At 70.8% G+C, this 54359-nt stretch carries 56 protein-coding genes and 1 pseudogene (1 of these 57 running past the window's edge); 28 read left to right on the top strand and 29 right to left on the bottom strand.

Annotated features, from left to right (window positions below; all coding sequences use genetic code 11):
- Positions 1-638, bottom strand: partial view of a LysR family transcriptional regulator gene (locus ABS78_RS00285; protein WP_293373699.1) — the 5' portion only. It extends 271 nt beyond the left edge of the window; the window shows 638 of its 909 coding nt (coding positions 1-638); its start codon is at positions 636-638; the stop codon falls past the left edge of the window.
- Between the two features lie 93 nt (positions 639-731).
- Between ABS78_RS00285 and ABS78_RS00280 the strand changes: the two genes are divergently transcribed.
- From ABS78_RS00280 to ABS78_RS00270, 3 genes are all read left to right on the top strand, one after another.
- On the top strand, positions 732-2264 hold the full coding sequence (locus tag ABS78_RS00280) for a sulfatase-like hydrolase/transferase (RefSeq protein ID WP_293373697.1): 1533 nt from the start codon (positions 732-734) through the stop codon (positions 2262-2264).
- Positions 2265-2346: 82 nt separating this feature from the next.
- A complete protein-coding gene (locus ABS78_RS00275; protein ID WP_293373695.1) occupies positions 2347-3039 on the top strand; it encodes a TetR/AcrR family transcriptional regulator in 693 nt (230 codons plus the stop codon).
- Between the two features lie 25 nt (positions 3040-3064).
- The gene (locus tag ABS78_RS00270) at positions 3065-3550 is read left to right on the top strand and encodes a hypothetical protein (RefSeq protein ID WP_293373693.1); all 486 of its coding nucleotides are present in this window, start codon (positions 3065-3067) and stop codon (positions 3548-3550) included.
- Positions 3551-3559: 9 nt separating this feature from the next.
- On the opposite strand, the gene ABS78_RS00265 is transcribed toward ABS78_RS00270, so the two are convergent.
- Positions 3560-4285, bottom strand: coding sequence for a hypothetical protein (locus ABS78_RS00265; RefSeq protein ID WP_293373691.1), 726 nt, complete (start codon positions 4283-4285; stop codon positions 3560-3562).
- A 220-nt stretch (positions 4286-4505) separates the two neighbouring features.
- Between ABS78_RS00265 and ABS78_RS00260 the strand changes: the two genes are divergently transcribed.
- The 6 genes from ABS78_RS00260 (at position 4506) to ABS78_RS00235 (ending at position 11198) form a co-directional block, all read left to right on the top strand.
- Positions 4506-6725 (top strand): TonB-dependent receptor, encoded by a 2220-nt coding sequence (locus ABS78_RS00260; RefSeq protein ID WP_293373689.1) that lies wholly within the window; start codon positions 4506-4508, stop codon positions 6723-6725.
- Positions 6722-7723: a hypothetical protein gene (locus tag ABS78_RS00255; RefSeq protein ID WP_293373687.1), complete on the top strand. Its 1002-nt coding sequence runs from the start codon at positions 6722-6724 to the stop codon at positions 7721-7723. Before ABS78_RS00260 ends, ABS78_RS00255 begins: the two co-directional genes overlap by 4 nt.
- Before the next feature lie 14 nt (positions 7724-7737).
- The gene (locus ABS78_RS00250) at positions 7738-9033 is read left to right on the top strand and encodes a hypothetical protein (RefSeq protein ID WP_293373685.1); all 1296 of its coding nucleotides are present in this window, start codon (positions 7738-7740) and stop codon (positions 9031-9033) included.
- Positions 9034-9101: 68 nt separating this feature from the next.
- Positions 9102-9914 carry an LOG family protein gene (locus ABS78_RS00245; RefSeq protein ID WP_293373683.1) on the top strand — a complete coding sequence of 271 codons (813 nt, stop codon included), beginning with the start codon at positions 9102-9104 and terminating at the stop codon, positions 9912-9914.
- 75 nt (positions 9915-9989) lie between these two features.
- The gene (locus ABS78_RS00240) at positions 9990-10589 is read left to right on the top strand and encodes a nitroreductase family protein (RefSeq protein WP_293373681.1); all 600 of its coding nucleotides are present in this window, start codon (positions 9990-9992) and stop codon (positions 10587-10589) included.
- A gap of 69 nt (positions 10590-10658) precedes the next feature.
- Positions 10659-11198, top strand: coding sequence for a Pycsar system effector family protein (locus ABS78_RS00235; RefSeq protein WP_293373679.1), 540 nt, complete (start codon positions 10659-10661; stop codon positions 11196-11198).
- Here ABS78_RS00235 and ABS78_RS00230 read toward each other — a convergent pair.
- On the bottom strand, positions 11182-11604 hold the full coding sequence (locus ABS78_RS00230) for a cupin domain-containing protein (RefSeq protein WP_293373677.1): 423 nt from the start codon (positions 11602-11604) through the stop codon (positions 11182-11184). The genes ABS78_RS00235 and ABS78_RS00230 overlap by 17 nt on opposite strands.
- Positions 11605-11681: 77 nt before the next feature.
- On the opposite strand from ABS78_RS00230, the gene ABS78_RS00225 reads away from it, so the two are divergent.
- Positions 11682-13157, top strand: coding sequence for an adenosine deaminase (locus ABS78_RS00225; protein WP_293373675.1), 1476 nt, complete (start codon positions 11682-11684; stop codon positions 13155-13157).
- Here ABS78_RS00225 and ABS78_RS00220 read toward each other — a convergent pair.
- From ABS78_RS00220 to uraH, 9 genes are all read right to left on the bottom strand, one after another.
- Positions 13154-14482: an NCS2 family permease gene (locus ABS78_RS00220; protein ID WP_363082371.1), complete on the bottom strand. Its 1329-nt coding sequence runs from the start codon at positions 14480-14482 to the stop codon at positions 13154-13156. The genes ABS78_RS00225 and ABS78_RS00220 overlap by 4 nt on opposite strands.
- Positions 14479-15504 (bottom strand): purine nucleoside permease, encoded by a 1026-nt coding sequence (locus ABS78_RS00215; protein ID WP_293373673.1) that lies wholly within the window; start codon positions 15502-15504, stop codon positions 14479-14481. The genes ABS78_RS00220 and ABS78_RS00215 overlap by 4 nt, the downstream gene beginning before the upstream one ends.
- A 58-nt stretch (positions 15505-15562) precedes the next feature.
- Positions 15563-16864, bottom strand: coding sequence for a guanine deaminase (gene guaD / locus ABS78_RS00210; protein WP_293373671.1), 1302 nt, complete (start codon positions 16862-16864; stop codon positions 15563-15565).
- Positions 16861-17349: an ureidoglycolate lyase gene (locus ABS78_RS00205; RefSeq protein WP_293373669.1), complete on the bottom strand. Its 489-nt coding sequence runs from the start codon at positions 17347-17349 to the stop codon at positions 16861-16863. The genes guaD and ABS78_RS00205 overlap by 4 nt, the downstream gene beginning before the upstream one ends.
- A 210-nt stretch (positions 17350-17559) precedes the next feature.
- Positions 17560-18753, bottom strand: a complete 1194-nt coding sequence (locus ABS78_RS00200; RefSeq protein WP_293373667.1) for a urate hydroxylase PuuD — start codon at positions 18751-18753, stop codon at positions 17560-17562.
- The gene (xdhC, locus tag ABS78_RS00195; protein WP_293373665.1) at positions 18750-19712 is read right to left on the bottom strand and encodes a xanthine dehydrogenase accessory protein XdhC; all 963 of its coding nucleotides are present in this window, start codon (positions 19710-19712) and stop codon (positions 18750-18752) included. Before xdhC ends, ABS78_RS00200 begins: the two co-directional genes overlap by 4 nt.
- Positions 19709-22012, bottom strand: coding sequence for a xanthine dehydrogenase molybdopterin binding subunit (xdhB, locus tag ABS78_RS00190; RefSeq protein WP_293373663.1), 2304 nt, complete (start codon positions 22010-22012; stop codon positions 19709-19711). The genes xdhC and xdhB overlap by 4 nt, the downstream gene beginning before the upstream one ends.
- Positions 22009-23463, bottom strand: a complete 1455-nt coding sequence (xdhA, locus tag ABS78_RS00185; protein ID WP_293373661.1) for a xanthine dehydrogenase small subunit — start codon at positions 23461-23463, stop codon at positions 22009-22011. Before xdhA ends, xdhB begins: the two co-directional genes overlap by 4 nt.
- Positions 23464-23805, bottom strand: a complete 342-nt coding sequence (gene uraH / locus ABS78_RS00180) for a hydroxyisourate hydrolase (RefSeq protein WP_293373659.1) — start codon at positions 23803-23805, stop codon at positions 23464-23466.
- A gap of 111 nt (positions 23806-23916) precedes the next feature.
- Here uraH and puuE point away from each other — a divergent pair, with 111 nt between their 5' ends.
- Genes puuE through ABS78_RS00155 form a run of 5 tightly spaced genes read left to right on the top strand, consistent with a single transcriptional unit; the run spans position 23917 to position 26850 of the window.
- Entirely contained in the window at positions 23917-24828 is a 912-nt protein-coding gene (gene puuE, locus ABS78_RS00175; protein WP_293373657.1) for an allantoinase PuuE, read from the top strand.
- 48 nt (positions 24829-24876) lie between these two features.
- The gene (gene uraD / locus ABS78_RS00170) at positions 24877-25365 is read left to right on the top strand and encodes a 2-oxo-4-hydroxy-4-carboxy-5-ureidoimidazoline decarboxylase (protein WP_293373655.1); all 489 of its coding nucleotides are present in this window, start codon (positions 24877-24879) and stop codon (positions 25363-25365) included.
- Between the two features lie 2 nt (positions 25366-25367).
- The gene (gene alc, locus ABS78_RS00165; protein ID WP_293373653.1) at positions 25368-26357 is read left to right on the top strand and encodes an allantoicase; all 990 of its coding nucleotides are present in this window, start codon (positions 25368-25370) and stop codon (positions 26355-26357) included.
- A 35-nt stretch (positions 26358-26392) separates the two neighbouring features.
- Complete coding sequence (locus ABS78_RS00160) at positions 26393-26590, top strand: CopG family transcriptional regulator (protein WP_293373651.1); 198 nt, start codon at positions 26393-26395, stop codon at positions 26588-26590.
- Positions 26578-26850 (top strand): type II toxin-antitoxin system RelE/ParE family toxin, encoded by a 273-nt coding sequence (locus tag ABS78_RS00155; protein WP_293373649.1) that lies wholly within the window; start codon positions 26578-26580, stop codon positions 26848-26850. The genes ABS78_RS00160 and ABS78_RS00155 overlap by 13 nt, the downstream gene beginning before the upstream one ends.
- On the opposite strand, the gene ureG is transcribed toward ABS78_RS00155, so the two are convergent.
- The 8 genes from ureG to ABS78_RS00115 all read right to left on the bottom strand — a co-directional run bounded on the left by ureG (position 26847) and on the right by ABS78_RS00115 (position 32195).
- A complete protein-coding gene (ureG, locus tag ABS78_RS00150) occupies positions 26847-27488 on the bottom strand; it encodes an urease accessory protein UreG (protein ID WP_293373647.1) in 642 nt (213 codons plus the stop codon). The two genes, ABS78_RS00155 and ureG, sit on opposite strands and share 4 nt — an antisense overlap.
- The gene (locus tag ABS78_RS00145; RefSeq protein ID WP_293373645.1) at positions 27485-28141 is read right to left on the bottom strand and encodes an urease accessory protein UreF; all 657 of its coding nucleotides are present in this window, start codon (positions 28139-28141) and stop codon (positions 27485-27487) included. The genes ureG and ABS78_RS00145 overlap by 4 nt, the downstream gene beginning before the upstream one ends.
- Complete coding sequence (locus ABS78_RS00140) at positions 28131-28592, bottom strand: urease accessory protein UreE (protein WP_293373644.1); 462 nt, start codon at positions 28590-28592, stop codon at positions 28131-28133. The genes ABS78_RS00145 and ABS78_RS00140 overlap by 11 nt, the downstream gene beginning before the upstream one ends.
- Positions 28593-28660: 68 nt before the next feature.
- Positions 28661-30370 (bottom strand): urease subunit alpha, encoded by a 1710-nt coding sequence (gene ureC / locus ABS78_RS00135; protein WP_293373642.1) that lies wholly within the window; start codon positions 30368-30370, stop codon positions 28661-28663.
- A complete protein-coding gene (locus ABS78_RS00130) occupies positions 30370-30675 on the bottom strand; it encodes an urease subunit beta (RefSeq protein WP_363082363.1) in 306 nt (101 codons plus the stop codon). The genes ureC and ABS78_RS00130 overlap by 1 nt, the downstream gene beginning before the upstream one ends.
- A 10-nt stretch (positions 30676-30685) precedes the next feature.
- Entirely contained in the window at positions 30686-31048 is a 363-nt protein-coding gene (locus ABS78_RS00125; protein ID WP_293373640.1) for a hypothetical protein, read from the bottom strand.
- Positions 31049-31059: 11 nt separating this feature from the next.
- Positions 31060-31362 carry an urease subunit gamma gene (locus tag ABS78_RS00120; protein ID WP_293373638.1) on the bottom strand — a complete coding sequence of 101 codons (303 nt, stop codon included), beginning with the start codon at positions 31360-31362 and terminating at the stop codon, positions 31060-31062.
- Positions 31362-32195, bottom strand: a complete 834-nt coding sequence (locus ABS78_RS00115; protein WP_293373636.1) for an urease accessory protein UreD — start codon at positions 32193-32195, stop codon at positions 31362-31364. Before ABS78_RS00115 ends, ABS78_RS00120 begins: the two co-directional genes overlap by 1 nt.
- A 282-nt stretch (positions 32196-32477) precedes the next feature.
- On the opposite strand from ABS78_RS00115, the gene ABS78_RS00110 reads away from it, so the two are divergent.
- Genes ABS78_RS00110 through upp form a run of 3 tightly spaced genes read left to right on the top strand, consistent with a single transcriptional unit; the run spans position 32478 to position 35540 of the window.
- Positions 32478-33734, top strand: coding sequence for a GTP cyclohydrolase II (locus ABS78_RS00110; protein ID WP_293373634.1), 1257 nt, complete (start codon positions 32478-32480; stop codon positions 33732-33734).
- Between the two features lie 4 nt (positions 33735-33738).
- Positions 33739-34899, top strand: coding sequence for a DUF1688 family protein (locus ABS78_RS00105; protein ID WP_293373632.1), 1161 nt, complete (start codon positions 33739-33741; stop codon positions 34897-34899).
- A gap of 11 nt (positions 34900-34910) precedes the next feature.
- Complete coding sequence (gene upp / locus ABS78_RS00100) at positions 34911-35540, top strand: uracil phosphoribosyltransferase (protein ID WP_293373630.1); 630 nt, start codon at positions 34911-34913, stop codon at positions 35538-35540.
- A 220-nt stretch (positions 35541-35760) separates the two neighbouring features.
- Here upp and ABS78_RS00095 read toward each other — a convergent pair whose 3' ends face one another.
- Positions 35761-36930: a CoA transferase gene (locus ABS78_RS00095; protein ID WP_293373629.1), complete on the bottom strand. Its 1170-nt coding sequence runs from the start codon at positions 36928-36930 to the stop codon at positions 35761-35763.
- A 137-nt stretch (positions 36931-37067) separates the two neighbouring features.
- Between ABS78_RS00095 and ABS78_RS00090 the strand changes: the two genes are divergently transcribed.
- Positions 37068-38327, top strand: coding sequence for a TetR/AcrR family transcriptional regulator (locus tag ABS78_RS00090; RefSeq protein WP_293373627.1), 1260 nt, complete (start codon positions 37068-37070; stop codon positions 38325-38327).
- A 314-nt stretch (positions 38328-38641) separates the two neighbouring features.
- Here the strand turns inward: ABS78_RS00090 and ABS78_RS00085 are convergent, their stop codons facing one another.
- From ABS78_RS00085 to ABS78_RS00075, 3 genes are all read right to left on the bottom strand, one after another.
- Positions 38642-39121: a helix-turn-helix transcriptional regulator gene (locus ABS78_RS00085; protein ID WP_293373625.1), complete on the bottom strand. Its 480-nt coding sequence runs from the start codon at positions 39119-39121 to the stop codon at positions 38642-38644.
- 158 nt (positions 39122-39279) lie between these two features.
- Entirely contained in the window at positions 39280-40242 is a 963-nt protein-coding gene (locus ABS78_RS00080) for a hypothetical protein (RefSeq protein WP_293373623.1), read from the bottom strand.
- A gap of 272 nt (positions 40243-40514) precedes the next feature.
- A complete protein-coding gene (locus tag ABS78_RS00075; protein ID WP_293373621.1) occupies positions 40515-40925 on the bottom strand; it encodes a VOC family protein in 411 nt (136 codons plus the stop codon).
- Between the two features lie 106 nt (positions 40926-41031).
- Here ABS78_RS00075 and ABS78_RS00070 point away from each other — a divergent pair, with 106 nt between their 5' ends.
- Entirely contained in the window at positions 41032-41529 is a 498-nt protein-coding gene (locus ABS78_RS00070) for a GAF domain-containing protein (RefSeq protein WP_293373619.1), read from the top strand.
- On the opposite strand, the gene ABS78_RS00065 is transcribed toward ABS78_RS00070, so the two are convergent.
- Positions 41526-42191, bottom strand: coding sequence for a PEPxxWA-CTERM sorting domain-containing protein (locus tag ABS78_RS00065; RefSeq protein ID WP_293373617.1), 666 nt, complete (start codon positions 42189-42191; stop codon positions 41526-41528). The two genes, ABS78_RS00070 and ABS78_RS00065, sit on opposite strands and share 4 nt — an antisense overlap.
- Positions 42192-42415: 224 nt before the next feature.
- Between ABS78_RS00065 and ABS78_RS00060 the strand changes: the two genes are divergently transcribed.
- Positions 42416-42688, top strand: a complete 273-nt coding sequence (locus tag ABS78_RS00060; protein ID WP_293373615.1) for a hypothetical protein — start codon at positions 42416-42418, stop codon at positions 42686-42688.
- Between the two features lie 31 nt (positions 42689-42719).
- A pseudogene (locus ABS78_RS00055) lies at positions 42720-42935 on the top strand (IS1 family transposase); the annotation flags it as partial.
- A gap of 77 nt (positions 42936-43012) precedes the next feature.
- Here ABS78_RS00055 and ABS78_RS00050 read toward each other — a convergent pair.
- Entirely contained in the window at positions 43013-43525 is a 513-nt protein-coding gene (locus tag ABS78_RS00050) for an ImmA/IrrE family metallo-endopeptidase (protein ID WP_293373613.1), read from the bottom strand.
- On the bottom strand, positions 43497-43895 hold the full coding sequence (locus tag ABS78_RS00045) for a hypothetical protein (protein ID WP_293373611.1): 399 nt from the start codon (positions 43893-43895) through the stop codon (positions 43497-43499). The genes ABS78_RS00050 and ABS78_RS00045 overlap by 29 nt, the downstream gene beginning before the upstream one ends.
- 177 nt (positions 43896-44072) lie before the next feature.
- Between ABS78_RS00045 and ABS78_RS00040 the strand changes: the two genes are divergently transcribed.
- Both ABS78_RS00040 and ABS78_RS00035 read left to right on the top strand, forming a co-directional pair.
- Positions 44073-45245, top strand: a complete 1173-nt coding sequence (locus ABS78_RS00040; RefSeq protein WP_293373609.1) for an acetyl-CoA C-acetyltransferase — start codon at positions 44073-44075, stop codon at positions 45243-45245.
- A 93-nt stretch (positions 45246-45338) separates the two neighbouring features.
- A complete protein-coding gene (locus ABS78_RS00035; RefSeq protein ID WP_293373607.1) occupies positions 45339-46031 on the top strand; it encodes an SDR family NAD(P)-dependent oxidoreductase in 693 nt (230 codons plus the stop codon).
- 7 nt (positions 46032-46038) lie between these two features.
- On the opposite strand, the gene ABS78_RS00030 is transcribed toward ABS78_RS00035, so the two are convergent.
- A complete protein-coding gene (locus tag ABS78_RS00030; RefSeq protein WP_293373605.1) occupies positions 46039-47187 on the bottom strand; it encodes a hypothetical protein in 1149 nt (382 codons plus the stop codon).
- Positions 47188-47448: 261 nt separating this feature from the next.
- Here ABS78_RS00030 and ABS78_RS00025 point away from each other — a divergent pair, with 261 nt between their 5' ends.
- Entirely contained in the window at positions 47449-49536 is a 2088-nt protein-coding gene (locus tag ABS78_RS00025) for a TonB-dependent receptor (RefSeq protein WP_293373603.1), read from the top strand.
- 880 nt (positions 49537-50416) lie between these two features.
- Here the strand turns inward: ABS78_RS00025 and ABS78_RS00020 are convergent.
- Positions 50417-52816: a penicillin acylase family protein gene (locus tag ABS78_RS00020; protein WP_293373601.1), complete on the bottom strand. Its 2400-nt coding sequence runs from the start codon at positions 52814-52816 to the stop codon at positions 50417-50419.
- A 172-nt stretch (positions 52817-52988) separates the two neighbouring features.
- Between ABS78_RS00020 and ABS78_RS00015 the strand changes: the two genes are divergently transcribed.
- The 3 genes from ABS78_RS00015 to ABS78_RS00005 all read left to right on the top strand — a co-directional run.
- A complete protein-coding gene (locus ABS78_RS00015; protein WP_293373599.1) occupies positions 52989-53360 on the top strand; it encodes a VOC family protein in 372 nt (123 codons plus the stop codon).
- A 4-nt stretch (positions 53361-53364) separates the two neighbouring features.
- On the top strand, positions 53365-53733 hold the full coding sequence (locus ABS78_RS00010) for a VOC family protein (RefSeq protein ID WP_293373597.1): 369 nt from the start codon (positions 53365-53367) through the stop codon (positions 53731-53733).
- A gap of 102 nt (positions 53734-53835) precedes the next feature.
- Positions 53836-54359: hypothetical protein (locus ABS78_RS00005; RefSeq protein ID WP_293373594.1), on the top strand; the 524-nt coding region annotated here is incomplete at its 3' end.

Raw genomic sequence — 54359 nt, 5'->3', positions numbered from 1 at the left:
TCCCCGCGCGTCATTTCGCCGGCCCACAGCTCCACGCCGGGCAGAACGCTGGGCAGGGCCATCGGCCAGGCCAGCAGTTCGCGTGGTCCCGCATCGGCCAGCGCCAGCGCGGGGTGCCCGGGGCGTGCGACCAGGACGATCTGGTCCTCGAACATCTTCTTGCGGATCAGTTCGCCATAGCGCGCGGCGTGTTCGGAATACCCGAAGGCGATGTCCACCCGGCCGTCCTGAAGTGCGGTCATCACGCCCGGCCCCGTCTCCTGGATGGTCTCGACGTGCAGCCGCGGGAACCGCACGGCGACGTGCCGCAGGAGCTGGGGCAGGGGCCGTAGACGCGAGGCCGGGCCGACGGCGATCCGGATGCGGCCCTCCTCGCCGCGAGCCAGTTGTTCCAGGTCGCGCGAGAGGGCCGCCACGCCTTGCAGCAGGGCTTCGGCCCGCTGCGCCACGAACGCCCCGTAGGCCGTGGGTCGCGCCGCGCCGCCATTCCGCTCGAACAGCTTCACCGAGAGCTGGGTCTCCAGCCGCGCGATGCTCTTCGAGAGGGTGGGCTGCGAGATTTCCAGCCGGCGCGCCGCGCCGCTGAATCCGCCGGCGCGGCAGATCTCCAGAATCTGTTCGAGGTGCCTCAGCTCCATGCCTGAGGGCTATAGCACGGTGACGGGGGCATGTGCAGATCGGCGGCGAGGTTCGGACTAGTCTGGCCGTTGAAACCTGGAGAGTCCGGAACGATGCGAAAGTCCCTCGTCGCCACCGCCGCCCTCGGCCTCGCCCTGGCGACGGCCCCGGCCTATGCCGCGCCGGCGCGCAAGCCGAACGTCATCGTGATCCTGGCCGACGACTTGGGCTACGGCGACACTGGGGTCTACGGCAGCACGTTCGTGAAGACCCCCAACATCGACGCCCTGGCGGCGGACGGCGTGCGCTTCACCCAGGGCTACGTCAGCCATCCGGTCTGCGCGCCGTCGCGGGCGGCCCTGCTGACCGGGCGCTACCAGACCCGCTTCGGCTACGAGTTCAATCCGGTGGGCCGCGACCGCACCAGCGGGGTCTCGCTCGACGAGACCTTCATCGGCGAAGTCATGCAGAAGGCCGGCTATCGCACCGGCATGGTCGGCAAGTGGCACCTGGGCGAGTCGGGCGGCTACCATCCCGTCGCCCGCGGCTTCGACGAATTCTTCGGCACGACGGCCGGGGCCAACGCCTTCATCATCGACACCAAGCCGGGCGACGAATTCCATACGCCGAGGGGCGCCGAAGGCTCTTACGGCACCGTGGAAGGCGGCGCGGGGCTGGGGGACGGTCCCGAGATCGAGCAGATGGTTCGGCTTCGCGAGAGGGCGCCCATCACGCGCGGCCGCGAGGTGGTGGAGGTCAAGGAATACCTCACCGACGCCTTCACCGACGAGGCGGTGCGGTTCATCGGGGCCAACAAGGACAAGCCCTTCTTCCTCTACCTGTCCCACACCACGCCGCACACGCCGCTGCAGGCGCCCGCGAAGTACATCGACCGCTACAGGCACATCGAGAACAAGGGCCAGCGCGTCTATGCGGCCATGGTCTCGTCGCTGGACGACAGCGTGGGGGCGGTGCGGGCCAAGCTGAAGGCCGAGGGCCTCGAGAAGGACACCCTGATCATCCTTCTCTCGGACAATGGCTGTGCGGGCTACATCGGCGACGCCTGCACCAACGCGCCGCTGAACGGGTACAAGGGCATGCACTTGGACGGCGGCGTCCGCGTGCCCTTCATCATGACGTGGCCGGGCCATCTCGCGCCCAAGGTCGAGACGCGGGTGATCTCCAGCCTGGACATCGCGCCCACGGCGGCGGCGCTGGCGGGCGCCACGATGCCCAAGGGGTCGGACGGCGTGAATCTCGTTCCCTATCTCACCGGCAAGAAGACCGGCGCGCCCCACACCGCGCTCTACTGGCGCTCCGGGGTGAATTTCGCGATCCGCGACGGGGATTGGAAGATGTGGATGATCAATCGCGCCGAACCGTCCGAAGTGGCCAGCAACGCGGCGCGCGTCACGCCCGAGGGCGTGAAGGCCGAACTTTCGCCGCGCGGCCATTTCGTGATGCTCTACGACCTCAAGGCCGATCCGGGCGAGACGACGAATCTCGCTGCGACGCGCCCCGACGTCGTGGCGAAGCTCAAGGCCAGGATCGAAGCCTGGGACAAGGGCAACGTGCCCCCGCAATGGACCAGCATGCGTCAGTCCGTGCGCGAGGTCGAAGGCGAGCTGGTCAAGCTCTACCCCTGATCCCACTCACCCGAGCAGGCCAATAGCCTCCGGCTATCCGTCGATGGCGTGGCGGGGGCGGCGCGGCTGTGCAAGGCTGGCGATGCATCTATGGAGTTCGACCCTGCCTCAGCCGCTTGCCGCGAACGACGCCGATCCGCCCGTCACCGAGCGCGAGGCCGAGCGACGACAGCAGTTCATGCGGGTTGCCGCCGCCGTGTTCCGCAAGCACGGACTCGCGCGCGCCACGATGGAGCAGGTGGCCGCCGCCGCCGGCGTCACCAAGGTGGTCCTGTACCGCCGCTTCCCGTCCAAGGACGCGCTTATCCAGGGGATCTTCGCCGAGACCGTCCATCGGCTGAAGGAACAGGACGCCAAGCCCTGGCGTGGCTATGGCGGTGGCATGCGCAAGGCTCTCCTGGCCGCGCGCTCGTTCGAGGACGGATTCATCCTGCTGGTGCGCCACGGCGACCAGAACCCAGCCTATCACAATGCTCACCACGCCCTGCGCAAGCGCACCGGCCAACGGCTGCGGGCCCTGCTCTGGTACCCCGAGCGCCCGCCACCGCCGGCCCAGCGCCCGCCGCTGCTGGAACTGTCGCTCGATCCCATGATCTCGTTCTGCAACGACGCGCTGGCCTACTGGGTGGAGAAGGGCGACCCGGCCCGCGACGAGATGTTCCTGCGGTGGTGCGGGCAGATGATCCGCGCCTGGCGGCACAACGCCGCCGAACTGCTCAATCTGGATTCACCCGAACAGGAATGGCCCTTCGACACGGAGGGACCGCTCCCATGACAAGAGACTGCAAGGAGAAGACATCATGGTCAGTCGAAGGGACGCCCTGCTGGGCGCCGGTTTCGCCCTCGCCGCTGCGGGGCCGGCCATGGGCCGTGGGGTTGGAGCGCCGCCCGTGAAGCCCGAGCATGCGAAGTTCGCCGCCGAGATCGCCGCCGCCCAGGGTCGGCTGGACGCCTTCATGACGGCCTTCAACGCCCGCGACCTGCCAGCCTTCGAGGCGACGTTCAACTTCCCGCACGTCCGCTTCGCCTCGGGAACCGTGACGATCATCAACCCCGGCTATCACAAGCCCGAGATGTTCGGCAGCGGGGCGCTGACCGAATGGGATCACTCGGCCTGGGAACGGCGGGAGGTCATCCACGCCGGCGCCGACAAGGTTCACATCGACACGCGGTTCAGCCGATACCGCAAGGACGGCAGCGTCATCGGCGGCTTCGATTCCATCTACATCGTGACGCGGCAGGACGGCCGCTGGGGCATCCAGGGCCGATCCAGCTTCGCGCCCTGACGCAGGCGCCTAGATCGCCGTCAGGAGAACGCTGGCGACCCAGGTGTCGCGGGTCAGCTTCTGGCGGCGGGCGAAGGCCGCCATGGCCTTCGGGGAGGAATCCCGGGACTCCTCCCAGACGCCGTGGCTGCCGTAGCGCGTCATCAGGAGCAGGCGCGTGACGCCCGCGGCCTGGTCTTCGGCCGAAGCCGAGGCCTTGAAGAGGCCGAAGATGTTGCTGTCGAACTGCGCCTCGAAGTCGGGCCAGGCCTGGGTGGACAGCGACACCACCTCGGCCAGCGACGACGTGTCGATCACGAACCACCGGTGGGTATAGATCCCCTCCGGCCGCAGGCGGTCGGCGGCGCCCGGCCGCGCCGTCGCCTCCAGCCGGTCGCGTCGGGCCGTCCGCACGCCGGGCAGCGTGGCGAGTTCGTCGACCGCCTTGTCGCGGCCGTCCGCGCCCGCCGCCCAGCCCACCAGAAGCGCCGCCTGGCGGGCATGCCATCCGATCTGGGGCGTGAACAGGCCGAGAAGCTGTCCGCCCGCCGCCTCGACCGCGGCTTTTCGGGCCTTCAGGTGGTTCGCGTATTCGCTCGCCGGCCGCGAGCCCGGGGGGGCGTCGAAGTCCAGGAAGAGGTAGTCGTATACGCGAGCCTGCCGCCCTTCGGCGGCCCACGCCGCCCCTGCAGCCTGTGCGGTGGCCATCGTAGCGCCTGCGCCGGCAAGCCACTGTCTGCGATCGATCGGGTTCATGGCGACGACTGTCCGACCGGCATCGCGCGCGCGTCAAGCGGACAGGGCGGAATGGCTCCACACCCTGCGGGCATTGGCGGCGCGCCCGGCGGCTGGGGTAGCGTCTCGGCCGCTGTCACCGCCCGGTAACGGGACATGAGAGGCGGATCAGGGGAGGGCGCGGCCGGCCGTGACGGCGTGGCGGCTTCGATCCCCTGGGCGACCTGAAACGAGGGGATCAATGAACGCGCGTAGAACCATCCGAGACGTTTCACTTGCCGTGCTGTGCGCGGCGATCGCCGCGCCCGCGTGGGCGCAGGGCCAAGGCCAGGGGACCGTCGAAGTCGACGAGATCCTTGTCACCGCGCGTAAGCGCGAGGAGAGCCTGCGGGAGATTCCGGCGGCGGGCACCGCGATCGGGGCCGAGCAGATCCAGGCGATGGGCGGCATCGCCAACACCCAGGCCCTGCTGAGCAACGTGCCGGCGGTGAACTTCGCCAACACGTCCAACCCGGTGACGTCCGAGGTCTCGATCCGCGGCTCGGGCACCAGCCGCGCGACTTCGGCGGATGCGGCGGTGGGGCTCTACCGGAACGGTGTCTACATCGGCGGCGGCTATGTCGGCGGCCGCACCTTCTCCAAGCCCGACTTCTTCGACGTCGGCCGCATCGAGGCCCTGCGCGGCGTCCAGGGCGCGCTCAACGGCCGCAACGCGGTGGGCGGCGCCATCAACGTGGTTTCGGCGCGCCCCACGCAGAACCAGGAAGGCTACGCCCTGCTGGAGGCGGCGAACAACTCGCGCTTCGAGGGCCAGCTGGTGGTCAACCAGCCGATCAACGAGAACTGGGCCGTGCGGTTCGGCGCCAACCTGATGAAGCAGAGCAAGGGCTTCTACTACAACCCGGTCCGCGACGAGTACTTCGACCGCCAGGAGACCGAGATCTATCGCGGCCAGGTCCGCTACGAGAACGGCCCCTTCAGCGCCAACCTGCTGCTCGAACACGGCCGCGACCAGCTGCCGGGCCTGATGTATCAGCTGCTCATCCCGGCGGGCACGAACGCGACCTATCCGCGGGGCGTCTTCCAGGACAAGTACAATGTCGAGTGGAACCACCCGTCCTCGGCCAAGCAGCAGGTCAATTATGCCGAGCTGGTGCTGGAGTACGACCTGGGCTGGGCGGCGCTGACCTCGACCACCGCCCTGCGTGAGCGCCGCTCGCAGAACGCCTACGACCGCGACGCGACCTCGCCCGAGTTCATCGCCCGCATACGGTCCCAGGGTCTGATCGCCCCGGGCGGCGTGCCGGGCTCCACCGATCTCGGCGGGTCGCAGAACGACTACGCCCGCATCCTCTTCCAGGACATCCATCTGGTCGGCGAGCCGATCGGTGGCCTGAGCTGGCTCGCCGGCTTCGAGTACTACGACCTCAACGACAAGTACCAGAACACCCTGGCGGGGCCGCCCACCGCGGCGAACGGGTTCTCGTTCGGCACCGTCGGCGTCAGCCGTCTGGATTTCGTCTCCTGGGCCGCCTACGGCTCGGTGGGCTACGACTTCACCGACGCCTTCAACGTGACCGCCGAGGGCCGCTACACCCGCGACGACAAGGAACTCCTCTCCAACCGGTTCGATTTCGGCACCGGTCGGGTCTCGGGCGCGGGCTTCGCCATCGACACCCAGCGCGAGACGGACGACTTCAGCTACAACGTCACCGCGTCGTACAAGCTCTCGGGCTGGCTGGCCTACGGTAAGATCGGCACCGCCTACCGCGCCGGCGGCTTCAACCTCGCCCTGGGCGATCCGCGCCAGCCGATCACCCCGCCGCCGACCTTCGGCGACGAGAAGGCGATGTCCTATGAGATCGGCTTGAAGGGCGACATCGCGCCCCGCGTCTTCCTCAGCCTGGCCGCCTACAAGACCGATGTGGACGATCTGCTGGTGCAGGGAGACAACGGCTGCCGCGTCGGCTTCGCAGCCTGTCCGGTCCAGGCGACGTCGTTCGCCTTCAACGCTGGCAAGGCCGAACTCTGGGGCTTCGAGGCCGAGGTGACGGCGGTCCGAGAACTTCTGGGCGGTCTGGCACGGCTCCAGATCGGGGGCTCCCGTCAGGGCGGTGAGATCAAGTCGGGTCCCGACGCCGGCAAGAAAGGCCCGCAGCGCCCCGACTGGACCGCGACGTTCAACCTCAACTATCGCCGCGACCTGGTGAACGACTGGACCGGCTTCTTCAACATCAAGGGCAACGGTCGCTGGGGCGGCGTCCAGGAGATCGCGCAGACGCCGCTTCTCAAGGACTACCAGATCTTCGACGTCCGCGCCGGCGTACAGAAGGATGGCCTGGAACTGTCGGTCTACTCGAACAATGCGGGCAACGAGTCCTACATCGTGTTCGACGCTCCGACGACCCGGCGTTGGAACCTCCCGCGCACCTATGGCGCCCAGGTCCGGTACGCCTGGTGATACGCGCCCTGGTCATCGCGGCGGCGCTCATCGTCGCCGCGTTCCGGCCCGCCGCGGCCGGTGAGGTCGAGGTGCGCTACGGCGAATGGACCGACCCGGCCCGCGAGGGTCGGGTCGTGCCCTACAAGCTGTACGTGCCGAAGGGCGCCGGGCCGTTTCCCCTGGTCCTGCATTCCCATGGTCTGGGGGGCAGCCGCGAGGCCTCGACCTATCTCCTGAACGCGGTGGCCGAGGCCGGCTATGTGGTCGCGACGGTTCAGCACGCCGGCTCCGACACGGGCATCCTGGGCGGCGGACGCCCGGTCACCGAGGCGGGTGTGGCGGCGGCGGGCCGGACCGGGATGACGGCCGCGGCCGCCCGGGGCCGATATGGCGACGTGCCGTTCGCCCTCGACCGGCTGGCCGCCGATCCGGCGCTGGCGGGCAGGATCGATTTCGGCCACGTGGGGATGTCGGGCCATTCGTATGGCGCGCTCTCGACCCTGACGGCGGTGGGCCAGCGGCTGCCGGCGCTCCCCGACGACACGCGCTATGCGGAACCGCGGATCAAGGCCGCTATCGCCTACAGCCCCAACAAGCCGCGCGCCGACGACGCCCGCCAGGCGTTCCGGCGGGTGAAGACGCCGATGATGCATTTCACGGGCACGGAGGACGCCACGCCCTTCGACCTGGAGAAATCGCCCTTCGAACGGTCGACGCCCTTCCAGGCGATCGCGGGCGCCGACCAGTACCTCGTCATCCTCGACGGCGGCGATCACGCGCTGTTCGGGGCCCGCCGTCTCGAGGGCGGTCGTCTGAAGCCCGGCGATCCGGCGCGGCTGGAGGTCGTGAAGGCGGAAACGATCCGCTTCTGGGACGCCTATCTCAAGAACGACGCCGGGGCGTCGGCCGAGCTGTGCCGCCTGCCGCAGCGGGTCGATCCCGCCGGGGACGGCTATGTGAAGGCGGCCCGGTGCGGGCCGCCGACCCCTATCGCGCCCGTCGAAGGCCTGCGCTAGCGTCCGGTATGCCGATGAAGCCCTCACTCTCCGCCACCCGCCGCGCCGTCCTCGGGACCGCCGCCTTGGCCGCCGCGGCGCCCGCCGCCGCCCAGCCTGCTCCTCAGGACCCTGGCGGCGAGGCCGAGGCGAAGCGCATCCTCGAGCGCTACGACGCCTTTGGAGAAAAGGCCTCGGGCGGCCCCGGCGACGACGCCTGCGGCGCCTGGATCGAGGCCGAGCTCAAGGCGCTGGGCTATGCGACCGGCCGGCAGACCTTCCAGGCGCCCGCCTACGAGGGGGAGGCCTCGCTCGGCGTCGGCGACGCCCGGGCGACGCTGATCCCCCAGGCCATCGTCGTCCCGACGCCCGAGGGCGGTGTCGAGGGGCCGCTCTACCTCGCCGGCGCCGGAAAGGGCGGCCCCGGCATCGCGCTGCTGGTCCTGCCCTATGCGCGCTGGTCCACGGCGTTGGGCTTCGTGGAGACCCGGGTCAAGGCGGCCATCGCCGCCGGCGCCACGGCGGTGGTGGTGATCACCACCGGGCCGACCGGCGAGGCGCTGGCCCTGAACGCGCCGGCCGACCGTCCGCTGTTCGACCGGCCCGTGGCCGTCATGGCGCCGCGCGACGCCGAGCCGTTCCTCAAGGCCGCGGCCGAGGGCGCGCGCGGCCTCCTGCGGATGTCCGGCCGTTCGTTCCGCCGACCGGCCTTCAACGTCACCGCGCGCCTCGATCGCGGCGCGCCGTCATGGCTGGTGCTGTCCACGCCGAGGTCGGGCTGGTTCGGCTGTACGGGCGAGCGCGGGTCGGGCCTGGCGGTCTGGCGCCTGCTGGTGGCCTGGGCGGCGCGGTCCAGCCTGCCGGCCAACCTGGCCCTCGTGGCCACCAGCGGCCACGAGTACGAGTATCAGGGCGGCGAACTCTATATCCACGATCTCGCGCCCAAGCCCGCCGAGACGGCGCTCTGGGTCCATATCGGGGCCAATGTCGCGGCGCGCGACTGGCACGAGCGCGGAACGACGCTGAGTCCGCTGCCGGGCGCCGATTCCCAGCGCTACCTGCTCGTCAGCCCGCCCCATGTGGAGGCCGCCCGCGCCGCTTTCGCGGGGCTGCCGGGCCTGGAGGCGGTCTATACGGCAGACCCGAAGGTGGCGGCGGGCGAACTGGCCAGCATCCTTCAGGCCGGCTACCCCCGCGCCATGGGGATCTTCGGATCGCACCGCTATCACCACGCCCGCAACGACGACCTGCGCTGCGTGTCCCCGGCCCTGGTCCCGCCGGTGGCCCAGGCGTTCCAGGCGACGATCGAGGCGGCGTTCAAGGGCGTCTGAGGCGCGCCGGGCGGGATATCCCGACGGCTGCGCTGACGCCGGCGCTGCAATCGGCCTAAGCTTGCGCGATGAGCGCGCCGCCCGTGATCCCGCCCGAACCCGTCACGCCCCAGACCGCCTCGCCGACCTACCGGCTGGCCTCGCTGGACCCCGACTTCATCCTCAGCCCGTCGATGCGCGGGGTCCGCTTCCTGCTGGAGTTCGCCAAGGCGGACGAGGCGCTGAAGGCCTGGGGCGTGCGCTCCACCATCGTCGTCTTCGGCAGCGCGCGGATCCACGAGGCGGGGCCTGAGCCCCACCCGCGCTGGTACGCCGCCGCGCGGGCCTTCGGCGCCCTGGCGTCTCGCGAAGGCGGGGCCCTGCTGGACGGCGGTTCGGAGCGCCACAACGTCATCTGCACGGGGGGCGGGCCGGGGATCATGGAGGCGGCCAACCGGGGCGCGCACGACGTGGGCGCGCCGTCCATCGGACTGAACATCACGCTGCCGCACGAGCAGGCGCCCAACATCTACTCCACGCCCGAGCTGACGTTCCGGTTCCACTACTTCGCCATGCGCAAGATGCACCTGGCCATGCGGGCCAACGCCCTGGTGGTGTTCCCGGGCGGCTTCGGGACCCTGGACGAGCTGTTCGAACTGCTGACGCTTCGCCAGACCGGCAAGGCGCCGCCCATCCCCATCGTGCTGTTCGACGAGGCCTACTGGCGCGGGGTGATCAACTTCGAGGCCTTCGCCGCGGCCGGCATGATCAGCCCGCACGACCTCGAGCTGTTCCGCTTCGCCGAGGACGCCGAGGGAATCTGGCGCTGCCTCCTCGACGGGGGGCTCAATCCCTATGAGCCGCCGGATTGGACTCGCGGCCCCGACCTACCGGGATGGTGAGCCGTCGCATCCGACACTTGTGGAACGGGATGTCCTGGTGAAAATCGGCGCCGTTCCTCACATCAGAAAGATCCGATGACCGACACGATCAATGGCCGGGCCGTCCTGCACGGAGCGGACCCGCTGTTTCCGGCGCGCTGGTCGCCGCGCGCCTTCACGGGCGAAGCCATGCCGCAGGAGCTGCTCCTCTCGCTGTTCGAGGCGGCGTCCTGGGCGCCCTCGGCGTTCAACGGCCAGCCCTGGCGCTTCGTCTATGGGCATGCGGGCACGCCGGCCTGGACGCCGCTGTTCGACCTGCTGGTCCCCTACAATCAGGCCTGGGCCAAGCACGCCTCGGTGCTGATCTACCTTGTCTCGGACCGTTTCCGCCGCACGCCGGGCCGCGATCCGTCGCCGGTGCGCAGCCATTCGTTCGACGCCGGCGCCGCCTGGGCCTGCCTGGCGCTCCAGGCCAGCCGCATCGGCTGGGCGGCCCACGGCATGGCCGGGTTCGATGTTTCCCGATCCCATGACGTGCTCGGCGTGCCCGAGGCCGATTACCAGGTCGAGGCGGCCATCGCGGTGGGGCGGCCGACCGATGCATCGATACTGGACGAGCCGTATCGGTCGCGCGAGATTCCGAGTCTTCGGCATCCGGTCGAGGCCTTCGCGTTCGAAGGCCGGCTGGGTGGCTGACAGGTTCAAGGCGCCGGGGGCGGCGCGCGGGGGAGGCCTGCGGGGACGCGGGCGGGGGAAGCGGGGACCATGAGCACGGACAAGGCGCCCGATCCGCGGGGTGGTTTCCCGCCGGATTCCATCCACCTGATGCGGACCGCCATGCAGACGCAGTACCAGCTCAGCCAGATGGCCGATCAGAAGGCCAACATGCTGCTGGCGGCGTCGTTCGTCATCTTCACGGTGACGATCAGCATGGCCAACACAGGGGCCCGGCCGCTTCCGCTGCTGGTCCTGGGGGCCGCGGCCTTCGCGGCGGCCTGCCTGGCGGTTCTGGCGGTGTTGCCCTCGGTCAAGGCGCCGCCGCGGCCCGACGGCCCGGCCAACCTGCTGTTCTTCGGCTCGTTCACCCAGCTTTCCGAGTCCGAGTTCGTCGAGCGCCTGCTCAAGGCGGCCGGCGACCAGCGCACCACCTTCGAGACCTTCGCCCACGACATCTACCAGAACGGCCGGGTGCTGGCGTTCAAGAAGTACCGCTACCTGGGCTGGGCCTACCGCATCCTCCTGGCCGGCCTGGTCGGTTCGCTGGTCGTCTTCGTGATCCCCTACGTCGTCAGTCCGTTCCGGTAGGCGTCCAGCCGGGCGGGGCCATCTCGAAGCCTTCGAAGCGGAAGCCGGGCGAGACCGCGCAGGCGACCAGGCTCCAGCCCCGGTCGGCCTCGGCGGACTGCCATTCGTGGGCGCGGACCAGATGCTGCGGACGTTCGCCCGCGCCGGTCCCCAGCCGCGTCTCCGTGATCGCCGCGCCCTGCGCCGTCAGCAGCCGGAGCGGCGCGCCGGCCTGGTGGATCCACATCTCCTCGGCGTCCACCCGGTGCCAGTGCGACCGCTGGCCCGCTTCCAGCAGGAACAGGATGCCCGTCGCCGCCGCCCGCCCGTCGGCCAGCGTCGCCGCCGCGCGCCAGGTCTCGCGATACCAGCCGCCCTCGGGATGGGGTTGCAGGTCCAGGCGGGCGATCAGGTCTGCGGCGTCCATGTCGCATTGGAGGCCAATCCCGCAGGCCGCGCCACCGCAAGCTTGACCCTGCCCGCCGGCTCGGGCGGTCTGCGGCCATGAGACGATTCCTCGCGACCTTCGCCGTGGCTGTCGGGCTGGGGCTGGCCACGCCGGCGGCCGCCGCTCCGCCCGATCTTTCCAAGCTGGGCGCCGCCGAACTGGCCGTGTTCCTCAAGGCCTTTCCGAAGGGCGGCGAACTGCACAACCACCTGGGCGGCGGCACGCCGGGCGAACTCCTGCTGGACTGGGCCGTGGAGGATGGCCTCTGCATCGACGTGGCCGAACTGGCCATCCGCCTGGCCTGCGGAGGCGAAAACCTGCGGCCCGCCGCCCAGGTCAAGGCCGACGAGGCGCTGCGCTCGGCGCTGCTCGACAGTCTCTCGACCCGCCAGCCGGGCTTCCGCGGTCGGTCGGGCCACGACCAGTTCTTCACCGCCTTCGCGCGCCGCGCGGTGCTGCCCAAGCGCCAGGGGGACGCCCTGGCCGAGACCCTGGAAGGCCTGGCGCGCCAGAACACCTTCTACGCCGAGCTGATGGTGACGCCGCAGTTCATCGCCTCGCGCGCCCTGGGCGCCCGCGTGGGCTGGCGGGGCGACGTGGCCGCGACCCGCGCCGCGCTGAGCGAGGCCGGGCTGGAGACGCTGGTCCCGGCCGCCATCGCCGACACCGACGCCATGCTGCGTCGCGCGCGGGAGGTGATGCGGTGCGACACGCCGCAGCCGAAGCGGGGCTGCGAGGTGACCGTACGCTTCCTGTTCCAGGCCATGCGCCAGGGGCCGCCCGAACAGACGATGGCCCAGATTCAGCTCGGCGTGGCGACCATCGCGGCCGACCCGCGCTGGGTGGGCCTGCAACTGGTGGCGCCCGAGGACAGCCCCGACGCCGTGGCCCACTACGACACCCACATGCGGATCGTGGCCGAACTGACCGACCAGGGCCGCAAGGTTCCCGCCGCCCTTCACGCCGGCGAGCTGACGCTGAAGCTGGTGGCGCCCGAGCCCTTCGCCCGCCACGTCGGCGAGGCCGTCCGCACCGCCGGCGCCCGGCGCATCGGCCACGGCGTGGCCCTGCCGCACGAGACCGGCGCCGTCGCCACAGCCCGCGACATGGCCGCCCGCGGCGTGCTGATCGAGGTGAACATGGTCTCGAACGCCACGATCCTCGAGATCGCGCCCGAGGATCATCCCTACGCCTGGTTTCGCAAGATGGGCGTGCCGGTGGCGCTTTCGACCGACGACTCCGGCATCACGCGTCATGAATTGTCCGGGGACTACGCCCTGGCTGTCCGCAACGGCGCGACCTACGCCGACCTCAAGACCGCCGCGCGCAACGCCATCGCCTTCGGCTTCCTGCCGGGCGAGGGACTCTGGAGCGACCCGAACGTCTACCGCAAGCCGGCTCGCGCCTGCGCCCGCCAGATCGGCGCCGAGACGCCCAGGGGCGCCTGCGCCGACTTTCTCGCAGGCAGCGAGAAGGCCCGCGAACAATGGCGTCACGAACGCCTGCTCAAGGCGTTCGAGGCGGCGTTCTAGCCTTCCGCCGCCATGTAGGCGAAGCGCACGATGAACAGGGCGGCCAGGCCGAACAGCAGCCAGTCCGCCTTGTCCACCCGCCGGGTCGCCACCTTCAGGACCGCATAGGCCACCACGCCGAAGGCCAGGCCGTTGGCGATGGAGAAGGTCAGCGGGATGCTGATCAGGGTCAGGAACGCGGGGATGGCCACGACGGGGTCGTCCCAGTCGATCTCGGTCAGCGGCGCCATCATCATCCCGCCCACCAGGATCAGCGCCGGCGCCGTGGCCGCGGCCGGGATCGCCTGGGCCCAGGGCGCCACGAACAGCACCGCCAGGAACAGCAGGCCGGTGACCACCGCCGTCAGGCCCGTGCGGCCGCCCGCCGAGACGCCCGAGGCGCTCTCGATGTAGCTCACCACGGTGGAGGTGCCGGCCAGCGAGCCGGCGATGGTGGCGCCGGCGTCGGCGAACAGGATGCGGTTGAGCCGCGGGATCGTGCCGTCAGGGCGCATCAGCCCGGCCTTCTTCGAGACGGCCACCAGGGTGCCGACGTTGTCGAACAGGTCGACGAACAGGAAGACGAACAGGATCTCGATGAGCGCCAGGGTCAGCCCGCCGCCGCCGATGCCCAGCGCGGCGGGGATGTCGAGGGCGAAGGCGGTCGCCGTCATCTCGTCCAGGCTGTAGGGCTGGGGCTTCCATTCGGCCAGGCCGAGGACCCACCCCAGCGCCGCCGTCGCCACGATCCCGATCAGGATCGCGCCCTTCACCTTCAGCGCCATGAGCGCGCCCAGGATCGCCAGGCCCAGCAGCGCGAGCAGCACCGTGGGCTCGCGGATCTCGCCCAGGCCCACGAGGGTGGCCGGATTGTCCACCACGATACCTGCGCCGCGCAGGCCGATGAAGGCGATGAACAGGCCGATGCCCGCCGCGATGGCCGAGAACAGCGCCCTCGGTATCGCATTGACGATGAGCTGGCGCACGCCCGCCACCGTCAGGATCACGAACAGCACGCCCGAGATGAAGACGAGGCCCAGCGCCGTCTGCCACGGCACGCCCATCCCCTGGACCACGGTGAAGGCGAAATAGGCGTTCAGGCCCATGCCGGGCGCGAGCGCGATGGGGTAGTTGGCCAGGAAGCCCATCAGCAGGCACCCGATGGCCGCCGCCAGACAGGTCGCCGCCGCCACGCCGGCCATCGGCATGCCGGTGGTGGACAGGATGGCCGGGTTCACCAGCACGATGTAGGCCATGGTCAGGAAGGTGGTGGCGCCGGCCAGCACCTCGGTCCGGACGCTGGTCCCGCGGGCGCTGAGCTGGAACGTGCGGTCCAGCAGGCTCATCGCGGCGCGCCCGGCAGGCGCCGCGCATAGGTCGGCCAGCCGTCCACCAGCGCCCGGACGACCGGCGAGCCCACCCGGTACGCGGCCTCCACCCCGGCCTCCAGCCCGCCGGGGGCGAAGGCGAACACGGGATCGGCCCCCGGCCGGGCGTGGGTGAAGTTGCTGGCCGTGCGCAGGACCAGCACGCGGCGCGGATCGACCCGGCCGCTGGGGGCCAGCAGGACGAGCGCGTCCATCACCTGATGGTCCTCGCAGTTGCTCATGGCGAAGACGCCGGCGTCGTCGGTCCACATCCGCACCCAGTCGCGCGCCCAGCGGTTGCGCGCCTCGCCATGCCAGAACCGGGCGGTGCCCAGGGACTCGCCCAGGAACACCTTCGGGGGCAGCGTCCCGGTCACCGCCGCATAGCCCGCGCGCGCGGCCCGCAGGCGGTCGTTGTCGGGCAGCTCGGTCCCCGCCGTCAGGCCGTAGGCCCAGCTCACCAGTCCCATGTCCAGCGGCCAGACCATGCCGGTCGCCCCGTCCGTGGACCCCTTCACCCCGGGCTTGCGGGTGCGGAGCGAATAGATCCCCCAGGGCCAGTCCTTCGGGATCTCCCGGTCGTCCATCTCGTGGGCGGCGTCGGCGTCGACCACATAGCGGGCCCAGGCGGCGCTGCCGATCGATCCGGCCTCGGGATCGACGCCCGCGATCCCGGCCACCAGCCAATAGGCGCGCCGGGTGTCGAACCGCGGGTCCAGGGCCAGCGCCGTGATGCTCTGCCGCACGCGGGCGTTCATCCCGGCCAGCATCAGCACCACCCCGTCGTCCGAGACGCGAAGGGGCTTCTCGATCCCGGGGACGGTCATCTCGGTGCGGAACGGATAGCGCTCGGCCCAGAGCTGGAACTCGCCGGCCACGTCGCCGGTGGGCTGCCCGACCTCGAACATGGTCAGGACCACCACCTTCACCTCGATGGGCTTCGCGGCGGCGGCGAGCGGGGCCGCGACCAGGGCGGCGATAAGAAGGAACAGACGGACCACGCGACTCCCCCGAGTACAGCTTCCTCATAGTCCGTGGCGCGCCGCGCCGCGCAAGCGTTCAGTGGCCGCCGCGGGCGTAGGCCGTCTTCCCCATCAGGCAGGTGCGCTCGATCGCCCGCTGGTCGGCCAGGATCGCCAGCAGGAACAGCAGTTCGCCCGCCGTCCGCGCCGCCGCCGTGCGCCGGGCCAGAAGCGGCGTGGCGGCCAGGTCCAGCACCACGAAGTCGGCCTCCTTGCCGGGCTCGAAGTCGCCAACCCGATGGTCGATGCGCAGCGCCCGCGCGCCCGCCAGGGTGGCGAGGTAGAATCCGTGCAGCGGGTCCAGGGTCTCGCCCTGGAGCTGGCCGGTGCGATAGGCCTCGCCGATGGTGGACAGCATCGAGAAGGTCGCCCCGCCGCCCACGTCGGTGGCCAGCGCCGTGCGCACGCCGCAGCCGCAGGCCCGCTTCAGCGGGAACAGGCCGCTGCCCAGCATCAGGTTCGACGAGGGGCAGAAGGCGACGGCCGATCCGGCCTCGGCCATCCGCCGCAGCGCGCGGTCCCCGCCGTGGACGCAATGGGCGAACACCGAGCGCGGCCCCACCAGCCCGAAGCGGTCGTAGACGTCCAGATAGTCGGCGGCCTCCGGGAACGCGCGGGCCACCTCCGCGACCTCGGCCCGGTTCTCGGACATGTGGGTGTGCAGCAGCACGTCGGGATGGGCCGCCACCAGATCGCCCGCCGCGGCGAGCTGCGCGGCCGAGGAGGTCACGGCGAAGCGGGGCGTCACCGCATAGCCCAGCCGGCCGCGCCCCCGCCATTCCCGGATCAGCCCCTCGGTGTCGGCGCGACCCGTCTCCGGGGTGTCGAGCAGGCCGGCGGGCGCGTTGCGGTCCATCAGCACCTTGCCGGCGATCAGGCGCATGTTGCGGTCCAGCGCGGCGGCGAAGAGCGCGTCGGCCGAGGTGCGATGGACGGTGCAGAACGCCAGCGCGCTGGTGGTGCCGTGGGCCAGGAGCTGGTCGAGGAAGAGCGGCGCCATCGCCCGCGCATGGGCGGGATCGGCGAAGGCCGCCTCGGCGGGGAAGGTGTGGGTTTCCAGCCAGTCCAGGAGCTGGCCGCCCCAGGCGCCGATCACGTCCACCTGCGGGAAGTGGACATGGGCGTCCACGAAGCCGGGACAGATCAGCCGGCCGGGCAGGGCCTCCACCGTGACGTCGGCGCCCAGGCCGGGCGCGATCTCGGCGTGGTCGCCGCACGCCGCCACGTGGCCGTCCTCCACCACCAGCAGACCGTCGGGATGCCAGGCGACGGCCTCCGGCGCCCGGGACGGATCGTCCCGCACATGCAGGACGGCGGCGCGGTAGGCGCGGCGGGTCATGGTCGAACGGCGATCCAGTCGGCGGGCGCCAGCGCCACCTCGTCCAGATTGTCGCCGGGCCCCTCGCGGTCCACCACCAGGAAGTCGCTCTCGGCCTCAAGCGCCAGCAGGAAATGATGCCAGGTCCCGCGGGCATAGTTCACGCCCTGGCTCGCCTGCGCCCGGAACACGCGCACCGCAGCCGGGTCGAAGTCGCCGGGTGGCGCCACCGCGACCAGGAAGGGCCGGCCGCTCAGGGGCGCGAAGGCCTGGCTGCCCAGCGGATGGCGCTCGAACACCTTCAGCACCAGCGGCTCCAGCGGTCGCGCGCGGAAGAGGCTGATGATCGCGTGACCGTCGCCGACGGCCACGTGCGACAGGGCGTCGAACCGCGTCGCCCAGCCGGCGTTGATCGGGATCGCCTCGGCCTGCGGCCCGGCCTCGATCACGTCGCCGAACGGCGCGAAGGCGTCGGCGGTCAGGGGTTCGGGTACAAGGCTACGCATCGGGACCTGTCGTGGCGTCGCGATCGTTGCGGATACGCTGATAGGGCGGTCTCACACCCCCTCCGTCTCGGCCTTGCAGGCCGATCCACCTCCCCCGCTTCGCAGGGGAGGACCTGGAGACGCCAAGATCCTCCCCCGAAGGGAACACTTCGGGGGAGGGGGACCGCGGAACGCGGTGGAGGGGGCGCGGGTCTCCCGCGCGGCGATCGCTCATCCGCCCACCCTCGCGCCGGCCTTGATCCAGGCGCCGAGCTGCGCCCGCTCGTCGTCGGTCATGCCGGTCTCGTTCCCCTGGGGCATGGATTTCGTCGCCACCGCCCGGGCGTAGATGCGCTCGGCGTGCTTCGCCAGGCCCTCGTCGGTGTCGAAGGCCGCGCCGTTGGGGGCGACCGGCACGCCGCGATGCGTGGGATGCGCGGCGTGGCAGGCGATGCAGTGCCGGTCCACGATGGTCCGCACGGTGGCGAAGTCGGGGACCACGTCGGTTGTCGGCGGCTTGGGCCGCGCGCTGGCGTTCAGGACGGCGACGGTGACGAACGCCAGCGCGCCGGCGGCCAGCACCTGCGGCTCGAACCGGCCCGCGTTCTTCAGGTTGAAGAAGTGCCGGATCGTCCAGCCCACGATCCCCAGGCCCGCCAGCCAAAGCCAGTTCAGGGGCGCGGCGTGGATCATCGGGTAGTGGTTGCTGATCATGATGAACAGCACCGGCAGGGTCATGTAGTTGTTGTGGACGCTGCGCTGCTTGGCCTGCTTGCCGTACTTCGGGTCGGGCGCCTGGCCCGCCAACACCTGGGCCACCACCTTCCGCTGGTTCGGGATGATGATCATGAAGACGTTGGCCGCCATCACCGTCCCGATGATCGCGCCCACGTGCATGAAGGCGCCCATATCCGAGAACACGCGCGTCAGCCCGTAGCCGGCGGCGGTCAGCAGGCCGAACCACACCGCCGAGAACAGCTTCAGGTTCCGGCCGACTGGCGAGCGGCAGAGGCCGTCGTAGACCAGCCAGCCCGTCACAAGGCTGCCCAGGCCCAGGGCGATGGCCTGCCAGGTCGCCAGGTCGGCCCGGGTGCGGTCGATCAGGTTGAGGTCGGCGCCCACGTAGAAGATCAGGGCCAGCAGCAGGAAGCCCGACATCCACGTCGTGTAGGCCTCCCATTTGAACCAGTGCAGCTCCTCGGGCATGTCGGCCGGCGCGACCATGAACTTCGTCTGGTGGTAGAAGCCGCCCGAGTGGACGCTCCACAGCTCGCCGGCCACGCCGTCCCCGCGGGAAACCTTCGGCGCCTTCAGATGGCTGTCCAACCACATGAAGTAGAAGGAAGATCCGATCCAGGCGATGCCGGCCACGACATGCAGCCAGCGCAGCGCGAGGTTCGCCCAGGCCTGGAGTTCCGCCATCATCCGCCATCATCCTGAGCGAGGCCATCGTCCTGGACGATCTGGAGAAGCTGGGCGGCCAGGGCCACGGCGATCACGGCCGGCGCCTTGCTCTTCAGTTGCGGCGCGCCCAGCGGGCAGGCCAGCCGCGCGAGGTCGGCGTCCCCGAAGCCGTCGGCGCGCAGGCGCCGCTCGAACCGGACCCGCTTCGTGGCCGACCCGATGAGGCCCAGGTAGGCGAAGTCCCCGCGGCCCAGGATCGCCCGGGTCAGGCGATAGTCCAGGTCGTGGCTGTGGGTGAAGATCGCGAACAGCGTCCCGGCCGGCGCCGTCAGCGCGGCGTCTTCCAGCTCGTCCTCGGACAGGATCTCCGCCCGCGTGCCGCCCGCCTCGGGGCGCAGGTCCTCGCGGCTGGCCAGCCAGTCGAGATGGAAGGGCAGGGGGGCGAACGCGCGGGCCACCGCCTGGCCGACATGGCCGGCGCCGAAGATCGCCAGCCGGGGCACGGCGGGACGGATCGTTTCGCTCATGCTGCGCACCTCGGCCAGCGGCGTGCGCGGGCCGTCCGAAGGCGCCCCGACAGCCTCGACGGCGCGGCGCAGGGCGCCGTCCTCGAACCGGGCGGCCAGGGCGAACGGCGCCGTCCGGCCGGCCGCGGCCTCCAGCCAGGGCAGGCTCTCGTCATCGATCCGCTCCACCAGCAGGCGGACGTGGCCACCGCAGCACTGGCCCAGCAGGGGGCCCAGGGGATAGTCCTGCAAGGCGTGCCGCCGCGCCGCCTGCGCCAGCAGCCGCCGGGCCTGGTCCAGCCCCTGGCGCTCCAGCGACCCGCCGCCGATGGTGCCCGTGAACCGGTCGGGCCACACCAGCATTCGCGCGCCCGGCTCACGCGGGGTCGATCCCTGGACGCCCACGATGGAGACCATCGCCAGCGCGTCCCCGCGCCGGGCGGCGGCCAGGGCCTGGGTGATCCATTCCGTCATCCCGCCGCCCGCCTCCGCACGTCGGCCACGGCCGCCAGGATGCGTTCGGGCGTGGCCGGAGCGTCCAGGTCGGGCAGGACGCGATGGCCCCCCACGGCGGCGACGGCGTCGGTCAGCGCCGAGAACACCGAGATGGCCAGCATCAGCGGCGGCTCGCCCACCGCCTTCGAGCGGTGGACGGTGTCCTCGCGGTTCTCGCCCCGGTCCCAGATGGCGATGTTGAACACCGGCGGCCGGTCGCCCGCCGTCGGGATCTTGTAGGTGGACGGCGCATGCGTCGTCAGTCGGCCTTCGCCGTCGAAGACCAGCTCCTCGGTGGTCAGCCAGCCCATGCCCTGGACGAAGCCGCCTTCGATCTGGCCCAGGTCGATGGCCGGGTTCAGCGAGCGTCCGACGTCGTGCAGGATGTCCGTGCGCAGCACCCGGTTCTCGCCGGTCAGGGTGTCCACCGCCACTTCGGAACACGCCGCGCCATAGGCGTAGTAGTAGAAGGGCCGTCCGGTGTGGGTCGCCCGGTCGTAGTGGATGTCGGGCGTGCGGTAGAAGCCCGCCGCCGACAGCGAGATGCGCGCCATCCAGGCCCGGTTCACGAAGTCGCGGAAGCTCAGTCGCTCGGGCCCTACCTGCACGCCGTCCGGCGTGAAGACGGGCGCATGGCCGAACGCCTCGCGGGCCCACGCCGCCAGTCGCGCCTTGATCTGTTCGCAGGCGTCCAGCGCCGCCATGCCGTTGAGGTCGCTGCCCGACGAGGCGGCCGTGGCCGAGGTGTTGGGCACCTTGTCGGTGCGCGTCGAGGTGATCCGCACGCTGCCGAGCGGGACCTGGAAGGCGTCGGCCGCCACCTGGGCCACCTTGATGTTGAGTCCCTGGCCCATCTCGGTCCCGCCGTGGTTCAGGTGGATCGAGCCGTCGGTGTAGACGTGGACCAGGGCGCCGGCCTGGTTCAGGTGGGTGGTGGTGAACGAGATGCCGAACTTCACCGGGGTCAGCGCCAGGCCGCGCTTGAGGTGGCCGTCACCGGCGTTCCATCGCCGCACCGCCGCGCGCCGGGCGCGGTAGTCGCAGGCCTCGGCCAGTTCGGTCATCAGCTCGTGCGCCACGGCGTCGGTCACGCGCTGACCATAGGGCGTGAGGTCGCCCGCGACGCCGTAGAGGTTGGTCAGCCGCACATCCAGCGGGTCGAGGCCCAGGTCCAGGGCGACGGCGTCCAGGGCGCGCTCGATCCCCATCATCCCCTGCGGCCCGCCGAAGCCCCGGAACGCGGTGTTCGACACCGTGTGGGTCCGTGCCCGGTGCGAGACGATCTCGGCCGCCGGCAGCGCATAGGCGTTGTCGGAGTGGAACATGGCCCGGTCGTTGATCGCGTGGCTCAGGTCGGCCGAGAAGCCGCAGCGCGACGCCATCTCGAACGCCGCGCCCCGTAGGCGGCCCTCGGCGTCGTAGCCCAGGCGCCAGTCGGTGACGAAGTCGTGCCGCTTGCCGGTCATGGCCATGTCGTCGTCGCGGTCCAGCCGGATCTTGGCCGGGCGGCGGGTGAGGCGCGCGGCCAGCGCCGCCATGGCCGCCCACTGCACCGACTGGGTCTCCTTGCCGCCGAAGCCGCCGCCCATGCGCCGCACCTCGACCGTCACCGCCGCATCGGGACAGCCCAGCACGCGGGCCAGGATGTGCTGGGTCTCGGTCGGGTGCTGGGTGGACGTCCAGACGTGCAGGTCCTGGCCCTCGCCGGGGATCACCAGCGCGACCTGGCCCTCGAGGTAGAAGTGCTCCTGCCCGCCGATGCGCAGCCGCCCGGAAAGACGCCGGGGCGCCGCGGCGATGGCGGCGCGGGCGTCGCCCAGCCGCAGGGTCTGGGTGGGCTCGATCAGCGATCCCGCGCCCACGGCGGCCTCGGCCTCCAGCAGCGCCGGCAGGTCCTCGTACGCCACCACGGCCAGGGCGGCGGCGGCCCGCGCCTTGGGCAGGCTCTCGGCGGCCACGCAGAACAGCGGCTGGCCGTGGAACATCACCTCGTCCCCGGCGAACAGGGGGTCGTCACCGGCGAAGGGGCTGATGTCGTTCCGCCCCGGAACGTCTGCGGGCGTCAGCACGGCCACGACGCCCGGCGCGGCGCGCACCGCCGACAGGTCCAGGCGGACGATCCGCGCATGCGCCCGGTCGCTGCGGCCCGCCACGAGGTGCAGCAGGCCCGGCGGCTCGGGGATGTCGTCGATGTAGAGCGCCTCGCCGCTCACATGGCGCGGCGCGCTGTCGTGGCCGATGGCGGCATGGACCGCACGGGTTCGCGTCACCGTCCTCACGCCGAAACGGCCTCCAGGTCCTGGAGGCGTCGGCCGCCCGCGCTCTCCAGCACGGCGCGGAGGATCAGGTTGCGCGCCGCCTCCAGGCGGTAGGCGGCCGAGGCGCGCATGTCGCCGATGGGGACGAAGTCCCGGGCCAGGGCGTCCAGGGCGGGCGCCACGCCGGCCTCGGTCCACGGCCGGCCGGCCAGCGCCGCCTCGAAGGCGGCGGCGCGTTTCGGGGTGGCCGCCAGGCCGCCGAAGGCTGCGCGGGCGTCCGTGACCCGGCCCTCCGCCACGCCGATCGAAAGGCCCAGGCAGACCGCCGAGATGTCCTGGTCGAACCGCTTCGACAGCTTGGCGATATGGAAGATGCGTTCGGCGGCGAGCTTGCGCACGATCACCGCCTCCACGAACTCGCCCGGCCCTCGGTCCTGCTTCCCATAGGCCAGGAAGAAATCCTCCAGCGGCATCTCCCGCCGCGTCTCGCCCCGTCTGAGCACCAGGGTCGCGCCGGCTGCGATCAGGGCCGGGGGCATGTCGCCGATGGGCGAGCCGTTGGCGATGTTGCCGCAGACCGTGCCCAGGTTGCGCACCTGCCGGCCGCCCAGCCGCCGCAACAGGTCGCCGAACGCCGGATGCAGTCCCGCCAGCGCGGGCTCGGCGTCGGCGTAGCGCACGCCGGCCCCGATCCGCACGGCGTCGCCGAGGTCGAGGGTCCGGGCGAGGTCTGCAGCGTCGTTCAGCGAGACCGTCGTCTTCAGCGTCCGGCGCTGCTTTGTCACCCAGAGGCCGACGTCGGTGCCGCCCGCCAGGATCGTGGCCTCGGGGTGGTCGGCCAGAACCGCGGCCAGTTCGTCGGCCGAGCGCGGCGCGAAGAAGCGGCGGCCCCCGTGGTTCAGCGCCAGCATCTCCGCCGGCCGGATCGCCACCAGCGCCTCGGCCAGAGTGTCGTCGTCCGCGTCGTCTCCGGAAGCCCCGACGCCGGGACAAATGTCGAGGCCCGCATCGAGGATAGGCCCGTAGCCCGTGCAGCGGCAGAGGTTGCCCGCCAGAGCGTCCGCCAGTCCCGCCCGGTCCAGGGCCTCGCCGTCGCGCCGGCAGGCGTAGAGGCTCATCACGAAGCCCGGCGTGCAGAAGCCGCACTGGCTCGCGTGGCGGTCCACCATCGCCTGCTGCACGGGGTGCAGCGCGCCTTCCCGGCCCAGGCTCTCGACGGTGAACAGCGCCCGGCCGTCGAGCATAGGGGCGAACAGGATGCAGGCGTTCACCGCCCGTGTCCGCACGCGACCGTCCACGAGTTCGCCCAGCGCCACGGTGCAGGCGCCGCAGTCGCCCTCGGCGCAGCCCTCCTTCGTCCCCGTCCGCCGCAGGTCGTAGCGGAGGAGGTTCAGGACGGTGAGGGTCGGATCGGTGTCGTCGGGCAGCTCCCGCACCTGTCCGTCCAGCAGGAAGCGGATCGGCCGGCCCATCTAGCTGCCCCGATAGGTGGAGTAGCCGTAGGGGCTGACCAGCAGCGGCACGTGATGGTGCGCGCGGGTGTCGGAGATCCCGAAGTCGACGATCACCGTCTCGAGGAAGGCCGGATCGGGAAGCTCGACGCCCAGGTCGCGGAAGTAGTCGCCGACCTCGAACTCCAGGCGGTAGGCGCCGGGCGCGATCGTCGCGGCCGTCAGGAGGGGCTGGTCCGTCCGGCCGTCCAGGTTGGTGACCGCCTGGGTCACCAGTTCGCCCCCGCGCAGCAGTCGCAGGGCGAGGCCCGCGGCCGGGCGGCCGTGCATGGTGTCGAGGACGTGGGTGGTCAGGCCGCTCATGTGGCGTTCCGGTTCACGGCCGTCCAGAATTCGCGCGCGGGCGCGGAATTGCAACTGCGGCGCGGGCTTGCGACGCTGCGTGCCCCTGCCAAGCCCGATATGCGGTCAGCCATGCCCGAGCCCCACTATCCCCGCGACCTCATCGGCTATGGCCCGCGGCCGCCGCACGCCGACTGGCCCGGCGGCGCCCGGATCGCGGTGCAGATCGTGCTGAACTACGAGGAGGGCGGCGAAAACTGCGTGCTCCACGGGGACGCCGGCGCCGAAACCTTCCTGTCCGACATGATCAACCCGCCCGTCACGCCGGGCGCGCGGCACATGAGCATGGAGCAGATCTACGAGTACGGCAGTCGGGCGGGCGTCTGGCGTCTGCTGCGGCTGTTCGAGCGCTACGGCCTGCCGGTGACCGTTTTCGGCGTCGCGATGGCGATGCAGCGCAATCCCGCGGCGGTCGAGGCCTTCCTCCAGGCCGGCCACGAGATCGCCAGCCACGGCTGGCGCTGGATCAGCTACCAGGACATGCCCGAGGCCGAGGAGCGCGAGCACATGGCCCGCGCGATCGAGATCCACACCCGGCTGACGGGGGAGCGGCCCCTGGGCTGGTACACCGGCCGGACCAGCCCCCACACGCGACGCCTCGTCGCCGAGGCGGGCGGCTTCCTCTACGACGCCGACGACTACTCCGACGACCTGCCGTTCTGGACGCGGGCGGCGGACCGGCCGCATCTGATCGTGCCCTACAGCCTGGAGACCAACGACATGCGGTTCTCCGGGACCGGCCTGAACACCGGCGAACAGTTCTTCACCTACCTGCGCGACACGTTCGACGTGCTCTACGCCGAGGGCGCCGACCGGCCGAAGATGATGAGCGTGGGCCTGCACTGCCGCCTGGCCGGACGGCCCGGCAAGATGGCGGGGCTGGAGCGCTTCATCCGCCACGCGCTGGACCACCGGGACGTCTGGTTCTGCCGCCGCATCGACATCGCCCGCCACTGGCGCGCGCGCCACCCCCTCGAGGCCTGAGCCCATGGACGTTATCGACGCCGCCAAAGCCTTCGCCCGGGTCCGGGCGTGACCCGGCCCTCCGCTCTGTCCGAACCCGAGTTCCTCGCCCGGTTCGGCGCGGTCTATGAGGACTCGCCCTGGGTGGCCGCCGGCGTCTGGCCCGATCCGCCCGACGATCTCGACGGCCTCGCCGCGGCGATGGCGGCGGTGGTCGACGCCGCGCCCGTCGAACGCCGGCTGGCCCTCATCCGGGCGCATCCCGAACTGGCCGGGCGCGCGAAGATGGCCGACGCCTCGGTGCGCGAACAGTCCGGCGCCGGCCTCGACCAGTGCAGCCCCGAAGAGTTCGAGGCGTTCCAGAGGCTGAACGCGGCCTACGGCGCCCGCTTCGGATTTCCCTTCATCGTCGCGGTGAAGGGCCTGACCCGCGCCGACATCCTGGCCGCGTTCGAGGCGCGGCTGGCCAACGCCCCCGAGGCCGAGTTCGCCGAGGCGATCGCCCAGATCCACCGCATCGCCCGTTTCCGGCTCGCCGATCTGCTGCGAGGCTCCTGACCATGTTCGACGATCTCCGCCGCCGCTACGTCGATCTCGCCCAGCCGCGCCTGGGGTCCGAGGTCGTCTTCGCCACCGACGACTTCTTCGCCGACAAGGCCCGTCTCATCTCGCCCGCCGAGCCGGTGTTCATCCCCGGCCGGTACGACGACAACGGCAAGTGGATGGACGGCTGGGAGAGCCGCCGCAAGCGCGTCCCGGGTCACGACTGGTGCGTGGTCCGCTTGGGCGTCGCGGGCCTCGTGGCCGGCTTCGAGATCGACACCCGCCACTTCACCGGCAACTACCCGCCGGGCGCGCAGATCGAGGTGTGCCGCTCGGACGAAACCGTCCCCGGCGACGATGCGGGCTGGGTGACGGTGACGCCGCACCTCGACCTGAAGGGGAACGACCGGGTCTACGTCCCCGTCTCGCATGAGGCCGCCGTCACCCACGTGCGCCTGCACATCTTCCCCGACGGCGGCGTGGCGCGCCTGCGGGTCTGGGGGCGCGTCCAGCCCGATTTCTCGACGGTCGGCGAGGGCGAGATGATCGACCTGCTGGCGATGGCCTGGGGCGGGCGCGGGATCGTCGCCAACGACGAGCATTTCGGCCGGGTCGAGAACCTCACCGCGCCCGGCCGCGGCGTCGACATGGGCGACGGCTGGGAGACGCGCCGCCGGCGCGAGCCGGGCCACGACTGGGCGGTTCTGGAGCTGGGGACGTTCGGCCGGATCGCCGAGGTCGTCGTCGACACCGCTCACTTCAAGGGCAACTACCCCGACCGCTGCGCCCTCCAGGCCAGCGCCCGCGCCCACGGAACGCCCGAGGAGATCGCCGCCCAGGCGGAATCGTGGCCCGTGCTGCTGCCCGAAACGAAACTCCAGGCCGACCACGTCCACACTTTCCGGAGCGAACTCGCCGATCTCGGGCCGGTCCGTTTCGTCCGCCTCAACATTCATCCCGACGGCGGCGTCAGCCGGCTGCGCGTGATGGGGACCGTGGCGCGATAGTTCACTTTGTGTTCCGGACGTGGTAGCCTCGCGCCATGAGCAAGCCCGGCCCCGGTTTCGAAGAGCAGCCCAGCGTGTTCGACGTGGCGGACGCCGAGGCGGACGAAGCGTCGGCGCTGCGAGGCCAGGCCGACTTCGCCGCGGGCCGCGTGATCAGTCACGAGGCGATGAAGCGCTGGCTGTTGTCGTGGGGCGCATCCGATGAACTGCCGCCCCCGAAATGCGGCGAGTAGTCTGGTCGGTCGAAGCCCAGGTCAATCTCGACGCGATCCGGGCCTATATCGGCTACTTCAACCCCGCCGCCGCCCGGCGGGTGGCGGTTCGACTCGTCGCGGCCGCTGAGAGCTTGGCCGAATTTCCGGATCGGGGCCGTCCCGTACGGCACGGCCATCGCGAACTCGTCGCCGTGGCGCCCTATCTGATCCGCTACTTCGTAGCCGGCGACGATGTCGTCATCGCGACCGTCCGCCATGGAGCTCGAAGCCCTCTCTAAGCCGCCCGCGCCGCCGGCAGTCCCCCGGCCCTCGTCAGGAAGTCGATCACCTCGTCCAGTCCCGACAGCCGGGTCAGGTCGGTGAAGACGTAAGGCCGCTCGCCACGGGCCGACTTCGCGTCGCGGTCCATGACCGCCAGGTCCGCGCCCACGTGAGGGGCGAGGTCGGTCTTGTTGATGATCAGGAGGTCCGAGCGGGTGATCGCCGGCCCGCCCTTGCGGGGGATCTTCTCCCCCTGGCAGACGCTGACGACATAGAGCGTGAGGTCGGCGAGGTCGGGGCTGAAGGTGGCCGCCAGGTTGTCGCCGCCGCTCTCGATGAAGATCGCGTCCAGGTCCGGGAAGCGCCGGTTCATCTCGGCGATCGCCGCCAGGTTCAGCGAGGCGTCCTCGCGGATGGCGGTATGCGGGCAGCCGCCGGTCTCGACGCCCAGGATGCGGTCCTCCGGCAAGGCCTGGAGCCGGGCCAGGATCAGGGCGTCCTCCTGGGTGTAGATGTCGTTGGTCACCACGGCCACGGACCAGCGCTCGCGCATGGCCTTGCACAGCTTCTCGACCAGGGTGGTCTTGCCCGAGCCGACCGGGCCGCCAACCCCGATACGCAGGGGGCCGTTCCTGGAGGCGTGGCGCAGGCTCATGATCCGAACAGCCTCCCCTCCAGGGTCTCGTGGCGCAGCGAGGCGATGTCCGAGACGATCGCGGCCTGTCCCAGGTCGTCCAGGCTGGACTCCGCCGCCAGGGTCGCCGTTCGCAGGATCACCGGCTCCAGCGCGGCGATCACGGCCACCGCGTCCGACTGGCCCAGGGGCACGGCGCGCACCGCCACGCTGACCAGGTTCGCCGCGAAGGCGTGCAGCCAGGCGGTGAGCGCGGGCCGGAGCGGGATGCCGGCCGCCCCGGCGGCGGCCCCGACCGCGACGGCGTAGGGCGCGCGCAGGATCGGGGGCGGGCGCCAGGCGGCGACGGCGGTCAGGAACGCCTCGCCCTGGGCCATGGCCTCGCGGCGGCGCTCGGCCGAGGGCGCCAGCGCCTCGCCCAGTTCGGCCACCTCGTCGAGGGCGGCATAGTCCTCGGCGGTGACGGCCGTCCAGGCGGCGCGGGCCAGGACCGCGTCGGTCCAGCCTGACCCGTGCTCGATCAGCAGCGCGATCCAGCCGGTGAGCGTGCGGGCGTCGGTCACCTTGCCCTCGCGGATCGCGGTCTCCAGGCCGTGGGAGTAGCCGAACGCCCCGACGGGGAACGCCGGCGACAGCCAGGTGAGCAGCTTCAGCAGCCGGCCTTCATTGGGCATGGTCGTGCATCCCGTGCGCGTGGTCGTGATAGGCGCCGCCTTCGGGATCGAAGGGCGCTTCCACCTCAAGCACCCGCGCGCCCAGATGTTCCAGCATGTGGCCGATCACATGGTCGCGGCGGATCAGGATGCGGTCGCCGTCGATCTGGGCCGTCAGGTGGCGGTTGCCGATGTGCCAGGCCAGGCGGACCAGGTGGGCGGGGGTCTCGCCGCGCACCTCCATCAGGGGCTCGGGGCTGGCCTCCACCCGCACCACGCCGCCGGCGGGCAGCAGCAGGCCGTCGCCGTCGTGCAGGTGCGTCGCCTGGGCGAGGTCCAGCAGGTACGAGGCGCCCGAGACGCCGGTGAGCACGATGCGCCGCCGGTGGCGGCCGTCGTAGTCCAGAACCACCCGGTCGGCGGGATCGCCGGTCCAGGCGCCGGCGGGCAGGATGTCGGTGATGGGCGTCATGTGCATCTTTCCTCCCCTCCCCCGATGGGGGAGGAGGGGCGGTGAAGCGTCGTCGGTGATGGTGGTCATCAGAACAGGAAGTACCTCTGGGCCATGGGCAGGACGTCCGCCGGTTCGCAGGTGAGCAGTTCGCCGTCGGCCCGCACCTCGTAGGTCTCGGGATCGACCTCGATCGCAGGCGTCGCGGCGTTGTGGATCATCGCGGCCTTGCCGATGCCGCCGCGCACGTTCCCGACGGCGATCAGCGCCTTGGCGACGCCCAGTTCGGCGGCCAGCCCGCGCTCGACCGCCAGCTTCGAGGTGAACACCACGGAAGAGGCCGTCCGGCTGCGCCCATAGGCGCCGAACATCGGCCGGTAGTGGACCGGCTGCGGGGTCGGGATCGAGGCGTTCGGGTCGCCCATCGGGGCGGCGGCGATCACCCCGCCCAGCAGCACCAGGTCTGGCTTCACGCCGAAGAAGGCCGGGCTCCACAGCACCAGGTCGGCGCGCTTGCCCGCCTCGACCGACCCCACGTGCGCCGAGAGGCCGTGGGCGATGGCCGGATTGATGGTGACCTTGGCGATGTAGCGCTTCACCCGCGCGTTGTCGGCCGCCCCGTCGCCGGGCAGGGCGCCCCGCTGGACCTTCATCTTGTGCGCCGTCTGCCAGGTGCGGATCAGCACCTCGCCCACCCGGCCCATCGCCTGGCTGTCGGACGAGATGATCGAGAGCGCGCCCAGGTCGTGCAGGATGTCCTCGGCCGCGATCGTCTCGCGCCGGATGCGGCTCTCGGCGAAGGCCACGTCCTCGGGGATCGACGGGTCCAGGTGGTGGCACACCATCAGCATGTCGAGGTGTTCGGCCAGGGTGTTGGTCGTGTACGGCCGCGTCGGGTTGGTGGACGACGGGATCACGTTGGCCAGGCCCGCCACCTTCAGGATGTCGGGCGCGTGCCCGCCGCCGGCGCCCTCGGTGTGGAAGGCGTGGATCGTGCGGCCCTTGAACGCGGCGATGGTGTCCTCGACGAAGCCGCTCTCGTTCAGGGTGTCGGTGTGGATCATCACCTGCACGTCGAGGTCGTCGGCCACCGACAGGCAGCAGTCGATGGCCGCGGGCGTCGTGCCCCAGTCCTCGTGCAGCTTCAGCGCGCAGGCGCCGGCCGCCACCTGCTCCACGAGGGCCTCGGGCAGGCTGGCGTTGCCCTTGCCCGCGAACGCCAGGTTCATCGGAAACGCGTCGGCCGCCTGGATCATCCGCGCCAGGTGCCAGGCGCCGGGCGTGCAGGTGGTGGCGTTGGTGCCGGTGGCCGGCCCCGTGCCGCCGCCCAGCATGGTGGTGACGCCGCTCGTCAGCGCCTCCTCGATCTGCTGGGGGCAGATGAAGTGGATGTGGGCGTCGATGGCGCCGGCGGTCAGGATCTTGCCCTCGCCGGCGATGATCTCGGTGCCGGGGCCTATCACGATGTCGACGCCGGGCTGGATGTCGGGGTTGCCCGCCTTGCCGATGGCGGCGATGCGGCCGTCGCGCAGCGCCACGTCGGCCTTCACGATCCCCCAGTGGTCGACGATCAGGGCGTTGGTGATCACCGTGTCGGCCGCGCCGGCCGCGCGCGTGGCCTGCGACTGGCCCATGCCGTCGCGGATCACCTTGCCGCCGCCGAACTTCACCTCCTCGCCATAGGTGGTGAGGTCGCGCTCCACCTCGACGAACAGCTCGGTGTCGGCCAGCCGCACCCGGTCGCCCGTCGTCGGGCCATAGGTGGCGGCGTAGGCGGCGCGGGTCATCCGGGCGGGCATCAGAGGCTCCCCATCACGTCCTGACGGAACCCGTAGACCGCGCGCGCGCCGGCCAGCGGGACCAGCCCGACCTCCCGCGTCTGGCCGGGCTCGAAACGCACCGCCGTCCCGGCCGGGATATCCAGCCGTTGGCCGCGCGCGGCGGCGCGGTCGAACGCCAGCGCCGGGTTGGTCTCGGCGAAATGGTAGTGGCTGCCCACCTGGATCGGCCGGTCGCCCGTGTTGGCCACGCGCAGCACCGTCACCGGCCGGCCGGCGTTCAGCTCGAGGTCGCCCTCGGCCGGGATGATCTCGCCCGGGATCACGGCCCGACGATCACCGGCCGGCCCGCCGCCGGGCCCAGGTCCAGCCGCCGGCCGCGATCACCGCGACGAGCGCGCCGAACGCCAGCAGGTGGTCGGGCTGCGAGACCAGGTGCCAGGCCTGCTGGGCCAGGGTCAGCTCCTCGTGATGGCCGGGATGGGCGAACGCGAGGCCCGGCGCCGCCGCCAGCGCCAGCCCGCGGACCAGATCCGCCCGCCACCCGATTCCTCCCCCGCGCGCGGGGGAGGGGAACCGCGAAGCGGTGGAGGGGGCGTGTCCTCCCCCGCGCGCGAGGGAGGGGAACCGCGAAGCGGTGGAGGGGGCGGTTCCTCCCCCGCCTGCGATGAAAGGGGCGTTGCGACCGGTTCCGCGCATGGGGGTCTCCGTCAGCGGATGGGATGATGGACGGTCACCAGCTTGGTTCCGTCGGGAAAGGTGGCCTCGACCTGGACGTCGTGGATCATCTCGGCGACGCCCGTCATGACCTGCTCGCGCGCGATCACATGGGCGCCGGCCTCCATCAGGTCGGCCACCGAGCGGCCATCGCGGGCGCCCTCGACCACGAAGTCGGTGATCAGCGCCACGGCCTCGGGATGGTTCAGCTTCACGCCGCGGGCCAGGCGCTTGCGCGCCACCTCGGCCGCCATGGCGACCAGCAGCTTGTCCTTCTCCCGCGGGGTCAGGTTCATCAGAGCCTCCAGACCCGGGGCAGGGGGGCGCCGCCGCGCAGCGCCTCCAGCGCGGGGATCAGCGCCCGGCGCAGCTTGAAGCCGTCGGGCGCCGTCACCCGCGCGAACAGCCGGCCGTCGAAGGCGCTGGCCCCGCCGCCGGGGCCCAGGGCCGCGCGCACCGGCGCCAGGAAGCGACCCGGCTCCTTGCAGACCAGCAGCAGCGAGGCGAAGGCCCGCGCGCCGCCCAGGGCCGCCGGCTGGGCGCCGATCTCGGCGATCGGGCCGCAAAGGCGCAGGTCGTCGGCGAACAGCAGCCGGCCGCCCCGCCGGATCCGCCAGCGGTCGCGCACCTCGCCGTAACGGACGGTCTCGTCCCGCGCCGTGCGGCCCAGCACCACGGCCTCGCAGGCGAGGAGTTCGGCGGTCTCGTCCAGGTCGGCGTCCAGCCGGCGGCGCACGCCGCCGCCGTCGAAGACGATGGCCTCCTGCGGCAGCCAGTCCAGGCGCGCGCCCGGCCCGGCCACGAGGGCGGCCTCGATGTCGGCCGAGCCGTCCCGCGCGCGGTAGACCTTCTCGCAGGCCTGGGTCGTGAGGGTCAGCCGCGCGCCCGCCCCGGCCTCCGCCGACCAGCTCATCCGGTCGCCGCCTGTCACGCCGCCGGCCGTGTTGATCAGCACCGCCTCGGGACCCGGCGCGTCCGCGTCGTCGGGAAGGCGGATCTGCGCGCATCCCTCCTGGTACAGACGCGACAGGCGCGTGCGGCCGTCCTCGGCGCGTACGGAAATCCGGCCGCAGCCACGGGCCCGCTGGAGGGCGGGCAGGTCGGGCAGCGCGGCGGGACCCTGAATCATCGGCACACCCTGCGGTGGTCCTCGGAGGTGTCCAGACAACGCCGCGTGGCGGGGGGCCGTCAACGGCCGGCGCCCAATTTTTGGGCGTCGCTCTCCGGTGTCGGGTCGACGGAGAGTTTCGCCGGTGTCCCCAACGACACGCCTCGAAGACGTCCTCGCCGCCGGCTTCTTGCCAAGCCGCGCGTCTGGGATCAGTGTTCGCTCTCAAAGGCTCTGCGCCGGCGAACCCGGCGGGGGCCTTTTCGATTCTGGGCCTTTCCGACTCTGGAGGTTCGTTCCGTCATGTCCGGCAACAGGACATCCCATATCCGTCTCACGTCCCACCCGGGCGGAGGCGCGCCCAGCCGCTTCCCGATCCGGTGGGACGCCCCCACCGCCCGCGAGCGCGGTCCGGTGGTGGCCACGGTCAACGCGGGCCCGGATCGCAACGCCATCGGCGCCCACGGCGGCGCCTATTCCGTCTATCGCGCCCTGGCGGTCGCCTCGGGAGCGATGGATCCGATGGTGCGGCCCGAACTGATCAACACCCACCCGGTCGTGCCGGTCGGCCCGCATCCGCAGTGGAGCGAGCCCGGCCGGATCGTCTCGCTCGATCCCTGGGGCGCGCGCATCGCCGAGGACTTCGCCCCCGAGATCGCCGAGGGCGTCGACATCCGTCCCACCATCGCCGTCACCAAGGCCCGCATCGACCTGCCCGAGATCCACGAGGCGATCCGCGCCGGCCGGCTGAAGCCCGACGGCGAGGTCCTGCACGACACCGGCGATGTGGCCGTCACCAAGGCCGCCATCGATCCCGTCTGGCATCTGCCCGGTGTCGCCGCCCGGTTCGGCGTCGAGGAGCAGCAGCTCCGCCGCACCCTCTTCGAACAGACCGGCGGCATGTATCCCGAGCTGGTCACCCGCCCCGATCTCTCGGTCTTCCTGCCGCCCATCGGCGGGATCACCCTGTACATCTTCGGCGACGCCGCGAAGCTGGGCGACCGCACGGTCCCGCTCACCTGCCGCGTCCACGACGAGTGCAACGGCTCCGATGTCTTCGGCTCCGACATCTGCACCTGCCGCCCCTATCTCACCCACGGGATCGAGGAGGCGACGCGCCAGGCCCAGGCCGGCGGCACGGGCCTGATCGTCTACAATCGCAAGGAGGGCCGGGCGCTTGGCGAGGTGACCAAGTTCCTCGTCTACAACGCCCGCAAGCGCCAGCCGGGCGGCGACCAGGCGGCCACCTATTTCGAGCGCACCGAATGCGTGGCCGGCGTCCAGGACGCCCGCTTCCAGCAGCTCATGCCCGACGTGATCCACTGGCTGGGCGTCCGCCGGATCGACCGCTTCGTGTCCATGTCCAACATGAAGTACGACGCCCTGGCGGCCGGCGGCGTCGAGATCGGCGAGCGCGTGCCGATCCCGGACGAACTGATCCCGCCCGACGCCAGCGTCGAGATGGAGGCCAAGAAGGCCGCCGGCTACTTCACGCCCGAAGGCGCGCCGTCCGACGACGACCTGAAGCGCGTGGTGGGCCGGGACCTGAAGGATTTCTGAGCCGATGTCCCAAGACCAGGCCCGATCCCTCCTCACCGCGCGGGCGGTGCGGGATCGCGCGCACGAGATGCTGGGGCTGGCCGAGGCGGGCGGCCTCGCCGGATGGCGGCTGGACCTCTCTCGCCTCGACGCCGCCGCCGACCTCACCGCCGAGGTGGTGCGGGCGAACTATCCCGATCTGAAGGTTCCATTCCATGCCCGCTGGCGGCACTTCGCGGCGGGCGGCCGCGACCTGTGGGCCGAGCTGGACAAGCCCCGTGACCGGGCCGACCTGGGCCGCGCGGCGTTCGACCTCGTCATCCCCTCGGTGCTTCTGGACGCGGGGGCCGGAATGGCGTGGCGCTACCGCGACGCCCCCACGGGCGCCGTCCTCGCCCGATCCGAGGGCTTGGGCGTCGCCTCGCTGCGCCTGTTCGAATCCGGCGCCCTGTCGTCGGACCCGGCCCGCCCGCTCCGCACCGACGCCCTGGAGCGGGTGGACGCCGCGATGCTGGCCCGGGCGTTCCAGGTGGCCGACGACAATCCGCTGGTGGGGCTGGAGGGGCGCGCCGAGCTGCTGCGCCGCCTGGGCGCCGCCGTCGGCCGTCCGGCGGTCCTCTTCGACGAGCTGGCGGCGCAGGCGGCGGGCGGGCGTCTGCCCGCGTCGGCTATCCTTGAGACGCTGCTCGCGCGCCTCGGCCCCATCTGGCCCGGCCGCCTCAGCCTGGGCGGGGTGTCGCTCGGCGACTGCTGGACCCATCCCGACGTCGACGGCTACGTGCCGCTGCACAAGCTCAGCCAGTGGATGAGCTACTCCCTGATCGAGCCGCTCCAGTGGGCGGGGATCGAGGTCGTGGAGATCGACGGCCTGACCGGGCTCGCCGAGTACCGCAACGGCGGCCTCTTCGTGGACATGGGCGTGCTCGCCCTGGCCGATCCGGCCGACGCGGCGCGGGCGCATCCGGTGGACGGGCCGCTCGTCGTCGGATGGCGGGCGCTCACCGTCGCCCTGCTCGACCGCATCGCGCCTCGCGTCCGCGAGCGCCTGGGCGTGTCGGCCGACGCCTTCCCCCTGGCCCGCGTGCTGGAAGGCGGGACCTGGGCCGCGGGCCGGCGCATCGCGCGCGAGCGGCGGGCCGACGGCGGGCCGCCCATCGCCGTCCTCAGCGACGGCACGGTTTTCTGAGGGGAGTGCGCATGAAGGGCGTCACGGTCGTCGATCATCCGCTGGTGAAGCACAAGCTCACGCTGATGCGGAAGAAGGAGACCTCCACCAAGAGCTTCCGCCAGCTCCTGCGCGAGATCGGCGTCCTGCTCTGCTACGAGGTCACCCGCGACCTGCCGCTGGAAGACGTGACGATCGAGACCCCCCTCCAGCCGATGGCGGCGCCGCTGCTGGCGGGCAAGAAGCTGGTCTTCGCGCCGGTCCTGCGCTCGGGCATGGGCATGCTGGACGGGATGCTGGAGCTGGTCCCGGCCGCCCGCGTCGCCCACGTCGGCCTGTATCGCGATCCCGCCACGCTCCAGTGCGTGGAGTACTATTTCAAGGCCCCCGCCGACATGGCCGAGCGGACGGTGGTGGTCATCGATCCCATGCTGGCCACGGGCAACACCGCCATCGCCGCCGTCGACCGGCTTCAGGAGGCGGGCGCCCGCGACATCCGCATGGCCTGCCTGCTGGCCTCGCCCGAGGGGCTGTCGAAGTTCCACGGCCATCACGCCGGGGTCCATGTATGGACGGCCGCGGTGGACGAGCGGCTGAACGACCACGGCTACATTCTGCCGGGCCTGGGCGATGCGGGCGACCGCATGTACGGCACCCGCTGACGTCGCGCCGGGAAACGCTTTTGCTGCGGTTTCGGGCGCCGCGGGGCGTCCATGCCGCCATCCTGGGCGATCCTCGGCATAATCCTGTCGCGGAGAGCGTCGTCGTTGCCGCCAACTGATCGTCGGTCAGATTGGGGACGCCCTCTCGGGGCGTTCTCCTTCCTCGAACTTCCGGGCCGCGCGGCTGGTCTGCGCGGCCCTTTTTCGCGCCGCCCGCCCGTCAGAGCACCGCGGCGATCTCGTCGGGCGTCAGGCCCGCGGCCTCCAGCACCTCGCGCGTGTGCTCGCCCAGCTTGGGCGCCGGCCGGTTCACCGGCGGCGCGCCCTCGGGGAAGCGGGCCGGCGAGGCGGGCAGGGGGAACATCCGGCCCCAGCCGTCGTCCACCATCTCGAAACAGCCGGCGTCGTGGGCGAACGGCGCCTGGGCCAGGTCGGCCAGCGTGCCCATCGGCGCCCAGGCCAGGTCCGCGGCGGTCAGGCGCGCGCCCACCTCCTCCAGCGTCATGCCGGCGAACGCCTCGTCGCAGATGGCCCGGATCTCGCGCACGGACTGCTGGTCGGCCACCGGGGGCTCGTAGCGCGGCTCGGCCAGGACCTCGGGCCGGTCCAGGGCGATCATGAGCTGGGTGAAGCAGTCCAGGGTGCGGGGCAGCAACAGCAGCCAGCGCTCGTCCTTGGTGCGGAAGAATCCCGTGATCGGCCCGGGGCGGTCGTCCCGCGGCTGGGCGGTCGTCACCTCGCCATAGCGGAGCTGGATCGCCAGGTCCCAGCTCACCGTATAGGCGCCCGCCCGCAGCAGGCTGCTCTCCACCAGCCGCCCGCGCCCGGTGGTGTGGCGTTCGTGCAGGGCCGCCAGGATGCCCGACACGGTCGCCAGCGCGGTCACATGGTCGCCGAAGCCGGGGCGCGAGGGAAAGGGCTCCTGGTCGGGGGGGATGGTCGCGTGGGCCACGCCCGAGCGCGTCCAGAAGGCGGTCATGTCGAAGGCCGGCGTGTCGGCTTCCGGGCCCACCAGCCCGTATCCCGTGACCGCGCCGTAGATGAGCCTCGGGCATTCGGCCTTGAGCGTCTCGTAATCCAGTCCCGCCCGCTTGAGCGAACCGGGGCGGACGTTGGTGATGAAGATGTCGGCCTGCCGCAGCAGCGCCTTCAGCGCCTCGCGGCCCTCGGGCTTCGAGATGTCGAGCTTCACACCCTTCTTGCCGCGGTTCTCGTTGGTGAAGACCGGGTTCGGGGCCTCGGGCGTGTCGGGATAGTAGACCCGCGTGGCGTCGCCGATAGGGCTCTCCACCTTCACCACGTCGGCGCCCCAGTCGGCCAGCACGGCGGCTGCGCTGGGACCGGCGACCCAGGTGGCCATCTCCACCACCTTCAAACCCTGGAGCAGCATTGTCCGAAACCTCCCGCCGGCGCTGTACTCGCGCCCTGGCCTGCGATCCGTCACCTAACCGAGCCCGTACCGCAGATTCAACAGACGACGCGGCAAGGGCCGTGGAGACCGGCGTCGAAGCGCGCTAAGACGGCCGCATGGGGATGACCGTCGACCAGGGGGATGCGCCCGGCCATCCGAAATCCCGCCGCCAGCCGACGCGGCGGTTCGAGGCCCGGCGCAACGCGATCGTCCGCTCGGCGATCGAGGAAATCAACCGCAAGGGCGTCCGCGGCATGACCCTGGGCGATGTGGCCGCGCGCCTCGATCTCGTGCCCACGGGCGTCATCTACTACTTCCGCAACAAGGAGGAACTGGCGGCCGCCGTCTTCCTCAGCGGCCTGGAGACCTACGAGCAGCTCATCGGACGGGCGACCGGCCAAGAGGGGGCGCAGGACGCTGGCGAGGCCCGGCTTTCGGCCTTCATCGGGGCCTGGTTCGAATACGCCCGCGCGGTGCAGGAGGGTCAGGCCGATCCGCTGCCGGTGTTCAACGACGTCCGGGCCCTGAAGTCCGATCCGGTCAACGACGCCTACATCGGCATGTTCCGGCGGTTCCGCGACCTGCTGCCGGGGACGGGCGTCCTGCCCAGGCATCACCGCAACGCCCGTGCGCACCTGCTGCTCAGCCAGGTGTTCTGGATCATCGCCTGGCAGGGCCAGACCGCGCCTTCGGACTATCCCCGCACCGCCGCGCGGATGTCGGCGATCCTGGCCCGTGGCGTGATCGCCCCGGGCGCGGCCTGGCCCGCGCCCCGGGCGCTGGACCTCGCCGGGCCCGATCCGAACGCGCCTGCCGAGATGTTCCTTCGGGCCGCCACCGGCCTGATCAACGACGAGGGCTACCACGGCGCCTCCGTGGAGCGGATCTCGGCGCGCCTCAACGTCAGTAAGGGCGCCTTCTATCATCACAACGAGACCAAGGACGACCTGGTCCTGGCCTGTTTCGAGCGCACGTTCGAGACCATGTGGCGGACCATCCGCGCGGCCGAGCAGGCGGGCGGTTCGGGGCTGGAGGTGCTGGTCTCCATCGTCGCGGCCCTGGTGCGCCATCAGATGAGCGGCGAGGCGCCGCTGCTGCGCACCTCGGCCCTCACCGCGGCCCCCGAAGGGATGCGGGCGGGGCTGATGCAGAAGTTTCACCAGCTTTCGTACCGGTTCGCGTCGATCCTCTGCGACGGCGTCGCCGACGGCTCGATCGCGCCGGTGGACGTGAACGTGGCCGCCCAGATCGTCTCGTCGGCGGTGAATGCGGCGGCCGACCTCCACTTCTGGACGCCCGGCCTCGCGCCCGACGACGTGATCGCCCACTACGTCCGGCCCATCTTCGAGGGGCTCACGTCGCCGCCGGCGCCCTGAAGCCTGTTTGAGGTGCTCGCGGAAGCCGTCGACGGCCAGGTTCACCGCCGCCTCCCGCTTCTCGCCGTAGACCCCGCAGGGCTTGACCCGGCAGCGTGACCGGCTTCGATGGTCCCTTCACCCGCTGGCCGCCCAGGGCGCCGTGCGGCCAGCCCGATCGAAGACATCCGAAGGCAGGAATCCGGAACGGGGTCGTACGCGCCTCCCGGGCCCGATCCGGGCGGCGGGCGTCGCGGGCCAGTCCAGAGGCGCGGCGCGCGCCATACCAGCCTTTCAAAGTCGGCCGGTGGCTTCACGCAGAGCCGCGGACGGCCTCAGATCTCTTCGGCCACCACGCGGACCAGTTCCACGATCTTGCGGCGGATCGCCGGTTCGCTGATGCGCGGGAAGGTGGCCATCAGTTCGATGCCTTCGGCCGACAGCATGAAGTCCTGGGCCGCATCGCGCTGGGCCGACACAGCCTCCTGGTCGCCCAGGCCGTCGTAGAAATAGGCCACCGGTGTCTTCAGCGCCGCGGCGATCTCCCACAGCTTCGAGGCGCTGACCCGGTTCGCGCCGCGCTCGTACTTCTGCACCTGCTGGAAGGTGATGCCCAGGGCTTCGGCCAGCCGCTCCTGGCTGACGCCCATTTCCTTGCGGCGCATGCGGATGCGCAGGCCCACATGGCGGTCCACGGGGTGCGGGCCATCGCCCCGACCCTCGCCGCGACCCTCGCCCCGACCCTCGCTGTGTCCGGTCTCGGCGGCCGGCTGCGCGGCGATGCCCTTGACCTCTCGTTCCAATGCCTTCGTCATCGCCCCCAGTCCGGTGACGCGGGGGCCGCGCCACCCCCCGATGGAGCGGCCCCCGCCTCGGTACCTCCCCCGAGGTACGTCCTTAAGTTGCGGCAGCGTGGCATGGTTTGAAAACCCGTGACTACCCATTTTGGGGCCGCGGCATGTTCTCGTTTCGGTCAGGCCGCGCCGCGGACTCCGGATTCCTCCGCTTCCCATTGGGAAAGAACGCCAAATTCCGCCAGGGCGGTGAACAGCCGGTTCAGGTGCGACTGATTGTCAGTCATGAACCGGACGAAGTTTTCGCGGGCGAGGACCTGGGCCGGGATCAGATATCCGTCCCCGTTTCGTTCGCACAGGCCTTCCGTGGCCAGCCGGCTGAGCCGCCGCCGGACGGTCTCGCTCGCCACGCCCAGCCGGCTCGAGAGCGCGGCCGCACGGACGGGACGGCGCATCGCGTCGGGCACGAAACCCTCGGCGGTCCACTCGGGACCGGGCGTTCCGCCCTCGTCGTCGCCCAGGTGCTCGGTGTTGGCGTTGATGATCTCCATCAGGATCAGCCCCGAGACCATGTCGCCGATGTGGGTGCTGATCGGCTCGGCCAGCCGCAGGAGGTAGTCGGACGACAACCTGACGACGAGGCGCACCGGCGGGTCGGCGGGATCGAAGGCCGGTCCGGTCTGCGCCGGCAGGTCGGCCAGCAGGTCGATCCGGCGCAGGCGCAGATAGAGGTCGCGCACCAGCGCGGCCTGGGCCGAGGCGAAGGCGCGATAGGTCTCGGAGTTCACCGGCGCGGTCGGGATCGTCACGCCGCGCGGCGTCTGGATGACCAGGCCCGTCGCCGACAGCGCCGCGATCCGCCGTCGCGCGGTCTCGAAGGGCACCTGGAGGGAGTTGGCGATGGCGCTGACGCTCACGGGCCGGCGGAGTTCGTCCGGCGGCGGTGTGTTCAGGGTCGCATAGCGCCGCTGGAGGTCGGGACTGCGCGCCACCTGGGCCAGGTTGGCCTGGCTGATCGCCGACAGCAGCAGGCCGTCCACCACGTCGCGGCCAAACCCCGTCAGCTTGATCAGGTCGAGGGCGAAGCGGTTGGCCAGTCGGGCGGCCACGCGGATCGCGGTGTTGGGAGCGTCGCGGCTCATCAGTCGGTTCGACCCGGGGGGGTGGTGTCGCCCATCCGACTAAACCACGATCATGTCGCGGCGCCACCCCTGCAAGGCGGCGCCCGGCGTCATGGGCGTCACCTGTAGCGTTCAAACCACGCCCGCCAACGTCCGGCCGCGCCCGCCCCGGGTCGCCCCGGGTCGCCCAGGGTCGCCCAAGGTCGCCAGGGCGAGCGCCGCGCGCGTACGGGGAAGGGGTCTGTCCGGAACCTCGGCGGTTGCGGGGCCGTAGCCCAACCGCTCGGGCGGCGTCAGCGAGGCGGCGCCTGCAGGAGTTCGATGACATAGCCGTCGGGGTCCTCCGCCATCCCGATGATCGTCGGGCCGAATGCCGGGCTCGGCTCGGGCTCGCGCACGATCGGCAGGCCTTCGGCCCGGATGCGTTCGATCAGCCGCTTGGCGTCGGGCACGTAGAAGACGACCTTCACCGGGACGCCGCGGTAGTTCCGATCCGACCCGTCCGTCCAGTGCATCAGGACGACGGAGGCGCGACCCGGGTAGCCGACGATGATCTCGTCCATGTGCGGGAGCTGGATGCGCCGCTGCACCTCCATGCCCAGCACGCGCACGTAGAAGTCTTCGGAACGGGCGAGGTCGGAGACGCCCAGCCCCACGGCCACCAGGTTCTCTGCGGCTTTGGCGGGCCGGGTGATCGTGGTCATGTCATACCCTTGTTTCGAAGCTTTTCCCCACATTCGGCCAGCTTCGTCCGGACATCAAGTTCGCAGCGGCTGGCGGGCCGTAGGGCGGCGGGCTACACGGCCCCGCATGGCCGAAGCATTCAACGACCTCACCCTCCCGGCGGCGAAGGCCCAGCGTTACGCCGCCGTGGGCGAGGAGATCGCCGCCGTCCTGGATGGCGAGCCGAACCTGACCGCCCGGATGGCCACCGTCGCGTCCATGCTGGCCAGCAGCTTCGACCACTACTTCTGGACGGGCTTCTACGTGGTCGATCCGACCCGGGACGACGAACTGGTGGTGGGGCCCTATCAGGGCACGCTGGGCTGCCTGCGCATCGCCTTCGGGCGCGGGGTCTGCGGGACCGCCGCGGCGACGCGGGAGACCCAGGTGGTGGCCGACGTCCACGCCTTTCCGGGCCACATCGCCTGCGACGGCCGCTCGGCCAGCGAGATCGTGGTTCCGGTGTTCGATGCGGCCGGCGCGCTGATCGCCGTGCTGGACGTGGACTCCGAACAGCCGGCCGCCTTCGACGGGACGGACCGGCTGTGGCTGGAGAAGATTGTGGCGGAAACCTTCCGGCGTTAGGCGGGGGCCAGCCGCCGCCGGCGCAGGACCGCCCCGGCCAGGCCGAAGCCGCCGATCATCATGGCCCAGGTCGCCGGCTCGGGGACCGCGCCCGTGACGGGGTTGGTGGTCGCCTGGTAGCGGAGCACGAAGCCCTGGAGTTCGAACGGCGAGGTGTCGCCGGGATCGAAAGGCGTGAGGTTGTCGATTGTGATGCTGACGAAGAGCTGGCTGAAGCTGAACGCCGGGCCGGGGGAGAGGATCGCCGAGCCCGCGGCGCAGTTGCTGCACCCGCTGTAGTAGACGTTCCCGCCCAGGCCGCCGTCCAGCGGCGCGACGGAGCCCGTGCTGATGGAGCCGAAGTCGGGCGGAAACCCGAACTGGCCGGACGTCAGCAGGTCCACCCCGAAGAAGGTGATGTCCGAGGCCGGCACGTCGAGGAACGTGTCCAGCGTCACGGTCAGGTTGAAGACGTCTCCGACCTGGAGTTCGAAGGGCGAGAAATCGTCCCCCGCCAGCAGGTCGAGGGTGTAGAACTGCATGTCGCCCGACGCGCCGGAGGAGCCGGCGGACACGACGCCGCTGAGGTTGAAGTCGTAGACGGCCGCCTGGCCCGCGCCCGCTCCGAACAGGACGGCGCCCGCCGCCATCGCGCCGATGCTCTTCAGTAGATCGACCTTCATCGCTTGCCCCTTCATGGCTCGCCCCGGATCACCCGCGTCCGGCCGGACGCGCGGCGACTTGCTTCCGCCCGGCCCACGCCGGAAGGTTCTCAAAGGGTTAAGGCGCAGCCTCGGGGCCTCGCGGGTCATGCCACGCGGAATTTTCTGCGGACGTCCGGGTCGTGTCTCAGTTTGAATTTAGCCGCCGTTGACAAGCATCGTGCCTAGGCGAGCGAGCCGCTATGATGGCGGCCATGGAAGATACAGAGATCGACGGCTTGCTGGTCCGCGTGAAGATGGCGGCCCGGACCGCATCTAAGGACGTCGGCCTGGCGATGGGCGCGGACCTTTATCGAGCCGCGAGTAAGCGCGGGATGATTACGCTGGAGGATTTCAGTGTTCTCGGGTCGGGATTCTTGGCCCAGAAGCTGCCAGCGTTCGAGCGTCAGCATTTCGTGTTCGTGCATCCCGAGCTGGGCGAATGGGACTATCGGTTTGGAGAGTCGCCCAATGCCTAAAGGCCCTCGCGGAGAGAAGCGCCCGGCCGACTCTACATCCTAAGTCGAGCGGTCGAACCTCTCTATCCGAATGGGCAACCGGCGCTCCACGCGCCTGACGAACGACTTCTCGAAGAAGATCGACAACCACCTTTACGCCCTGGCGCTGTTCTTCCTCCACTACAACTTCGTCCGCCAGCACAAGTCGCTCAACAAGCTGACGCCCGCCATGGCGGCCGGGATCACGAAAGAGCTGTGGTCGATGAAGCGGATCGCGGAAGAGATCGAAGCCAGACCTCCGAAGCCCGGTAAGCGCGGGCCGTACAAGAAGGGGGTGAGAGCGGCCTAAGCTGCGTCGGGAAGCGGCAAGCGCAGCTTGATGCGCATCACCGTTTCCGACACGTCGAAATGCCGAGCCAAATCCTTGACGTCGTTTATCCCGACAGCCTGAGCGGCGCGAAGCCATCGCGTCGGCACGAGAAGGTTGGAGGCGAAGTTGTTCGCCTGCCACTCTTGCTCGCGCGTGATGTTCGGATTGGGAAGCTCCGACCCTTCGGCGCGGTACGCCAGCGTGTCACCGACTCCCTGGTGGAGAAGGCTACGATGGTAGATGAAGTGGCCGATCTCGTGCGCGACGGTGAAGCGCTGCCGCACTCTGGCGTGGCCTTGGTTGTAAACACACTCCCACCGGTCACCGACGCGACGGATCATTCCGGAGATATGATCCGGCAGCGCGGCAGGCACCGGACCCAAGCCGAGCTCGGTCGCGAGCTCGAAAACGCGCACCGGGGGTGTTTCATCCCAGTACCGTTTTGCGATCTCTAGCGCTTCACCCGGGCTCTTTAGTTGGGTCGCCACTTAGTCCCTTTTCCTGTTCTTCCTGCGTCATTGGGGGTCTTGTGCCGAGGCCTCCACCGTCGGTCTCGGGAGGCATCAGCACGGCTAGTCTCTGCGAAATCAGGTCGTTTGCGTTCTTGTTCATCCACTCCGCGACCGCATCCTTAGCAGCTTTTTCGGCCCAAATCTTGACGAGGAGCCCCCACCCGAACGTGAGGAAGACCGCAATCAGACCGAGAACGAGGGTGGCAAACGTAAGATAGTTAGACTGCGCGGCGATTGCATTGGCCTGCGCGGCTAGTGATGCGGTGAGCGCGTCCAGATTTGCAGGCGGTGGCGCCTGGGGCACGGCGCCCGGACCGGCGGGTATCACGTCTTTGACTGCGAGCATCGCCAAGCTTCACATCGGCGTCTCGCAAAGTCGAATCCGTGTGTCCAATTTCAAACTGAGACGCTACCGACGTCCGCGGATGACGCCGGCGTCACCCACCGTTGTCTTCCGCTGGGGCGCCCCGCCTACACCTCGAACGACGCGCCGAGACGGGCGCAGGACCAATGGAGCATTGAGATGGGCGAGGCCTATATCGTCGCCGCCACCCGCACCGCCGGCGGCCGCAAGGGCGGCCGCATGCGCGGCTGGCATCCGTCCGACCTGGCAGGCCAGGTGCTGGACGACCTGATCGCCCGCACGGGTATCGACCCGGCCGCGGTCGAGGACGTGGTCATGGGCTGCGTGGGCCAGGTGGGCGAGCAGTCCACCAATATCGCGCGCAACGCCGTGCTGTCGTCGAAGCTGCCCGAGAGCGTGCCGGCCACCTCGGTCGACCGTCAGTGCGGATCGTCGCAGCAGGCGCTGCACTTCGCCGCCCAGGGCGTGATGAGCGGCACGCAGGACATCGTCATCGCCGCCGGCGTCGAGAGCATGACCCGCGTGCCGATGGGCCTGTCGGTGATGCTGCCGGCCAAGGAAGGCTTCGGCGTGCCCAAGAGCCCGAAGCAGGAAGAACGCTATCCCAATATCCAGTTCAGCCAGTTCATGGGCGCCGAGATGGTCGCCGAGAAGTACGGCCTGACCAAGGATCAGCTCGACGAGTACGGCTATCACAGCCACCAGCGCGCCATCGCGGCCACCCAGGGTGGCGCGTTCAAGGACGAGATCCTGGTGCTCGACGGCCTGGACGCCGAGGGGAACACCGTCCGCCACGATTCCGACGAGGGCATCCGCTACGACGTCAGCCTGGACGGCATGAAGGGCGTGAAGCTGCTGCGCGAAGGCGGCCGCATCACCGCCGCCACCTCCAGCCAGATCTGCGACGGCGCCTCGGGCGTGCTGGTCGTGTCGGAAAAGGCGCTCAAGGAGCACAACCTGACGCCGCTGGCCCGCATCCACCACCTGACCCTGCTGGGCCACGACCCGGTGATCATGCTCGAGGCCCCGATCCCGGCCACCGAGAAGGCCCTGAAGAAGGCCGGCATGAGCGTGGACGACATCGACCTGTTCGAGGTGAACGAGGCCTTCGCCTCGGTCCCGGTGGCGTTCCTGCAGAAGCTGGGCGCCGATCCGGATCGCCTGAACGTCAACGGCGGCGCCATCGCGCTGGGCCATCCGCTGGGCGCCTCGGGCACCAAGCTGATGACCACGCTGCTGCACGCGCTCAAGGCCCGCAACAAGCGCTTCGGCCTTCAGACCATGTGCGAAGGCGGCGGCCTCGCCAATGTGACGATCGTCGAGCGCCTGTAGGGGTTGCGCGACCGGTCCGATCCGGTGTGTTGAAGGATGGCCGGGGTCCGCCCCCGGCCATTCTCGTTTCCAGAGGTCCTTGGGGGACAGTTCATGAGCGACCGCGTCGTGGCGATCACCGGGGCGTTCGGGGTGCTGGGGGCGGCGGTGGCCCGCGCCGCGGCGGCCCAGGGCTGCTGGCTGGCCCTGATCGACTACGCGCCCGAAGCGCCGGCGGGGGCGCCCTCGGGGACGGATGTGCTGGCCCTGGGGGGCGTTGACCTGACCGACGCCGTCCAGGCGGGCGCCGCCATCGACGCCGTGGTCGACCGTTTCGGCCGCCTCGACGCCCTGCTCAACATCGCCGGCGGTTTCCGGTGGGAGACCGTGGCCGGCGGGTCGTCCGAGAGCTGGTACGGCCTGTATCGACTGAACGTCCTGACGGCGGCCAACGCCAGCCGCGCGGCGATTCCGCACCTCAAGCGCAGCGCCGCCGGACGCGTCGTCAACGTGGGGTCGGCCGCGGCGCTCAAGGCCTCTCTGGGCATGGGCGCCTATGCGGCGGCCAAGGCCGGCGTCCACAGCCTGACCCAGGCGTTGGCCGAGGAGCTGAAGGCCGACGGCGTCACCGTCAACGCCGTCCTGCCCTCGATCATCGACACCCCGGCCAACCGCGCCGACATGCCCGACGCCGACCCCGCGGCCTGGGTCGCGCCCGACGACCTGGCCGCCGTGATCCTGTTCCTGGCCAGCGAGGCCGCCACCGCCGTCACCGGCGCCCTGGTCCCCGTCACCGGCCGGGTCTGACGCCCCGTCACCGCCTCGCCGCCTCCAGCTCCCGCAGCCAGTCCAGGATGCGCGGCGCCGCGGCCAGCATCGACGGGTCGTGGCCGAGCGGCCCCACATCGACCGCCGTCACGTCCGCCCCGCGGGCGCGCATCGCCGCCGCCGTGAGGCGCGATTCGTCAGGGATCACGTCGACGTCCTCCGACCCGTAGTACATCCGCACCGGCGCCTTCGGCGTCATGTCGTGGACGCTGTTGGCGGCGAACGAGTCGGCCAGCCAGTGCGAACCGCGCCCTTCCACGGCTTCCGGGAATCCCGGGCCGAACATCTGGCGCGGGTCCTTGGGCAGGGTGGCCACGATCTCCTTGGGCGGCGCGCCGGCGAACAGCCGCTCGGCGGTGGCCGCCATCTCCGGCGTCAGCGCGCTGTCCAGCCGGTGGCCGAGGTAGGGCGCCTGGCCCCAGGCGGCGTAGGCCAGATAGGTGGAATGCGAGGGCGCGCCGCCCTTGAGCGCCGCCGGGACCGCCAGGCCCATCAGGTCGAACGCCCCGGCCACCGGCGCGGCGGCCAGCACCGGTCGCCCCTCGGCCTCCAGCAGGCGCAGGGTCGCCATCGTCGCCCAGCCGCCCTCCGAGAAGCCGGACAGGAAGACGGGCGCGTCCGGCACGCCCTCGATCCTCTGGGCCGCCGCGATCATGGCGACGACCGCCGGGGCGATGGCCTCGGCGATGTAATAGGGGTGCCGGCCCGGCGAGGCTCCCATGCCCGGATAGTCCGGGGCCACCAGGGCGTAGCCGTTGCCGGCGAACAGGATCGCCGCGGCCAGGCCCGTCGTGTCGGGCTTCGACGGAACCGCCGATCGCGTGGTCGCCGTCCCATGCAGGAAGGCCGCAACCCGCCGCGCGGGCGCCCCTCGGGGCACGGCGAACAGGCCGCTCTGCGGGCGGAAGCCGTCGTCCGGCCCCGGATAGGTCATCCGGTAGCAGTCCACGGGATGCTCGATGGTGACGCCCTTCACGCCCGCCAGGGTCAGCAGCACCCGCGCCTCCAGGCGCGAGATCGTGCGGATCGGCGTCAGTTCCACGCCGTCGGGCGCGGTCAGCGGCGGCGGCCGCGCGCAGCCCGCCAGGACGAAGGCCACCGCCAGGGCCATGCTCAACAACAGGCTGCGATCCATGCCCGGCCCCCCAGCCCATCACGACGCGATGATGGACGCCGCGCCGTCGTTCGGCAAACGACGTTCCCGCGATGCGGACGCCGCGCGGTCTCGGGCCCCGTCGAAGAGGTCTTCCGTACGATCGTCTCTCGCCGCCGGCGCTGGCGCGCCGCTGTTACGCGAAAGCCGCACCGCAGTTTCGAAATCCGGCGTGTCGCTGAACGGCGTTGGCTTGAACTTGGAAACCACGCGAGACTGGCGGCCTGGGAGGGAACCCCGAAGATGGGCCCATGGGTCATGCTCGCCGCGGCGGTCGCGTCGCCGGCGCCTGAGGCTGTCGCGCCGAACGCGAGCCCGCCGAACGCAGCCACGCCGGATTCCGCCGCTCGGGGCGTGATCCCCTATCCGCCGTCGTTCTTCGCCGAATCCCGGCCGGTGAACGCCTACGACATGGTCGTCCGCCTGCCGGGGTTCACCTTCGACAAGGGGGCCACCGTGCGGGGCCTGTCGGGCGCGGGCGGCAACGTGCTGATCGACGGCCAGCCGCCGGTGTCCAAGAACGACGCCCTCGACGAGATCCTCAAGCGCATCCCGGCCGGCGCCGTCGAGCGCGTCGAGCTGATCCGCGGCGGCGCGCCCGGCATCGACATGGAGGGCCGCACGGTCCTGGCCAACATCGTGCGCAAGCAGACCGCCGGGTTCCGCGCCGCGGTCATGCCGGGAATCTACCAGATCTACGACGGCCGCCAGCTTCCGGGCGTGCGCGTCGAAGCCCAGTGGCGCTGGCCGGGCGGCCGCTCGGCCGAGTTCGGGCAGGTCTATGGCACGGGCCCCAACGACGAGTTCGGCGACGGCCGGCGCACACGCTACAATCCCGACGGCTCGGTGCGCCTGCGCTCGAAGGTGGACGCCGACGCCTACGGCCTGCGCGCCTGGACCACCGGCGCCTACGAGACCCCCCTGTTCGGCGGCCGCGCGCGGATCAACGGCGCGTTCATGCTGACCCCCGCCGAGGTCGAGATCTACGACCGCTACGAGACCGCCGCCGGGGGCGAATACGAGAAGAACGAGATCGACCGGCTCCAGGCCGAACTCGGCGGCCGGTTCAACCGCGGCCTGACCGAACGCCTGTCGCTGGAGGCGGTGGGCTTCCACCAGTGGAACAACCAGAAGACCACGGTCGTCTTCGAGGCGCCCGGCCTGACGCGCGACTTCCTGCTGGACCGCAAGACGACCGAGGCCGTCGGGCGGCTGAATTTCCGCTACCGCGCAAGCCCGGCCCTGACCCTCGAGGCCGGCGGGGAGGGCGCGCTCAACAACCTCGACAGCGAGACGCGGCTCGCGGTCAACGGCCGCCCCGTGCCCGTGCCGGCGGCCAACGTCCAGGTCGAGGAAAAGCGCGCCGACGCCTTCCTCCGCGGCTCCTGGCGACCCATGCCCACCCTCACCCTCGAGGCCGGCGTGCGCCAGGAGGTGTCGCGGGTGACGTCCGCAGGGGACGTCACGCTCGGCAAGACGCTGACGTTCACCAAGCCCCGCGCCGCCGTCACCTGGGCCGCGGACCCGTCCAGCCAAGTGCGCCTGCGCGTCGAGCGCGAGGTGGGCCAGCTCAATTTCGATGACTTCGTCGCCTCGCCCAACGTGGCGTCCACCGGCGTCGTGGTGGCCGGCAACCCCGACCTGACGCCGCAGCAGGCCTGGGTCTTCGAGGCCGCCTACGAGCGCCGCTTCTGGGGCGCCGGCGCCGCGGTGATGACGGTGCGCCACTTCGAGATCCTGGACACGATCGATCGGGGGCCGGCGCGCGACGCGAGCGGGACCATCATCCGCGATCCCGTCACCGGCCAGCCCGCGGCCGACCGCCCCGACAACATCGGCGAGTCGACCAAGGACGAGGTCCAGGCCAGCCTCACCGTGCCGCTCGACCGCTTCGGCGTCCGCGCCGCCCAGCTTCGCGGTCAGGTGACGAAGCGCTGGACGAAGGTGGACGATCCCCTGCTGGGCGGGACGCGCGAGGTCTCGGCCCTGCGCCCCATCGACTGGGAGGCCCACTTCAGCCAGGACCTGCCCCGCTGGAACGCGACCTGGGGCGTCGACGTCTTCGGCGGCTTCCGCGAGCGCTACTTCCGCCTGGCCGAGATCGAGACGCGGAAGTTCTCGCCCTGGGTCGTCGTCTACGGCGAGTACAAGCCGCAGCCCGACTGGATCCTCCGCCTGGAGGCGATGGGCGTCACCAGCCGCAACGTGCGGCGCATCCGCGAGGTCTACAGCGGTCCCCGCAACGCGTTCCCGCTCGACTACACCGACGTCCGCAGCCTGGAGTGGGACGGCAGCCTCTACCTGCGCGTCCGCAAGACGTTCGGAAGCTGAGCGCCGCAGGCGGAGCGCTTTGGGCGCGGTCGCTGATGAACCCTGGAAGAGCCGCGCAGCCGTGGGATTCAAACAGCGGAGATGCGCAGAGGAGTCCGAGGCCGCCTGATCTCTCTGCGTGTCTCTGCGATCTCCGCGGTTTTTCGACTCCGGCGCGGATGCGCCAGGAAGGAGGGGGTTTCTTCCCCGGGCGTAGAAAATGCGCTTATGTTCCCGTCCTTAACCCTAAGTTCGAGTGTATATCAAGCATCTATCAATTTTGAAATCCTGTATAAATTCAAATTTTCTTATGAATACTATATTTAGAATCGTGAGGATTATGAGGAATATAATCAATAGGAAGGGGGGCATTTTTCTCCTATATGAAATCAAAGCGACGATTTCGGATTTTTCTTGTATCCCCTCCTAATCAATGCCCGCGCGGGCAGAATGAGGAGAGAGCCAACAATTCCACCTGCCCAGACAAACATGAAGTTGTATATTGGCATGTAGGAAGTAAATTCGTGGTCTGGAACTCCATACGCAACACCAAGGTGCCTGAGTAATTTGAAATTGACTATCATGATTATGGGTATAACTAGTGCCGATAATATCATTGTAATTATTAGGTTATAACGAGAATTTATCAATTTCATAGACATGATCGCAATGTTGCATGAAATTACTATAAGAAAAACAATTGAAGATAATATAGACGCGTGAAGAAACATCGTGTAAGCAATGAGTTGAATGATCCATGACATAATAAGTAAAATGAATGGATTATTCATCCAAATTTCTTCCTATTGAGAGGTGGCCTGGATCATTCTCAAATAAAATATTCTAACAATCCTATTCTTAAGTCTATGAAATCCAAAAAATATTACCTCAGGGTGTTCCGTTACCGCTTCGGTGTCAGCGTCATCACGACGCCGGCGTCCGCCTCCACCGCCGGGCGGGTGTAGCGCAGGGGGAAGTAGGTCCCCGCCGCCCACAGGGGGAACAGGTCGCGGTAGTGCGGGCTCATCGGGTCGCCCGACTGGCCGGGGCTGTTGATGGCCATCGAGTTGTCCCAGGCCCCGACGTCGAAGACCATGCGCACCGAGGCGCCGGCCGCCTGCTGGAAGTCCGACGCCCGCCACGAGGCGGCCCGCGGCGTCGACGCCGAGCCGGGGACCTGAAGCGGGCCCACCGTCATCTGCTTCGCCAGCTCGGGATCGGCCAGCACGGCGATGGCCGGCTCGAACAGGGCCACGTGCAGCCGGCCCCAGCTCCAGCCCGCCATGTCCGGTCCCAGGCGACCTTTCAGCTCGGCCACCGCCGCGCCCAGGCTGTCCAGGATCAGCGGCGCGCGCACGCCCTGGGGCGCCGCCTCCAGCCAGGTGAGGACGGCGTCGGTCGAGCCGTTGCCGATCAGTCGGCGCGCCGCCTCGGGCAGGGTCGCGGCCGCCACCGCGCGGCCCAGGTGCTTGCCCGACCACGTCTCGTAGATCGCCGCCGCGGCGCTGTCGGTGGTCTGGTTCGCGTCCCAGGCCTGGAGCAGGGCCAGCGCCCGGCCCGTGTCCGGATCGGAGGACGTCAGGCCCCGGACCAGGGCCACGCCCCGGCGGGCCTGCGGGCTCGTGCTGTCGACCTGGAGGGCCATGGAGTCGGCCAGCGTCGATTTCGGCAGTCCGTCCAGCACCTCGTGGATACGCACCGCGCGGGTGGAGTCGGCCCATTCGTAGCCCAGCTTGCGCCGCGTGCGCGGATAGGCCGGCTCGGCCGGGATGTTCATCTCGTTGGCGGTCGCGAAATAGCCCGCGGCCGGGTTGCGCATGGTGGGCAGTCCCCCGTCCCCCAGGAACCCGGCCCATTCGTAGCGCCCGTCGCCGGGCACGGGCGTCAGGCCGTCCCAGTTGGGGCGCACCGGTGTCCGGGCCGCCGCAGACCAGCCGATGTCGCCGCGGGTGTCGGCATAGACCAGATTCAGGGGCGGCGCGCCCCAGCGGTCGCGGGCCGATTGGAACTGCTCCCAGGAGTCCGCGCGCCACAGGGCCGACGAGCCGTAGTAGCCGGCGACCCCCGGCTCGTTCCACACCGTGCGCACCGCAAAGGCCCGGCCCTTGCCGGCGTCCTCGTGGACGACCGGTCCGTGGCGGGTGTAGCGCAACTCCACCGCCTCGGGCGCTGCGCCCTTCACCTCGATGGTCTCGCGGACCACCGTCATCGGCTCCCATCGGCCCTTGTGGCGATAGGCGCCGTCACGCGTCTCGTAGACGTAGAGGTCCTCCTGATCGAGGTTGAAGATCGTCAGGCCCCAGGCGATCCGCCCGTTGTGGCCGAACGACACGCCGGGCAGCGCCGGCTCGCCCGCGCCCACGATCGACAGGCCCGGCGCCTCCAGGTGGGCGATGTAGCGCAGCGCCGGGACGCCCACCGCCCGATGGGGATCGTTGGCCAGGATGGGGCGGCCCGTGGCCGTGCGGGCGCCCGAGATCGTCCAGTTGTTCGAGCCCTCGGCCGCCCGTTCCTCGATCACCTGCGCGAGGCTTTGCGAGGACACGCCATTCGAGGCCAGGTTCGGGAGGTCGGCGGCGGCCCTGGATGTCCGCGCCAGCGGCGTGAAGTCCACCGCCTGGGTCGCCAGGACGTAGTCGGACAGCACGCCGTCCGGGATGTCGCAGAGGTCCAGGCCGCGGGGCATGACCGGCGTGTGCGCCGGCTCCAGCTTGCGGCGCAGCGCGTCGGCCGCCGGGCCGCCGGCGCAGATGGCCCGCGCCCGCGCCACCTCGGAGGTCACGTTGTTCACCAGCGCGTGGCTGCGGATGCGCAGGATGTCCTCGGGCGCCCAGTCCTCGGGCCGGCTGTCGGTCAGGCCGAACTCCACCGGCAGCGGCCGGCGCCCGGCGCGGACGTCGGCCACATAGGCGTTCACCCCCGCGGCGAACGCCACCGCCGCCTCGCGCCCGCCGGCGTCGTAGGCCGCCCATTCGGCCTCCATGTCGCCGCGATAGAGGAACAGCCGCGCCGCCCGGTCCTGGGCCACATAGGCTGGACCGAAGCTGGCCGAGAGCCGGCCCAGCCCCCGTTTGCGCCACAGGTCGATCTGCCACAGCCGGTCGCGCGCGGCGTTCCAGCCCTGGAGGAAGAAGGCGTCGCGCGCCGAGGCCGCATAGATGTGGGGCACCCCCCAGCGGTCCACGATGATCTCGGCCGGCGCCGCCAGTCCGGGGACCTGCGCCGCCTCGCGCCGAACCGCCGTCGAAATCTCGGCCTGCGCCGCGTCCGCCGCCGCGCCCGTCACCAGGGCCGCCGCCAAGGCCGTTCTCGCGACCAACGCCAGCCTCAACCCCATCGCCCGCATCGCCGTCTCCCCGCCGTGTCCGGCGATACTGGACCCGCCGGCCCGCTGTCGTCCATGCACGGCGGCCCTTGCGTTGCCGCGGACGTCATCGGCTAAGCTGGGCGCTCTCATAGGGAAGGGGATTCACATGATCGGCTATGCGACCATCGGGACGAACGATCTCGAACGGGCCACGAAGTTCTACGACGCCGTGCTGGCCACCCTGGGCGGCAAGCGCACCTTCGCCAACGGCGACCGGATGCAGTTCTACGGCGGCGGCGCCACGCCCGGCATGCTGGCCATCAGCAAGCCCTACGACGAACAGCCGGCCACCGCCGGCAACGGCTCCATGTTCGGCCTTCCGGCCGCCAGCAAGGAACAGGTCGACGCCGCCCACGCGGCCGCCATCGCCGCCGGCGGCGTCTGCGACGGCGCGCCGGGCCAGCGCCTGCCCACCTTCTACGGCGCCTACTTCCGCGACCCGGACGGCAACAAGGTCTGCGTCTTCAAGATGGGTTGAGCCGGTGATCGGCTACACCACGATCGGCGTGGCCGACCTCGAGCGGGCGCGGGCGTTCTACGACGCCGTGCTGGTCCCGCTCGGGGGGCGCCGCACCCTGACGTACGAGCGGTCCCAGTACTATGGCGGGCCGGGCCGGGGCGCCATGCTGGGCCTGACCCTGCCGTTCGACGGCGCGCCCCAGAGCGTCGGAAACGGGGTGATGGTGGCGTTCGCCGCCGAAACGCCCGAGGTGATCCACGCCGTCCACGCCGCCGCCCTGGCCGCGGGCGGAACGTGCGAGGGCCCGCCCGGCGACCGCGGTGGGAACTTCTACGGCGCCTACTTCCGCGATCTCGACGGCAACAAGCTCTGCGTCTACCGCCTCGGCTGACCTGCCCGGCCACGACGGGCGGAAGAGGCCGAAGCACACAATCGCGGTGACGCCGCCGGCATACGTCCGCTTCTGACGTAGCGGGATGGTTGGATGTCCCTCATGTCCGAGGGACCCGACATCGACACGGTTTCGCTGGCCACGCTCGACCGGCTGGCCGCGCTGGACCTCTCCGCCGCGGAGAAGGCCCACGGCGCCCTCATGGCCGCAGAAGCCAAGGACATCCCCGAACTCTCCAGGGCCTACCGCGGCCTCGCCCGCTCCCTCCGCCAGACCCTGGCGCTCAAGGACCGCCTGAGACGCCAGCGCGCCGAACAGGCCTCATCCCGTCCCGACCCCGACCGCCTGGCCAGAGCCGGCCGCTTCGACATCCTGGCCGAGGCCGTCCGCGAGGCCGCCGAAGACGCCGGCTGCGATCCCGCCGAACGCGAAGACCTCGCCGAACGCTTCCACGCCGAGGCCTGGGACTGGACCGAACGACCCGACTTCCTCAGCGAAGATCTCGACGCCCTCATCCACCGCGCCCGCACCCTCATGGACCTCGACGACGAGGACGAGGGGAGCGATCCCGAGGACGACGACCTCATCGAGGGCGAAGCCCGCGAGGTCTTCCGCCCCGAACCCGA

Source organism: Phenylobacterium sp. SCN 70-31, assembly GCF_001724605.1.
Classification (GTDB): Bacteria; Pseudomonadota; Alphaproteobacteria; order Caulobacterales; family Caulobacteraceae; genus Phenylobacterium.
The sequence above is the reverse complement of the archived record's forward strand: the minus strand, read 5'-3'. Positions and strand labels throughout refer to the sequence as shown.

Excerpts from the sequence above, each read along its gene's own strand:
- ABS78_RS00280 (WP_293373697.1), top strand. The coding sequence starts at position 732 with ATGCGAAAGTCCCTCGTCGCCACCGCCGCCCTCGGCCTCGCCCTGGCG.
- ABS78_RS00275 (WP_293373695.1), top strand. The coding sequence starts at position 2,347 with ATGCATCTATGGAGTTCGACCCTGCCTCAGCCGCTTGCCGCGAACGAC.
- ABS78_RS00270 (WP_293373693.1), top strand. The coding sequence starts at position 3,065 with ATGGTCAGTCGAAGGGACGCCCTGCTGGGCGCCGGTTTCGCCCTCGCC.
- ABS78_RS00265 (WP_293373691.1), bottom strand. The coding sequence starts at position 4,285 with ATGAACCCGATCGATCGCAGACAGTGGCTTGCCGGCGCAGGCGCTACG.
- ABS78_RS00260 (WP_293373689.1), top strand. The coding sequence starts at position 4,506 with ATGAACGCGCGTAGAACCATCCGAGACGTTTCACTTGCCGTGCTGTGC.
- ABS78_RS00250 (WP_293373685.1), top strand. The coding sequence starts at position 7,738 with ATGAAGCCCTCACTCTCCGCCACCCGCCGCGCCGTCCTCGGGACCGCC.
- ABS78_RS00245 (WP_293373683.1), top strand. The coding sequence starts at position 9,102 with ATGAGCGCGCCGCCCGTGATCCCGCCCGAACCCGTCACGCCCCAGACC.
- ABS78_RS00240 (WP_293373681.1), top strand. The coding sequence starts at position 9,990 with ATGACCGACACGATCAATGGCCGGGCCGTCCTGCACGGAGCGGACCCG.
- ABS78_RS00235 (WP_293373679.1), top strand. The coding sequence starts at position 10,659 with ATGAGCACGGACAAGGCGCCCGATCCGCGGGGTGGTTTCCCGCCGGAT.
- ABS78_RS00230 (WP_293373677.1), bottom strand. The coding sequence starts at position 11,604 with ATGGACGCCGCAGACCTGATCGCCCGCCTGGACCTGCAACCCCATCCC.
- ABS78_RS00225 (WP_293373675.1), top strand. The coding sequence starts at position 11,682 with ATGAGACGATTCCTCGCGACCTTCGCCGTGGCTGTCGGGCTGGGGCTG.
- ABS78_RS00220 (WP_363082371.1), bottom strand. The coding sequence starts at position 14,482 with ATGAGCCTGCTGGACCGCACGTTCCAGCTCAGCGCCCGCGGGACCAGC.
- guaD (WP_293373671.1), bottom strand. The coding sequence starts at position 16,864 with ATGACCCGCCGCGCCTACCGCGCCGCCGTCCTGCATGTGCGGGACGAT.
- ABS78_RS00205 (WP_293373669.1), bottom strand. The coding sequence starts at position 17,349 with ATGCGTAGCCTTGTACCCGAACCCCTGACCGCCGACGCCTTCGCGCCG.
- ABS78_RS00200 (WP_293373667.1), bottom strand. The coding sequence starts at position 18,753 with ATGATGGCGGAACTCCAGGCCTGGGCGAACCTCGCGCTGCGCTGGCTG.
- xdhC (WP_293373665.1), bottom strand. The coding sequence starts at position 19,712 with ATGACGGAATGGATCACCCAGGCCCTGGCCGCCGCCCGGCGCGGGGAC.
- xdhA (WP_293373661.1), bottom strand. The coding sequence starts at position 23,463 with ATGGGCCGGCCGATCCGCTTCCTGCTGGACGGACAGGTGCGGGAGCTG.
- uraH (WP_293373659.1), bottom strand. The coding sequence starts at position 23,805 with ATGAGCGGCCTGACCACCCACGTCCTCGACACCATGCACGGCCGCCCG.
- puuE (WP_293373657.1), top strand. The coding sequence starts at position 23,917 with ATGCCCGAGCCCCACTATCCCCGCGACCTCATCGGCTATGGCCCGCGG.
- alc (WP_293373653.1), top strand. The coding sequence starts at position 25,368 with ATGTTCGACGATCTCCGCCGCCGCTACGTCGATCTCGCCCAGCCGCGC.
- ABS78_RS00160 (WP_293373651.1), top strand. The coding sequence starts at position 26,393 with ATGAGCAAGCCCGGCCCCGGTTTCGAAGAGCAGCCCAGCGTGTTCGAC.
- ABS78_RS00155 (WP_293373649.1), top strand. The coding sequence starts at position 26,578 with ATGCGGCGAGTAGTCTGGTCGGTCGAAGCCCAGGTCAATCTCGACGCG.
- ureG (WP_293373647.1), bottom strand. The coding sequence starts at position 27,488 with ATGAGCCTGCGCCACGCCTCCAGGAACGGCCCCCTGCGTATCGGGGTT.
- ABS78_RS00145 (WP_293373645.1), bottom strand. The coding sequence starts at position 28,141 with ATGCCCAATGAAGGCCGGCTGCTGAAGCTGCTCACCTGGCTGTCGCCG.
- ABS78_RS00140 (WP_293373644.1), bottom strand. The coding sequence starts at position 28,592 with ATGACGCCCATCACCGACATCCTGCCCGCCGGCGCCTGGACCGGCGAT.
- ureC (WP_293373642.1), bottom strand. The coding sequence starts at position 30,370 with ATGCCCGCCCGGATGACCCGCGCCGCCTACGCCGCCACCTATGGCCCG.
- ABS78_RS00125 (WP_293373640.1), bottom strand. The coding sequence starts at position 31,048 with ATGCGCGGAACCGGTCGCAACGCCCCTTTCATCGCAGGCGGGGGAGGA.
- ABS78_RS00120 (WP_293373638.1), bottom strand. The coding sequence starts at position 31,362 with ATGAACCTGACCCCGCGGGAGAAGGACAAGCTGCTGGTCGCCATGGCG.
- ABS78_RS00115 (WP_293373636.1), bottom strand. The coding sequence starts at position 32,195 with ATGATTCAGGGTCCCGCCGCGCTGCCCGACCTGCCCGCCCTCCAGCGG.
- ABS78_RS00110 (WP_293373634.1), top strand. The coding sequence starts at position 32,478 with ATGTCCGGCAACAGGACATCCCATATCCGTCTCACGTCCCACCCGGGC.
- ABS78_RS00105 (WP_293373632.1), top strand. The coding sequence starts at position 33,739 with ATGTCCCAAGACCAGGCCCGATCCCTCCTCACCGCGCGGGCGGTGCGG.
- upp (WP_293373630.1), top strand. The coding sequence starts at position 34,911 with ATGAAGGGCGTCACGGTCGTCGATCATCCGCTGGTGAAGCACAAGCTC.
- ABS78_RS00095 (WP_293373629.1), bottom strand. The coding sequence starts at position 36,930 with ATGCTGCTCCAGGGTTTGAAGGTGGTGGAGATGGCCACCTGGGTCGCC.
- ABS78_RS00090 (WP_293373627.1), top strand. The coding sequence starts at position 37,068 with ATGGGGATGACCGTCGACCAGGGGGATGCGCCCGGCCATCCGAAATCC.
- ABS78_RS00085 (WP_293373625.1), bottom strand. The coding sequence starts at position 39,121 with ATGACGAAGGCATTGGAACGAGAGGTCAAGGGCATCGCCGCGCAGCCG.
- ABS78_RS00080 (WP_293373623.1), bottom strand. The coding sequence starts at position 40,242 with ATGAGCCGCGACGCTCCCAACACCGCGATCCGCGTGGCCGCCCGACTG.
- ABS78_RS00075 (WP_293373621.1), bottom strand. The coding sequence starts at position 40,925 with ATGACCACGATCACCCGGCCCGCCAAAGCCGCAGAGAACCTGGTGGCC.
- ABS78_RS00070 (WP_293373619.1), top strand. The coding sequence starts at position 41,032 with ATGGCCGAAGCATTCAACGACCTCACCCTCCCGGCGGCGAAGGCCCAG.
- ABS78_RS00065 (WP_293373617.1), bottom strand. The coding sequence starts at position 42,191 with ATGAAGGTCGATCTACTGAAGAGCATCGGCGCGATGGCGGCGGGCGCC.
- ABS78_RS00060 (WP_293373615.1), top strand. The coding sequence starts at position 42,416 with ATGGCGGCCATGGAAGATACAGAGATCGACGGCTTGCTGGTCCGCGTG.
- ABS78_RS00045 (WP_293373611.1), bottom strand. The coding sequence starts at position 43,895 with ATGCTCGCAGTCAAAGACGTGATACCCGCCGGTCCGGGCGCCGTGCCC.
- ABS78_RS00040 (WP_293373609.1), top strand. The coding sequence starts at position 44,073 with ATGGGCGAGGCCTATATCGTCGCCGCCACCCGCACCGCCGGCGGCCGC.
- ABS78_RS00035 (WP_293373607.1), top strand. The coding sequence starts at position 45,339 with ATGAGCGACCGCGTCGTGGCGATCACCGGGGCGTTCGGGGTGCTGGGG.
- ABS78_RS00030 (WP_293373605.1), bottom strand. The coding sequence starts at position 47,187 with ATGGATCGCAGCCTGTTGTTGAGCATGGCCCTGGCGGTGGCCTTCGTC.
- ABS78_RS00025 (WP_293373603.1), top strand. The coding sequence starts at position 47,449 with ATGGGCCCATGGGTCATGCTCGCCGCGGCGGTCGCGTCGCCGGCGCCT.
- ABS78_RS00015 (WP_293373599.1), top strand. The coding sequence starts at position 52,989 with ATGATCGGCTATGCGACCATCGGGACGAACGATCTCGAACGGGCCACG.